Origin of the sequence: Pseudoduganella aquatica, assembly GCF_020865585.1 — a bacterium.
Taxonomy (GTDB): Bacteria; Pseudomonadota; Gammaproteobacteria; order Burkholderiales; family Burkholderiaceae_D; genus Rugamonas; species Rugamonas aquatica_A.
Genome location: NZ_CP086370.1, coordinates 6,779,612 through 6,837,282, shown reverse-complemented (window position 1 = coordinate 6,837,282; position 57,671 = coordinate 6,779,612). Strand labels below are relative to the sequence as shown.

Annotated in this window: 36 protein-coding genes, 4 tRNA genes, 9 rRNA genes and 1 riboswitch (1 of these 50 cut by a window edge); of the genes, 26 read left to right on the top strand and 23 right to left on the bottom strand. The window is 61.7% G+C overall.

The window, feature by feature from the left end; all coding sequences use genetic code 11:
• Window positions 1-98: 98 nt before the first annotated feature.
• Entirely contained in the window at window positions 99-1,574 is a 1,476-nt protein-coding gene (locus KT882_RS30535; protein WP_228894055.1) for a B12-binding domain-containing radical SAM protein, read from the bottom strand.
• A 382-nt stretch (window positions 1,575-1,956) separates the two neighbouring features.
• Here KT882_RS30535 and KT882_RS30530 point away from each other — a divergent pair.
• The 7 genes from KT882_RS30530 to KT882_RS30500 all read left to right on the top strand — a co-directional run bounded on the left by KT882_RS30530 (window position 1,957) and on the right by KT882_RS30500 (window position 9,752).
• A 16S ribosomal RNA gene (locus KT882_RS30530) occupies window positions 1,957-3,487 on the top strand.
• A gap of 63 nt (window positions 3,488-3,550) precedes the next feature.
• Window positions 3,551-3,627, top strand: a tRNA-Ile gene (locus tag KT882_RS30525).
• A 10-nt stretch (window positions 3,628-3,637) separates the two neighbouring features.
• Window positions 3,638-3,713 (top strand) — tRNA-Ala (locus KT882_RS30520).
• Between the two features lie 197 nt (window positions 3,714-3,910).
• Window positions 3,911-6,783, top strand: a 23S ribosomal RNA gene (locus KT882_RS30515).
• 145 nt (window positions 6,784-6,928) lie between these two features.
• Window positions 6,929-7,051, top strand: a 5S ribosomal RNA gene (gene rrf, locus KT882_RS30510).
• Together the 16S, 23S and 5S rRNA genes with 2 tRNA genes alongside form the textbook arrangement of a ribosomal RNA operon.
• 143 nt (window positions 7,052-7,194) lie before the next feature.
• Complete coding sequence (locus KT882_RS30505; protein ID WP_161075530.1) at window positions 7,195-8,535, top strand: L,D-transpeptidase Cds6 family protein; 1,341 nt, start codon at window positions 7,195-7,197, stop codon at window positions 8,533-8,535.
• Between the two features lie 59 nt (window positions 8,536-8,594).
• Complete coding sequence (locus KT882_RS30500) at window positions 8,595-9,752, top strand: L,D-transpeptidase family protein (protein ID WP_187358885.1); 1,158 nt, start codon at window positions 8,595-8,597, stop codon at window positions 9,750-9,752.
• Here the strand turns inward: KT882_RS30500 and KT882_RS30495 are convergent, their stop codons facing one another.
• From KT882_RS30495 to cobT, 15 genes are all read right to left on the bottom strand, one after another.
• On the bottom strand, window positions 9,753-11,162 hold the full coding sequence (locus KT882_RS30495; RefSeq protein ID WP_228896807.1) for a DHA2 family efflux MFS transporter permease subunit: 1,410 nt from the start codon (window positions 11,160-11,162) through the stop codon (window positions 9,753-9,755). It lies immediately after the preceding gene.
• An 11-nt stretch (window positions 11,163-11,173) separates the two neighbouring features.
• Complete coding sequence (gene bluB, locus KT882_RS30490) at window positions 11,174-11,854, bottom strand: 5,6-dimethylbenzimidazole synthase (RefSeq protein WP_228894054.1); 681 nt, start codon at window positions 11,852-11,854, stop codon at window positions 11,174-11,176.
• Entirely contained in the window at window positions 11,851-13,329 is a 1,479-nt protein-coding gene (locus KT882_RS30485; RefSeq protein ID WP_161075531.1) for a cobyric acid synthase, read from the bottom strand. The genes bluB and KT882_RS30485 overlap by 4 nt, the downstream gene beginning before the upstream one ends.
• Before the next feature lie 14 nt (window positions 13,330-13,343).
• Window positions 13,344-14,240, bottom strand: coding sequence for a cobalamin-binding protein (locus KT882_RS30480; RefSeq protein ID WP_161075528.1), 897 nt, complete (start codon window positions 14,238-14,240; stop codon window positions 13,344-13,346).
• Entirely contained in the window at window positions 14,237-15,235 is a 999-nt protein-coding gene (gene cobD / locus KT882_RS30475; protein ID WP_228894053.1) for a threonine-phosphate decarboxylase CobD, read from the bottom strand. Before cobD ends, KT882_RS30480 begins: the two co-directional genes overlap by 4 nt.
• On the bottom strand, window positions 15,228-16,196 hold the full coding sequence (cbiB, locus tag KT882_RS30470) for an adenosylcobinamide-phosphate synthase CbiB (RefSeq protein ID WP_161075526.1): 969 nt from the start codon (window positions 16,194-16,196) through the stop codon (window positions 15,228-15,230). The genes cobD and cbiB overlap by 8 nt, the downstream gene beginning before the upstream one ends.
• A complete protein-coding gene (gene cobU / locus KT882_RS30465) occupies window positions 16,190-16,747 on the bottom strand; it encodes a bifunctional adenosylcobinamide kinase/adenosylcobinamide-phosphate guanylyltransferase (protein WP_228894052.1) in 558 nt (185 codons plus the stop codon). The genes cbiB and cobU overlap by 7 nt, the downstream gene beginning before the upstream one ends.
• Window positions 16,744-18,072 (bottom strand): cobyrinate a,c-diamide synthase, encoded by a 1,329-nt coding sequence (locus KT882_RS30460; protein WP_228894051.1) that lies wholly within the window; start codon window positions 18,070-18,072, stop codon window positions 16,744-16,746. Before KT882_RS30460 ends, cobU begins: the two co-directional genes overlap by 4 nt.
• Window positions 18,066-18,710 carry a cob(I)yrinic acid a,c-diamide adenosyltransferase gene (cobO, locus tag KT882_RS30455; RefSeq protein WP_228894050.1) on the bottom strand — a complete coding sequence of 215 codons (645 nt, stop codon included), beginning with the start codon at window positions 18,708-18,710 and terminating at the stop codon, window positions 18,066-18,068. Before cobO ends, KT882_RS30460 begins: the two co-directional genes overlap by 7 nt.
• Complete coding sequence (locus tag KT882_RS30450) at window positions 18,707-19,480, bottom strand: ABC transporter ATP-binding protein (RefSeq protein ID WP_161075522.1); 774 nt, start codon at window positions 19,478-19,480, stop codon at window positions 18,707-18,709. The genes cobO and KT882_RS30450 overlap by 4 nt, the downstream gene beginning before the upstream one ends.
• The gene (locus KT882_RS30445; RefSeq protein WP_228894049.1) at window positions 19,477-20,499 is read right to left on the bottom strand and encodes a FecCD family ABC transporter permease; all 1,023 of its coding nucleotides are present in this window, start codon (window positions 20,497-20,499) and stop codon (window positions 19,477-19,479) included. Before KT882_RS30445 ends, KT882_RS30450 begins: the two co-directional genes overlap by 4 nt.
• Before the next feature lie 17 nt (window positions 20,500-20,516).
• The gene (locus tag KT882_RS30440) at window positions 20,517-22,391 is read right to left on the bottom strand and encodes a TonB-dependent receptor plug domain-containing protein (protein ID WP_228894048.1); all 1,875 of its coding nucleotides are present in this window, start codon (window positions 22,389-22,391) and stop codon (window positions 20,517-20,519) included.
• A 66-nt stretch (window positions 22,392-22,457) separates the two neighbouring features.
• Window positions 22,458-22,686: riboswitch (cobalamin riboswitch) on the bottom strand.
• A 5-nt stretch (window positions 22,687-22,691) separates the two neighbouring features.
• On the bottom strand, window positions 22,692-23,267 hold the full coding sequence (locus KT882_RS30435) for a histidine phosphatase family protein (RefSeq protein ID WP_228894047.1): 576 nt from the start codon (window positions 23,265-23,267) through the stop codon (window positions 22,692-22,694).
• Window positions 23,267-24,049, bottom strand: a complete 783-nt coding sequence (locus tag KT882_RS30430; protein WP_161075518.1) for an adenosylcobinamide-GDP ribazoletransferase — start codon at window positions 24,047-24,049, stop codon at window positions 23,267-23,269. The genes KT882_RS30435 and KT882_RS30430 overlap by 1 nt, the downstream gene beginning before the upstream one ends.
• 12 nt (window positions 24,050-24,061) lie before the next feature.
• Window positions 24,062-25,087 carry a nicotinate-nucleotide--dimethylbenzimidazole phosphoribosyltransferase gene (gene cobT, locus KT882_RS30425; RefSeq protein ID WP_161075517.1) on the bottom strand — a complete coding sequence of 342 codons (1,026 nt, stop codon included), beginning with the start codon at window positions 25,085-25,087 and terminating at the stop codon, window positions 24,062-24,064.
• A 380-nt stretch (window positions 25,088-25,467) separates the two neighbouring features.
• Between cobT and KT882_RS30420 the strand changes: the two genes are divergently transcribed.
• The 9 genes from KT882_RS30420 (at window position 25,468) to KT882_RS30380 (ending at window position 36,165) form a co-directional block, all read left to right on the top strand.
• A 16S ribosomal RNA gene (locus KT882_RS30420) occupies window positions 25,468-26,998 on the top strand.
• 61 nt (window positions 26,999-27,059) lie between these two features.
• Window positions 27,060-27,135: transfer RNA gene (locus KT882_RS30415), tRNA-Ala, on the top strand.
• Window positions 27,136-27,336: 201 nt separating this feature from the next.
• Window positions 27,337-30,209: ribosomal RNA gene (locus tag KT882_RS30410) — 23S ribosomal RNA — on the top strand.
• Between the two features lie 138 nt (window positions 30,210-30,347).
• Window positions 30,348-30,460: ribosomal RNA gene (rrf, locus tag KT882_RS30405) — 5S ribosomal RNA — on the top strand.
• Window positions 30,461-30,604: 144 nt separating this feature from the next.
• Window positions 30,605-32,500, top strand: a complete 1,896-nt coding sequence (locus KT882_RS30400; RefSeq protein ID WP_223149413.1) for a methyl-accepting chemotaxis protein — start codon at window positions 30,605-30,607, stop codon at window positions 32,498-32,500.
• Between the two features lie 27 nt (window positions 32,501-32,527).
• A complete protein-coding gene (locus tag KT882_RS30395; protein ID WP_161075666.1) occupies window positions 32,528-33,337 on the top strand; it encodes a CheR family methyltransferase in 810 nt (269 codons plus the stop codon).
• Between the two features lie 7 nt (window positions 33,338-33,344).
• Window positions 33,345-33,851: a chemotaxis protein CheD gene (locus KT882_RS30390; RefSeq protein WP_187358892.1), complete on the top strand. Its 507-nt coding sequence runs from the start codon at window positions 33,345-33,347 to the stop codon at window positions 33,849-33,851.
• Entirely contained in the window at window positions 33,848-34,930 is a 1,083-nt protein-coding gene (locus KT882_RS30385) for a protein-glutamate methylesterase/protein-glutamine glutaminase (RefSeq protein ID WP_161075662.1), read from the top strand. The genes KT882_RS30390 and KT882_RS30385 overlap by 4 nt, the downstream gene beginning before the upstream one ends.
• A gap of 8 nt (window positions 34,931-34,938) precedes the next feature.
• A complete protein-coding gene (locus tag KT882_RS30380) occupies window positions 34,939-36,165 on the top strand; it encodes an EAL domain-containing response regulator (RefSeq protein ID WP_228894046.1) in 1,227 nt (408 codons plus the stop codon).
• On the opposite strand, the gene KT882_RS30375 is transcribed toward KT882_RS30380, so the two are convergent.
• The gene (locus KT882_RS30375) at window positions 36,146-37,357 is read right to left on the bottom strand and encodes a sensor histidine kinase (protein WP_161075664.1); all 1,212 of its coding nucleotides are present in this window, start codon (window positions 37,355-37,357) and stop codon (window positions 36,146-36,148) included. The genes KT882_RS30380 and KT882_RS30375 overlap by 20 nt on opposite strands.
• A gap of 382 nt (window positions 37,358-37,739) precedes the next feature.
• Here KT882_RS30375 and KT882_RS30370 point away from each other — a divergent pair.
• From KT882_RS30370 to rrf (KT882_RS30355), 4 genes are all read left to right on the top strand, one after another.
• Window positions 37,740-39,270: ribosomal RNA gene (locus KT882_RS30370) — 16S ribosomal RNA — on the top strand.
• A 63-nt stretch (window positions 39,271-39,333) separates the two neighbouring features.
• Window positions 39,334-39,410, top strand: a tRNA-Ile gene (locus KT882_RS30365).
• Between the two features lie 169 nt (window positions 39,411-39,579).
• A 23S ribosomal RNA gene (locus KT882_RS30360) occupies window positions 39,580-42,452 on the top strand.
• Window positions 42,453-42,558: 106 nt separating this feature from the next.
• A 5S ribosomal RNA gene (gene rrf / locus KT882_RS30355) occupies window positions 42,559-42,671 on the top strand.
• A 101-nt stretch (window positions 42,672-42,772) separates the two neighbouring features.
• On the opposite strand, the gene KT882_RS30350 is transcribed toward rrf (KT882_RS30355), so the two are convergent.
• Complete coding sequence (locus KT882_RS30350) at window positions 42,773-43,318, bottom strand: acyloxyacyl hydrolase (protein ID WP_161071101.1); 546 nt, start codon at window positions 43,316-43,318, stop codon at window positions 42,773-42,775.
• Window positions 43,319-43,418: 100 nt separating this feature from the next.
• Between KT882_RS30350 and KT882_RS30345 the strand changes: the two genes are divergently transcribed.
• Window positions 43,419-44,348, top strand: coding sequence for an NAD(P)-dependent oxidoreductase (locus KT882_RS30345; RefSeq protein ID WP_161071100.1), 930 nt, complete (start codon window positions 43,419-43,421; stop codon window positions 44,346-44,348).
• A 112-nt stretch (window positions 44,349-44,460) separates the two neighbouring features.
• Here the strand turns inward: KT882_RS30345 and KT882_RS30340 are convergent, their stop codons facing one another.
• On the bottom strand, window positions 44,461-45,657 hold the full coding sequence (locus KT882_RS30340) for a M20 aminoacylase family protein (RefSeq protein ID WP_161071099.1): 1,197 nt from the start codon (window positions 45,655-45,657) through the stop codon (window positions 44,461-44,463).
• A gap of 163 nt (window positions 45,658-45,820) precedes the next feature.
• Between KT882_RS30340 and KT882_RS30335 the strand changes: the two genes are divergently transcribed.
• The 4 genes from KT882_RS30335 (at window position 45,821) to KT882_RS30320 (ending at window position 52,666) form a co-directional block, all read left to right on the top strand.
• Window positions 45,821-47,911, top strand: a complete 2,091-nt coding sequence (locus tag KT882_RS30335) for a molybdopterin-containing oxidoreductase family protein (protein WP_228894044.1) — start codon at window positions 45,821-45,823, stop codon at window positions 47,909-47,911.
• Window positions 47,912-47,944: 33 nt separating this feature from the next.
• Window positions 47,945-49,048, top strand: a complete 1,104-nt coding sequence (locus tag KT882_RS30330; protein ID WP_228894043.1) for an aminopeptidase — start codon at window positions 47,945-47,947, stop codon at window positions 49,046-49,048.
• Window positions 49,049-49,224: 176 nt separating this feature from the next.
• Complete coding sequence (locus KT882_RS30325) at window positions 49,225-50,919, top strand: long-chain fatty acid--CoA ligase (RefSeq protein WP_161071096.1); 1,695 nt, start codon at window positions 49,225-49,227, stop codon at window positions 50,917-50,919.
• Window positions 50,920-50,995: 76 nt separating this feature from the next.
• Entirely contained in the window at window positions 50,996-52,666 is a 1,671-nt protein-coding gene (locus KT882_RS30320) for a long-chain fatty acid--CoA ligase (RefSeq protein WP_161071095.1), read from the top strand.
• A 51-nt stretch (window positions 52,667-52,717) separates the two neighbouring features.
• Here KT882_RS30320 and KT882_RS30315 read toward each other — a convergent pair whose 3' ends face one another.
• Both KT882_RS30315 and KT882_RS30310 read right to left on the bottom strand, forming a co-directional pair.
• Window positions 52,718-54,310, bottom strand: coding sequence for an alkaline phosphatase D family protein (locus KT882_RS30315; RefSeq protein ID WP_161071094.1), 1,593 nt, complete (start codon window positions 54,308-54,310; stop codon window positions 52,718-52,720).
• Between the two features lie 5 nt (window positions 54,311-54,315).
• Window positions 54,316-54,783: an acyl-CoA thioesterase gene (locus KT882_RS30310; protein ID WP_371869327.1), complete on the bottom strand. Its 468-nt coding sequence runs from the start codon at window positions 54,781-54,783 to the stop codon at window positions 54,316-54,318.
• Between the two features lie 63 nt (window positions 54,784-54,846).
• Between KT882_RS30310 and KT882_RS30305 the strand changes: the two genes are divergently transcribed.
• Window positions 54,847-56,670 (top strand): ABCB family ABC transporter ATP-binding protein/permease, encoded by a 1,824-nt coding sequence (locus tag KT882_RS30305; RefSeq protein WP_161071093.1) that lies wholly within the window; start codon window positions 54,847-54,849, stop codon window positions 56,668-56,670.
• A gap of 3 nt (window positions 56,671-56,673) precedes the next feature.
• Here the strand turns inward: KT882_RS30305 and KT882_RS30300 are convergent, their stop codons facing one another.
• Together KT882_RS30300 and KT882_RS30295 are read right to left on the bottom strand one after the other, a co-directional pair.
• Window positions 56,674-57,186, bottom strand: a complete 513-nt coding sequence (locus KT882_RS30300) for a hypothetical protein (RefSeq protein WP_161071092.1) — start codon at window positions 57,184-57,186, stop codon at window positions 56,674-56,676.
• Window positions 57,187-57,312: 126 nt separating this feature from the next.
• Window positions 57,313-57,671: the 3' portion of a dicarboxylate/amino acid:cation symporter gene (locus KT882_RS30295; RefSeq protein ID WP_228894042.1), read on the bottom strand. It continues 901 nt past the right edge of the window; the window shows 359 of its 1,260 coding nt (coding positions 902-1,260); the start codon falls outside the window, past its right edge; the stop codon is at window positions 57,313-57,315.

Sequence of the window (57,671 nt, the reverse complement as noted above, 5' to 3'; positions counted from 1 at the left end):
TTTCTACTACTGCGCCACCCGGTAGGACAGCGGCTCCGGCGGGTTACGCTGCGCTAACCCGCCCTACGGCATCACCGGCCAGCCGTAACCCGCCGGTGCTACGCCGCCAAATGCCGCGCCTGGCGCTGCGGCGCCGGATGGTGCGCGTGCGCTGTTTTGCCCTTGGGCGCGAAATCGCTGGCCAGCAGCTGCGCCGCCGCTTCCGCCTCCATGCCGGTGTGCGCCAGCCAGCGCTGCACCATGCCGGCCAGGCGGTCCAGCGCAATGCGGTGGGTGGCGTCGGTGTTCGCGTACAGCCAGTCCGAGAATGCCATAAAACTCTGGAATGGCGTCTCTCCCAGAAGTACGGGCAGGGTGTGCGTGAAGCGTCCCGAGTTGGCCACCAGGTCCCAATAGCGCGCAAACCGCACCAGGCGCTGCATGGTCTGGAAATCGATATGCCTGTTTGCCAGGATGGTGTACGGCGGATGCGGATCGAACACCAGCCCGAAGGGCGCCGTGTGCCGGATGATGGGCGTGCCGCGCAGCCGCTTCAAGATGCCGAACTGGATCTCGTGCGGCCCCAGCGCCCACAGCTTGTTGAAGCCCTCGGCGAAGCTCTCCACCGTCTCCCCCGGCAGGCCGGCGATCAGGTCCACGTGCATGTGGGCGGTGGAGTGGTCGCACAGCCAGCGGATATTGTCGGCCGCCTTCTGGTTGTCCTGCTTGCGGCTCACCAGCGTCTGCACCTCCGGGTTGAAGCTCTGGATGCCGATCTCGAATTGCAGCGCGCCGTGCGGGAACTTGGAAATACCCTCTTTCAGCGCATCCGGCAAATGGTCCGGCACCAGCTCGAAGTGGGCGTAGACCGGGTCGTCCGGATTGGCCTCTATCTTATCGAGGAAGAACTGCATGATCTTCAGGCTGGTCTTGATGTTCAGGTTGAAGGTGCGGTCCACAAACTTGAACAGGCGCGCGCCGCGCGCGTGCAGCCCCTCCATCTCCGCCAGGAACAGGTCGATATTGAAGGGCCACGCCGTCTTGTCCAGCGCCGACAGGCAGAACTCGCACTTGAACGGGCAGCCGCGCGAAGCCTCCACATAGATGGTGCGGTTCTTGATATCGTCGTCCGAATACAGCGAGTAGGGCAGCTTCAGTTCCGCCATCGGCGGCTGGTGGCCGGCGTGTACTTTCATGATGGGCTTGGGGCCGTTCAGGATATCGCTGCAAACCTTGGGGAAGGTCACGTCGCCCCAGCCGGTGATCACATAGTCCGCCAGGCGCACGATCTCCTGCTCGTTCGTCTCATAAGACACTTCCGGCCCGCCCAGCACCACCACCACTTCCGGCGCCACGCGTTTCAGCATGCCCACCACCTTGTTGGTCTCCTCCACATTCCATATATAGATGCCGAAGCCCACAATGCGCGGCTTGTGCGCCAGGATGCGCTCCACGATCTCGGTGGTCTTCGCACCGATGACGAACTCCTGGATCTTGGTCTGTTCCTGCAGCTCTCCCATATTGGCAAGCAGGTAGCGCAGCCCCAGGGAAGCATGGGTGTAGCGCGCGTTGAGGGTAGAGAGCAGGATGGTCATGGAGGCAAGCGAAGAATAAAGCGGCAAAGCAAGCATTTTACCCTTGCCAAGCCCCGGGGGCTTCTATATAGTTCTGCCTCCCGACGCGCTGCATGCAAATGCAAGCTGCGCAGGGTAGGAAAAACAGGGGTTGACGAGCTGCACGAAACACCGCATAATCTCGCCTCTCTGCTGCTGAACAAAACGCTTCAGCAAGTAACGCAGAATTCTTTAAAAATTAACAGTCGATAAGTGTGGGCGTTTGATGATGATGCCGGAGGCGCAAGCCTCTTAGCTCAAATTATTAAACGCTCAACGAAAAAATTAAACGTGACCTTCGAAAGAAGGAATCGTCAGTTATTTTGAAGAGCGACCACGTCGGCAACGACGTTAAACAGAGATTGAACTGAAGAGTTTGATCCTGGCTCAGATTGAACGCTGGCGGCATGCTTTACACATGCAAGTCGAACGGTAACAGGGAGCTTGCTCCGCTGACGAGTGGCGAACGGGTGAGTAATATATCGGAACGTACCCAAGAGTGGGGGATAACGTAGCGAAAGTTACGCTAATACCGCATACGATCTAAGGATGAAAGCAGGGGACCGCAAGGCCTTGTGCTCCTGGAGCGGCCGATATCTGATTAGCTAGTTGGTAGGGTAAAGGCCTACCAAGGCATCGATCAGTAGCTGGTCTGAGAGGACGACCAGCCACACTGGAACTGAGACACGGTCCAGACTCCTACGGGAGGCAGCAGTGGGGAATTTTGGACAATGGGCGCAAGCCTGATCCAGCAATGCCGCGTGAGTGAAGAAGGCCTTCGGGTTGTAAAGCTCTTTTGTCAGGGAAGAAACGGGTTTGGCTAATATCCAGATCTAATGACGGTACCTGAAGAATAAGCACCGGCTAACTACGTGCCAGCAGCCGCGGTAATACGTAGGGTGCAAGCGTTAATCGGAATTACTGGGCGTAAAGCGTGCGCAGGCGGTTTTGTAAGTCTGTCGTGAAATCCCCGGGCTCAACCTGGGAATGGCGATGGAGACTGCAAGGCTAGAATCTGGCAGAGGGGGGTAGAATTCCACGTGTAGCAGTGAAATGCGTAGAGATGTGGAGGAACACCGATGGCGAAGGCAGCCCCCTGGGTCAAGATTGACGCTCATGCACGAAAGCGTGGGGAGCAAACAGGATTAGATACCCTGGTAGTCCACGCCCTAAACGATGTCTACTAGTTGTCGGGTCTTAATTGACTTGGTAACGCAGCTAACGCGTGAAGTAGACCGCCTGGGGAGTACGGTCGCAAGATTAAAACTCAAAGGAATTGACGGGGACCCGCACAAGCGGTGGATGATGTGGATTAATTCGATGCAACGCGAAAAACCTTACCTACCCTTGACATGGAAGGAATCCCCGAGAGATTGGGGAGTGCCCGAAAGGGAACCTTCACACAGGTGCTGCATGGCTGTCGTCAGCTCGTGTCGTGAGATGTTGGGTTAAGTCCCGCAACGAGCGCAACCCTTGTCATTAGTTGCTACGAAAGGGCACTCTAATGAGACTGCCGGTGACAAACCGGAGGAAGGTGGGGATGACGTCAAGTCCTCATGGCCCTTATGGGTAGGGCTTCACACGTCATACAATGGTACATACAGAGGGCCGCCAACCCGCGAGGGGGAGCTAATCCCAGAAAGTGTATCGTAGTCCGGATTGTAGTCTGCAACTCGACTGCATGAAGTTGGAATCGCTAGTAATCGCGGATCAGCATGTCGCGGTGAATACGTTCCCGGGTCTTGTACACACCGCCCGTCACACCATGGGAGCGGGTTTTACCAGAAGTAGGTAGCTTAACCGCAAGGAGGGCGCTTACCACGGTAGGATTCGTGACTGGGGTGAAGTCGTAACAAGGTAGCCGTATCGGAAGGTGCGGCTGGATCACCTCCTTTCTAGAGTATGGCGCCACGCCAAACGCTCACACTTATCGGCTGTTTTTAAAGAGAACGTTTTCTGGGGCTGTAGCTCAGCTGGTTAGAGCACCGTGTTGATAACGCGGGGGTCGTTGGTTCGAGTCCAACCAGCCCTACCAGTCTTACCCCGGGGGATTAGCTCAGCTGGGAGAGCACCTGCTTTGCAAGCAGGGGGTCGTCGGTTCGATCCCGTCATCCTCCACCACTGCTTTTATCTAAGGTCCGAACCTTAAATAAAAGTAGTACCGTTCTTTAAAAATTTGGAAGAAGTAAAGATTTATTATTTTCGTTTGATCGCAAGATTGAACGAGGGTAGTGATTGTATGTATCAACAAACGCAACAACGTAGTACTTCTTGCTTTATGACGATTCTTTGTTAGTCGCAAGGAATCAATGTTATAGGGACAAGTGAATAAGTGCACATGGTGGATGCCTTGGCGATTACAGGCGATGAAGGACGTAGAAGTCTGCGATAAGCCTCGGGGAGCTGACAAACAAGCTTTGATCCGAGGATTTCCGAATGGGGAAACCCGGCCTTTTAGGTCATTGCATGCTGAATACATAGGCATGCAAAGCGAACGCGGCGAACTGAAACATCTAAGTAGCTGCAGGAAAATAAATCAACCGAGATTCCCAAAGTAGTGGCGAGCGAAATGGGAACAGCCTGTATGTGATAGCTGGACTGATAGTGGAACAACCTGGAAATGTTGGCCATAGAGGGTGATAGCCCCTTACACGAAATTGGACCAGTGGTACTAAGCATACGACAAGTAGGGCGGGACACGAGAAATCCTGTCTGAATATGGGGGGACCATCCTCCAAGGCTAAATACTCGTAATCGACCGATAGTGAACCAGTACCGTGAGGGAAAGGCGAAAAGAACCCCGGGAGGGGAGTGAAATAGATCCTGAAACCGTGTGCATACAAACAGTAGGAGCGGACTTGTTCCGTGACTGCGTACCTTTTGTATAATGGGTCAGCGACTTACATTCAGTGGCAAGGTTAACCAGATTGGGGAGCCGTAGAGAAATCGAGTCCGAACAGGGCGCCAGTCGCTGGGTGTAGACCCGAAACCAAGTGATCTACCCATGGCCAGGTTGAAGGTGCGGTAACACGCACTGGAGGACCGAACCCACTAATGTTGAAAAATTAGGGGATGAGCTGTGGGTAGGGGTGAAAGGCTAAACAAACTTGGAAATAGCTGGTTCTCTCCGAAAACTATTTAGGTAGTGCCTCAAGTATCACCATCGGGGGTAGAGCACTGTTATGGCTAGGGGGTCATCGCGACTTACCAAACCATTGCAAACTCCGAATACCGATGAGTGCGAGCTTGGGAGACAGACGTCGGGTGCTAACGTCCGGCGTCAAGAGGGAAACAACCCAGACCGCCAGCTAAGGTCCCAAAGATTGGCTAAGTGGAAAACGAAGTGGGAAGGCTAAAACAGTCAGGATGTTGGCTTAGAAGCAGCCATCATTTAAAGAAAGCGTAATAGCTCACTGATCGAGTCGTCCTGCGCGGAAGATGTAACGGGGCTAAGCCAGTCACCGAAGCTGCGGATATCCGCAAGGATATGGTAGGAGAGCGTTCTGTAAGCCTGCGAAGGTGTCTTGTAAAGGATGCTGGAGGTATCAGAAGTGCGAATGCTGACATGAGTAGCGATAATGGGGGTGAAAAGCCCCCACGCCGTAAGCCCAAGGTTTCCTGTTCAACGTTCATCGGAGCAGGGTGAGTCGGCCCCTAAGGCGAGGCAGAGATGCGTAGCTGATGGGAAGCAGGTTAATATTCCTGCACCGTCGTATGATGCGATGGGGGGACGGATCGCGGAAGGTTGTCTGACTGTTGGAATAGTCAGTTTCTGCTTCATAGAAGGCGCTTAGGCAAATCCGGGCGCGTAATTCAAGGGAGTGGGACGAGTGAACTTGTTCACGTAGCAATCGGAAGTGGTTCCAAGAAAAGCCTCTAAGCTTCAGTCATACGAGACCGTACCGCAAACCGACACAGGTGGGCGAGATGAGTATTCTAAGGCGCTTGAGAGAACTCGGGAGAAGGAACTCGGCAAATTGGTACCGTAACTTCGGGAAAAGGTACGCCCCGGTAGCTTGGCTGATTTACTTCAGTAGGGCGAAAGGGTTGCAATAAACTGGTGGCTGCGACTGTTTAATAAAAACACAGCACTCTGCAAACACGAAAGTGGACGTATAGGGTGTGACGCCTGCCCGGTGCTGGAAGATTAAATGATGGGGTGCAAGCTCTTGATTGAAGTCCCAGTAAACGGCGGCCGTAACTATAACGGTCCTAAGGTAGCGAAATTCCTTGTCGGGTAAGTTCCGACCTGCACGAATGGCGTAACGATGGCCACACTGTCTCCTCCCGAGACTCAGCGAAGTTGAAGTGTTTGTGATGATGCAATCTACCCGCGGCTAGACGGAAAGACCCCATGAACCTTTACTGTAGCTTTGCATTGGACTTTGAACCAATCTGTGTAGGATAGGTGGGAGGCTTTGAAGCGGGGACGCCAGTTCTCGTGGAGCCAACCTTGAAATACCACCCTGGTTTGTTTGAGGTTCTAACCTTGGTCCGTGATCCGGATCGGGGACAGTGCATGGTAGGCAGTTTGACTGGGGCGGTCTCCTCCTAAAGTGTAACGGAGGAGTTCGAAGGTACGCTAATTACGGTCGGACATCGTGATGATAGTGCAATGGCATAAGCGTGCTTAACTGCGAGACCGACAAGTCGAGCAGGTACGAAAGTAGGACATAGTGATCCGGTGGTTCTGTATGGAAGGGCCATCGCTCAACGGATAAAAGGTACTCTGGGGATAACAGGCTGATTCCTCCCAAGAGTTCATATCGACGGGGGAGTTTGGCACCTCGATGTCGGCTCATCACATCCTGGGGCTGTAGCCGGTCCCAAGGGTATGGCTGTTCGCCATTTAAAGTGGTACGTGAGCTGGGTTTAAAACGTCGTGAGACAGTTTGGTCCCTATCTGCCGTGGGCGTTGGAAATTTGAAGGGGGCTGCTCCTAGTACGAGAGGACCGGAGTGGACGAACCTCTGGTGTACCGGTTGTCACGCCAGTGGCATTGCCGGGTAGCTAAGTTCGGAAGAGATAACCGCTGAAAGCATCTAAGCGGGAAACTTGCCTTGAGATGAGATTTCCCGGAGCTTTAAGCTCCTTGAAGGGTCGTTCGAGACCAGGACGTTGATAGGCTGGGTGTGGAAGTGCAGTAATGCATTAAGCTAACCAGTACTAATTGCCCGTAAGGCTTGTCCCTATAACATTGATTGGTTATAGCGAGAAGTGCTCAGTTGTAATGTGAATTGTTGATTGACAATCCCTACCTAATAAATTAAAATACTTCTTCTGAATTTTAGAGCAGCAGTTGCCCCGTTGGGAACTGTAGCTTGTACAAGTCAAAGCCTGATGACCATAGCAAATCGGTCCCACCCCTTCCCACCCCTTCCCATCCCGAACAGGACCGTGAAACGATTTTGCGCCGATGATAGTGCTGCAACCAGTGTGAAAGTAGGTTATCGTCAGGCTAGTTATAAGAAAAACCCCGCTAAGTGATCTTGGCGGGGTTTTTTGCTTTTCCAGTCCGTTGCGTGTGGCAAGTTGGTAACCAACGGTTTTGAGTTGCGGCAACATTCGGTGTACCATGTTCGCTTTCCTCTCCGAGACTTCGATGATAGTGAAGACCGCCCCCAACACGCTCCGCCGTGCCGTAGGTAACGTCTGCGCCGGCGCTGGTCTGCTTGCCGCGCTGCTGGCAACGCCCGCCTTTGCCGACGAACTGGCCGACGTGACCAAGCTGCTGCGTGCTGGCAAGGCGAGCGAGGCGCTGGCCCGCACCAACGCCTTCCTGGCCAAGAATCCGGCCGATCCGCAGATGCGCTTTATGAAGGGCGTGCTGCTGACTGAGCAGAACAAGTCGGACGAGGCGATCGCCATCTTCACCAAGCTCACCGAGGACTACAAGGACCTGCCGGAACCGTACAACAACCTGGCCGTGCTGTATGCCGCCAGCGGCCAGTACGACAAGGCGCGCGTGGCGCTGGAGAAGGCGATCCGCACCAATCCAAGTTATATGACGGCCTATGAAAACCTGGGCGACGTCTACGGCAAGCTGGCCAGCCAGGCGTATGACAAGGCGCTGGCACTGGGCAACGGCGCGCCGCCGGCCACGTCCAAACTCACGCTGCTGCGCACGTTCTCGAGCAGCACCGGCAGCAAGGTCAGTGTGAGCGTGCCGGACGCACCGGCCGTTGCTGCGGCGCGCACTGCGCCGCCTGCGGTGGCCGCCGCCGCGGCGCCCGCGAGCAGCGTCAAGCTGGTATCGCAAATACCTGAACAGCCAAAAACTGCACCCCTGCAGCGCATTCCGTCGATGGCGGTGGCGCCGCAGACCGCACCGGCGGCCGCGAAGCCGGCGCCGGCTCCCGTCGCTGCACCATCGCCAGTGGCTGTCGCCGCAGTGCCGGCCAAGCCTGTCCCCGCTCCGGCTCCAGCCATTGCCGCACCGGCAAAAGCTCCGGCTCCGGCCCCTGTCGTTGCTGCCGCGCCGGCCAAGCCTGTACCTGCGCCTGTTGTAGCCGCCGCGCCTGCGAAACCTGCACCAGCGCCTGCTCCGGTGGCGGCTGCGACTGTGGCAGCTGCCGCAGCAGCCAAACCGGCCGCCGGCAACGCCGAACGCGACGAAGTGCTGAGCCGCGTGAATGGCTGGGCCAAGGCCTGGGCCACGCAGGATGTGAACGGCTATCTCGGTTACTATAGCAATGAGTTCACGCCGCCAAAAGGCGCATCGCGCAAGGCGTGGGCGGATGAACGCCGCGCGCGTATCGAAGGCAAGGGCCGCATCCGCGTTGAAGTCAACGCGCCGCAAGTGGTCATTACCGGTGACACGGCCAAGGTCACTTTCCGCCAGGTGTACGAGTCGGACCGCCTGTCGGCGAATAGCCGCAAGACCCTGGTCATGGTGAAGCACGGCGGCAAATGGCAGATCAAGCAGGAATCGTCGGGTAGCTGATGTCTTATTTTGAAGTCAGGTTGGGCCGGTTGGCGCGCGGATTGTTTTGCGCCGCTCTGATGTTGGCATCGGGTGGGAGCAGCGCCGCCCGAAAGCAGCAGGCCGCGCCTGCGGCCAAACCCGAACCCGAGCAGATGCTGGTCGAGATCTACAAGGACCTGGCTGAAAACCATCTGCGCGACGCGCAAGCCAAGGCCGATGCGCTGGTGGCGGCCTATCCCACCTTCCACCTCGGCCATCTGGTGCGCGGCGACCTGCTGCTGATGCACACGCGCCCGGTCGTCAACCTGGGCGTTGCCTCCAGCAAGGAAGCGGAAGCGCGCCTGCAGGACCTGCGCCGCGAAGCCGCTGCGCGTCTGCGCGCCGAAACCAAGCCCGCCGAACAGCTGCAGCCGCGCGCGCTGCTCCAGCTGCGCAAGGACCAGCGCCACGCGCTGATCGTGGACGCCAAGCGTTCCCGGGTCTATCTCTATGAAAACCGCAACGGCGAAATCCGCTACGTCAACGACTACTATTTCAGCCAGGGCAAGCTGGGCGTGAACAAGGTCAAGGAAGGCGATATGCGCACGCCGGTGGGGGTGTACTACATCTCGGGCCGCCTGTCCGGCGCCAAGCTGCCGGACTTCTACGGCAAGGGCGCGCTGCCGCTGGATTACCCGAATTCCTGGGACAGGCTGAACGGCCGCAGCGGTTCGGGCATCTGGATACACGGCGTGCCGCCGGAGACTTTCAGCCGCGCGCCGCTGTCGACCGACGGTTGCGTGGTGGTCAGCAACGACGACCTGCAAAAGCTGAGCCGCATTGTGGAGGTGGGCAAGACCCCCATCCTGATCGGCGACCAGGTGGAATTCGTCAAGCCCAGCGTGCGCGAAGACGACCGCAAGCTGGCCGACTCGCTGCTGGAAGCCTGGCGCCGCGACGCCGAACGCCGCGACAGCGACCAGCTGCGCACCCACTATTCGGCGCGCTTCAAGTCCATCAACGACGAGAACGCGGACGCCTGGATCACGCGCCAGCAATTCCTTCCCGGCGCCAAGCGCGTACATGTGGCTTTGCAGGACACCAGCCACTTCCGCCAGCCCAGCCACGAAGAAATCATCATCAGCACGTTTACGCAGCAGACCGCAGTCGGCAAATTCCACCACTCGGTGCGCCTGCGCCAGTACTGGGCGCGCGAAGGCGCGCAGTGGAAGATCGTTTCCGAATCCGTGCTGTAATCAGGCCGCGTTTTTCGCCAGCCCCTCGCCGTCGCTGCGGCGCAAAGTCCAGAACGTGAGCGAGGACAGCGCCGTCAGCACCGCCAGCGTAAAGAAGGCGTGATGCAGGGCGCTGGTCAGCGCCACCTTGTCCGTCTGCGGCAAGTCTCCCAGATACCAGCCCGCGATCAGCGATCCGCAGGCCAGGCCAAAACTCATCGACAACTGCTGCAGCGAACTGGCGATGGTGCTGGCCATGCTGCTGTCGGCGCCTTCGATGTCGGCATAGGCAATGCTGTTCATGCTGGAGAACTGCAGCGAATTGAAAAAGCCCAGGCACAGGCCGATGGCCACGATGGCGTACAGCGGCGTGCCCGGTCCCACGAATGTGTACATGGCGATGGTGCAGCCGATCAGCAGCGTGTTCACGATCAGCACATGGCGGTAGCCGAAGCGCGCCAGCACGCGCGTGGAAATAAACTTCATGCCCATGGCGGCGGCGGCGGACGGCATCATCAGCAAGCCCGATTGCCAGGCCGGCAGGCCCAGGCCAAGCTGGTACAGCAGCGGCAGCAGGAAAGGCAGGCCGCCTATGCCCAGGCGCGTGACGAAGCCGCCCAGCACCGACACGCGGAAGGTGCGCACGCGCAGCAGCGCCAGGCGCAGCAGGGGATAGGGCGCCTGGCTGGCGTGCCAGCCGTAGGCGGCCAGCAGGCTGCATGAAATAAGCAGCAGCACCGCCGCCGAGGTGGGGTCGATCTTGTGTTCGCCGAACACCTCCAGCAGCCATGACAGCAGCGCCACGCCGGTGCCGAACAGCACCAGGCCTATCAGGTCGAGGGGGCGCTGAACTTCCGCGCGGTAGTCGGGCAGATGGCGCCACGCCAGGTAGACGGCGGCCAGGCCCACCGGCACGTTGATGAAGAAGATTTCGCGCCACGACAGCCAGTGCACGATCAACCCGCCCACCGTGGGGCCGAGCAGGGGACCGATCAGTGCGGGGATGATGACGAAGTTCATGGCCGCCAGCAGCTCGGCCTTGGGGAAGGTGCGGATAATGGCAATGCGGCCGACCGGCATCATCATCGCCGCGCCCAGTCCTTGCAGCAGCCGCGCCGCCACCAGCATGGGCGAATTGACGGACAGGCCGCACAGCACCGAGGCGATGGTGAAGATGGTGATGGCGCTCATGAACACGCGCCGGGTGCCGTAGCGGTCCGCCATCCACCCGCTGATGGGTATGGCCACCGCCAGGCTGAGGATGTAGCTGGTGACCACCGCCTTGAGGCTGAGCGGCGTCACGTGCAGGCTGGCCGCCATGCTGGGAATGGCGGTGTTGACGATGGTGGAGTCGAGCTGCTCCATGAACAGCGTGGTCGCCACCACCCAGGGCAGATAGCGTTTGGTCGAGGAGCTGGCGGAACTGGTCATACGCCTGATTGTCACACAATCTGCTGTTGCGCGCCCCAGCTGTCCTCATACAGGATCTGCTGCACGGGCATGCGCTGGTCCCAGCGCTCCAGTTCCAGCATGGGGGCGCGGTAAAACTCCTCCACCCGGCCCACGCACAGCACGGCGATGGGCTGGCTGCCCTCCGGCATGCCGCACACTTCGCGCAGGCGCTGCGGGTCGAACAGCGACACCCAGCCCGCGCCTATGCCTTCGGCGCGCGCGGCCAGCCAGAAGTTCTGGATGGCGCAGGAGGCGGACGCCAGGTCCATCTCCGGCATGGTGCGGCGGCCGAACACAAAGCGCTCGCGCCGGTCGATCAGGCCCACCACCAGCACTTCCGCGCAGGCCAGGATGCCTTCCACCTTGAGCCGCATGAATTCCTCGGCGCGCTGGCCCAGCGCTTCGGCAGTGAGCTTGCGCTCGTCGTCCACCAGCTGGTGGATCTGCGCGCGCAGCGCGGGGGAGGCGATGCGGATGAAGCGCCACGGCTGCATCAGGCCTACGCTGGGGCCGTTGTGGGCCGCCGCGATAAAGCGCTCCAGCTGGCCCGCTTCCAGCGGCCCCGGTTTGAAATGGCGCACGTCGCGCCGCTCGCGGATGGCGCGGTAGACGCCGTCGATCTGCGCTTGCGGGAAGGCGTGCGGACTGGCGGACTGTATCTCCTCGTTCATTTGGCATCCTGCTTGGGCTGCTCTGCCAGCGCCACCAGGGCGTCCAGCAGCGGCCGGCTGGCGGCGGCGATGCGGTCCAGGCTTGCTTCGCGCAGCGCGGACGTGTCCACGCGGTGCTCGCTTTGCAGGCCGGCCCATTTCAGCAGGGCGGCGCAAGCCTGCGGCGCGTCGAACAGGCCGTGCAGATAGGTGCCGAGTATCTGGCCGTCCGGTGAGCACGCGCCTTCCGGCCGGCCGTCGATGCGGAAGGCGGGACGGGAGAGCGCAGGCCCGTCGGACACGCCCATGTGGATTTCGTAGCCGCTTACGGCGTCGTGCATCGCTTCTTGCGCGAAGGCGCAAGTGCCTGTTACTTGCACCAGGCGCTTGTCCGCCGTCAGGCTGGTATGCATGGCGAGCAGGCCCAGGCCAGGCGAGCGTCCGGGTGCGCCCTCGATGCCCAGCGCGTCGCTGACGTCTTGCCCCAGCATCTGGAAGCCGCCGCAAATGCCGATCACCTTGCCGCCGTAGCGCAAATGGCGTTCGATCACGGCCGGCCAGCCTTGCGCGCGCAGCCATTCCAGGTCGGCACGGGTGTTTTTGCTGCCAGGGATAATGATCAGGTCCGCCGGCGGTATCTCTTCGCCCTGGCGCACGAAGCGCAGGTCCACGTCCGGATGGGCGCGTAGCGCGTCGAAGTCCGTGTGGTTGCTCATGCGGGGCAGGCTGGGCACCACGATGCGGAAGGCGCCGCGCGAGGCTTGCACCGGCTGAACCGCATCCTCGGCGTCCAGGAACAGGCCATGCAGATAGGGCAGCACGGCCAGCACCGGCTTGCCGGTTTGCTGCTCCAGCCAGTCCAGGCCCGGCTCCAGCAATTTGATGTCACCCCGGAAGCGGTTGATGACGAAGCCTATAGTGCGGTCACGCTCGCTCTGCGACAGGCAGGACAGCGTGCCGACGATGTGGGCGAATACGCCGCCCCGGTCGATGTCGGCCACCAGCACCACGGGGCAGTCCACCGCTTCTGCAAAACCCATGTTGGCAATGTCGCGGTCGCGCAGGTTGATCTCGGCCGGGCTGCCCGCGCCTTCCACCACCACCGCCTCGTACTGTTCCGACAGCCGCGCGTGCGATTCCAGCACAGCGCTCATGGCGATGGTTTTGTACTGGTGGTAGTCGCGCGCATTCATCTCCGCGCGCACCTTGCCGTGGATGACCACTTGCGCGCCGGTGTCGCTGGAGGGCTTGAGCAGCACCGGGTTCATATCGGTGTGCGGCGCCAGGCCGGCGGCGATGGCTTGCAGCGCCTGCGCGCGGCCGATCTCGCCGCCGTCCGCCGTGACGGCGCTGTTGAGCGCCATGTTCTGCGGCTTGAACGGCGCCACGCGCACGCCGTCCTGTTTCAGCAGGCGGCACAGGGCCGCCACCACGGTGCTTTTGCCGGCGTCCGAGGTGCAGCCCTGCACCATCAGGGTTTTGTAAGGGAAGACCATCAGAGGTTCATCCATCACTTCGGCCTGTGCTGGCGCGCCTGTTCCAGCTTTTCGCACAGCATGGCCGTGCCCTGGATCATGCGCGGACCCGAGCGGTTCAGCAGGTGGCCGTCGACGGTGAACAGGTTGTCGTTCTTCACCGCCAACAGGGTTTTGTAGGGGCGCCACAGGTTCACGCCGCCGTAGTTCTTTTCGGCGGTGGCAAATACTGCTTCCGGGTCTTCGCGCAGCACGCCTTCGATGTCGACCACCGGGGCGGTGATTTTCAGACCGGCGAAAATGTTCACGCCGCTGCATACGCGCATGGCGTCGGAAACGATATGGCTGCCGCTCAGGGTGTACAGCGGCTTGTCCCACACCTGGTAGAACACGCGCACGGGCGGGCGTTTCGCGTATTGCGCGGTGAGGGCACCGAGCTTGTCGCGCCATTCGGCGGCGACTTTCCCGGCCACGGCTTCGGTGCCGAGCAGTTTGCCCATGCGCTCGATATTGTCTGGAATGTCAGCCAGCTTTTTCGGTTCGCTGTGGAACAGCGGTATGCCGAGCTGTCGCAGGGTTTCGATCTGACGCTCGGAGCTGCCGTGCATCCAGATCACGATCAGGTCCGGCTTCAGCGACGCGATGCGTTCCATGTCCACCTGGCGGTTATCGCCGATGTTGGGGATCTTCTTGGCCGCCTCGGGGTAGTCGCTATAGGTGACGGTGCCGACGATCTTGTCGCCGCCTCCCGCCGCGAACAGCAGCTCGGTGACGTGCGGCGCCATTGCGATCACGCGCTGTGCGGGCTTTTGCAGGGTGACGGGCTTTCCGTCGTCGTCGTTGACGGTGATGGCGGCGAAAGCTGGAAGTGCGGTCAACGCGGCGGCGGACGCGAACGCCAGGCCGGCCAGTGTGCTCAGGAGTTTATTCATGGTTTTTCCTTGGTCCATAAGGTGAGTGCCAGTTCGAGGCGCTGCCAGCCTGCTTCGTCCGGCGGCAGGCCGAGGCGGATGCCGCGCGCTGCTTTGCTAAAGAGGCGCACCCAGATGCCTTGCCGCGCCATGTGTTCGTGAAAGTCTTCCGCGCGCGCTTCGGGCCACCACTGGAACAGCGCGCTGCCGCTGGAGCGGATGCCGTGCGCGGCCAGCAGGTTTTGCAAACGCTGGCCGCCGGCGCGCAGCTGCTCGCGCATGCGTTCCTGCCAGGCGCTGTCCTGCAAGGCGGCGAGGGCCACTTGCTGGGCGGGGCCGCTGACGGTCCAGGGGCCAAGCAGATTGGCCAGCGCGTCCAGCAGCGCAGGCTGGGCTGCCACAAAGCCGAGCCGCAGCCCGGCCAGGCCGAAGAATTTTCCGACCGAGCGCAGCACGATCAGGCCTTCCGGCGTGGCGGAGCCCGCGCCCTGGCTGGCGGCGCTGGCTTGCGCCCCGGTGTCGCCAAAGGCTTCGTCCACTATCAGCCAGCCGCCACGCGCGGAGAGCCGGGCGGCCCAGTCCAGCAGCTGCCCGCGCGGTACGGTGGCGCCGGTTGGGTTGTTCGGGTTGACGACCACCATCACGTCGCATTCGGCCACGGCGGCGTCCAGGGCATCGTATGGCACTTGCCGCAGCGTGTGGCCGTGCTGCGCCCAATGGTGGGCGTGCTCCGCGTAGGAGGGGGCCGTCACCACAACGCGAGAGGGAAGGCGCAGGCGGGGCAGGGCCTGGATTGCCGCTTGCGTGCCGGCCACGGGCTGCATTTGCGGCGCGCCGTAATAGGCTTGCGCCGCCAGCGCGAGCGCGGGATCCGGCTCGGGAAGGCGGTGCCACGCATTGTTGGCGATGGCTGGCGCTGGATACCACTCGGGATTGATGCCGGTGGAGAGGTCGAGCCAGTCGTCGCGTCCGTAGCGCTGAGCGGCCTCGCGCAGATTGCCGCCGTGTTCAAGCATGCTGGCCTCCTGCAAGAGAGATAGCCATGGCAATGGCTGCAGCCACGGCCAGCCAGAGCGCGGTGGTGCGCGCAACCAGTTGCCAGGCGCGCTGGATGTCCGCGCCTTGCGCTGCGGCGCCGCTGCCCAGCGGCGGACGCTGTTCCGTTTCGCCGTCATACACCGCCGCACCGCCGAGCGCGAGTCCAAGCGCGCCTGCACCGCTGGACATGACAGGGCCTGCGTTCGGGCTGCTCCATGCCGGCGCCTGCGTGCGCCAGCAGCGCCAGGCCAGGCGCTTGCCCGCCAGCGTAGGCGCCAGCAGCACATAGGACAGAGCGGTAAGGCGCGCAGGGATGTAGTTCAGCGCATCGTCTATGCGTGCGGCGGCACAGCCGAATTGCAGGAAGCGCGCATTGCGGTAGCCCCACATGGCGTCCAGCGTGTTCGCAAGGCGGAACAGCACCGCGCCGGGGCCGCCGGCGACAGCGAACCAGAACAGCGTGCCGAACACCGCGTCGTTGCCATTTTCGAGCAGCGATTCGGTGCTGGCCTTGGCCAGGTCGGCCGGCGTGGCGTTGGCCGTGTCGCGGCTGACGATGCGCGAGGTGAGGTGGCGCGCGGTTGGCAGGTCGCCTGCCGCAAGTGCTGCGGCGATAGGCAGATTGTGGTCGCGCAGGCTGCGCAGGCCTATGCAGAAGTACAGCATCAATGCGTGCAGCATCAGGGCGATGCCGCCGGCAGCGGGAATCCGGGTGGCGCCCCAGGCCAGCAGCGTGAGCGGCACCACCGCCAGCAGCCAGGCCAGCACGCCGCGCGGGAAGCGCAAGCCGCCCCGGTTCAGGCGGCGTTCAATGGTGTTCGCCAGTTTGCCGAAGCCGACCAGCGGATGCCAGCGCGGCGTTTCACCCAGCAGCAGGTCGAGCGCCACGCCCGCCGCGAGCAGCAGTGCGATGGCGGCGGCGCCCAGGCCCATCAGCATGGCGCGCCTTTCAGCACCAGCGGCAGCCCGGCGGCCACGAACACGGCGAGGCCGCATGCGGCGGCCACGGCCTGGTTCAGGCGTCCGGCTTCGTCGGTGAAGGCGCGCGAAACGGCGCCGTAGGGAACAATGCCCATGCCTACTTCGTTCGACACCAGCACGATGTCGCCCGCTGCCTGCTCCAGCACGGCCAGCAGCGCGGCGCGCTCGGTGTGGAAGCGCTCGGGCAGCGTTATCTGGCCCACGTCCGGATACTCCGTGCCGCCGTCGAACATCAGGTTGCTGAGCCACAGCGTCAGGCAGTCGACCAGCACCAGGCGGTGCGGCGCGCACCACTGCCGCAGTGCTGCGGCGAGGGCCAGCGGCTCTTCGACGGTGGTCCATATAGCAGGACGCTGGCGCTGGTGGTGGGCGATGCGGACCGCCATTTCGCCGTCCCCGGCGCGGGCCGTGGCGATATACACCACTTCCTTGCCGGAGCCGATGGCAAGCTGCTCCGCATACGCGCTCTTGCCGGAGCGCGCGCCGCCTAACACCAGCGTGCACGTCATGCTGCGCTCCGCGTGAACATGGCCGCCACTGCGGCTGGGTTGGACGGGAAGTAGGCGTGGAAGTAGGACGCCGTCAGCGAACCGAGTTGGTAGACGGCCTCGCCATCCACGCCGGACGGATGCTTGACCGTGCGCGCGGCCGGCGGCAGCGGGGTTTCCATGGACGAGTAATGGAAGGTGTGGCCGCGCAGTACGCCGTGCGGCGTTGGCATGCCTTGCGAGCCCAGGCCGGCCAGGCGCGCCTGCATGGCGACGCGGCCCGGCAGCAGCGCCGCCATATTCCATACCGCGCCCGCCTTGTCGCCCAGCGTCTCGGCCAGCGCCATCATGCCGCCGCACTCCGCCACGATGGGCGTGCCGTCGCGGTGCGCGGCGCGTATCGATTCCTGCCAGCGTTGCGCATAGGCCAGCTTTTCCGCATGCAGCTCGGGATAGCCGCCGGGCAGGTAGACCGCGTCCGCGTCGGCAGGCACAGGTTCGTCCGCCAGCGGGGAGAAGAATTCCAGCGTGGCGCCCAGTTCTGCGAGGGTTTCCAGGTTGGCCGGATACAGGAACATGAAGGCGGCATCGCGCGCGATGGCTACCTTGCGGCCTGCCAGCGGGCGCGCGTCCGGCGCCGGCGCCTCGCTTGCGGCGAGCGCGTCGCCCAGTTCCAGGCGCGTGCTGCGCAGGTTGCTCCACGCCGCCTCGTCAAAACTGAGCTGGTCCGCCAGCTGGTCCAGCATCTCGTCGATGCCTTCCACTTCGGACGGCAGCACCAGGCCCAGATGGCGCTCCGGCAGCGAACGCGCCTGCTTGGGCAGCGTGGCGAACAGCGGAATGTCGCGCAGCGACGCCGCCACCATGGCCGCGTGGCCCGGGCTGGCGACGCGGTTGGCGATCACGCCCGCCATGTCCACCGGTCCGTAGTCGCGCAAGCCGTGCACCAGCGCGCCGGCGGTCTGCGCCATGGAGCCGGCGTCGATCACCGCCATTACCGGCACGCCGAATTCGCGCGCCAGGTCGGCCGATGACGGCGAGCCGTCGTACAAACCCATCACGCCTTCGATCAGGATCACGTCCGCCTCCAGAGCAGCCTGCGCCAGTTGCGCGCGGCACGCTTCGCGGCCCACGATCCACAAGTCCAGCGACTTTACGGGCGCGCCGCTCGCGCGCTCCAGCAGCATGGGGTCGATAAAGTCAGGCCCGCATTTGAACACGCGCACGGTGCGGCCCATTTTGGTCAGCTTGCGCGCCAGCGCCGCCGTGGCGGTAGTCTTGCCCTGGCCGGAGGCCACTGCGGCCACCAGCACCACGGCCGCGTTGATGTGGGACGACGTTACCATTCCGTGCCCGCCTGCGCGCCTATGCCCGCCTTGAAGGCATGCTTCACCACGTTCATCTCGGTGACGGTGTCCGCCACGTCGATCAGTTCCTGCGGCGCACCGCGCCCGGTGATGACGACGTGCTGCATGGCCGGCCGCTCCAGCAGATCGGCGATGACGGTGTTCACGTCCAGGTAGCGGTACTTCAGTGCGATGTTCAGTTCATCCAGCACCACCAGGCCCACTGCGGGATCTGCCAGGAAGCGCTTGGCCTGCTCCCACGCCTGCTCCGCTTTTTCGATGTCGCGCTCGCGGTTCTGGGTTTCCCAGGTATAGCCCTCGCCCATGGAGTGGAAGCTCACTTCTTCCGGGAAGCGGCGCAGGAACATCTCCTCGCCGGTCTGCATCGCGCCCTTGATGAACTGGACCACGCCCACTTTCATGCCGTGGCCCATGGCGCGCACCGCCATGCCGAAGCCGGACGAGCTCTTGCCCTTGCCGTTGCCGGTGTTGACGATGATGATGCCGATCTGCTTGTCCGCCGCCGCGATCTTGGCGTCGATGATGGCCTTCTTGCGCTCCATGCGCACGCGGTGGCGTTCGTTCAGTGCGTCCAGGTCGTTGCTGGTGTTATCGGTGTTGCCGGTATTGTCGCTCATGCGATTGCTTCTTTCGGTATGAAGATGTGGCGCTGGCCGTGCCGGATCACGTCGATCGGGTGGCCCAGGTAGTCGCTCAGGATGTCCGGCTGCATCACGTCCGCCACCGGCCCGGCCAGCCAGCGGCCGTCGCCCATCAGCAGCAGGGCGTGGGTGGAGACGCTGTGCGCCAGCGTCAAGTCATGGCCGACCATCACCACGGTTTTATGTTGTTCGCGGCACAGCTGGGACAGCAGGCGCATCACGCTGACCTGGTGCGCCAGGTCCAGCGCGTTGGCCGGTTCGTCCAGCAGCAGCAGCGGCGTGTCCTGCGCCAGCATGGCGGCAATGGCCACGCGCTGGCGCTCGCCGCCGGACAGCGTGCGCACATTGCGCTCCGCCAGCTCCGCCACTTCCATGGCCGCCAGCGCGTCCATGGCCAGGCGGTGGTCACCGGTGTTTTCCCAATAGCGGTCGCCGTGGTAGGGGTGGCGCGCCGACAGCACGGTCTCAATCACGCTGTAGGCAAAAGCGTCGTTGCGCGACTGGGCCAGGAAGGCGCGCTCGCGCGCCAGTTCGGCCAGCGGCCAGTCCGGCAGGCTGCGGCCCTGGATGGACACGCCGCCTTCATCGGCCGGGATCAGCCCCGCCAGCGTGCGCAGCAGGGTGCTCTTGCCGGCGCCGTTGCGGCCGATCACGCTCCAGCATTCGCCGTCGCGCACCTGCCAGTCCAGCCGGTCGACCAGCATGCGCGCGCCGATGCGCAGCGTCAGTTGATGGGTGGCGATCATTTTTGCAGCCTGTGAAGTTGGTACAGGAAGACCGGTGTGCCGATCAGCGCGGTCACCACGCCCACCGGCAGCTGAAGCGGCGCGAACAGGGTGCGGGCCAGGGTGTCGGCCAGCACCAGGTAGCCGCCGCCGGTCAGCATCGCAGCCGGGATCAGCACGCGGTGGTCGGGGCCGAATGCGAAGCGGCAGGCGTGCGGCACGATCAGGCCCACAAAGCCCACGCTGCCCGCATTGGTGACGGCGCTGGCGGTCAGCAGGGCGGACACGAAGAAGAGTCCTTTGCGCAGCGCACTCACGTTGACACCCAGCGTTACGGCCGCCTCGGCGTGCAGCGCCATCACGTTGATGGCGCGCGCGCTGCGCAGTGCGAACAGGGTGCCGCCGGCCAGCACGATCCAGGGTATCCAGCGCATCGGCGCGCCTGCCAGGTCGCCGATCAGCCAGAACACCATGGTGCGCAAGCGGCTTTCGGGGGCGATCGACAGCATCAGCGTAATCAGCGCCGTGCAGGCCGCCGTCAGGATCACGCCGGTCAGCAGCAGCAGGGCGGTGCCGCCTTCGGCCGCCGCGCCGCTGCGCATGTCGCGCCGCGCCAGGAAGTACAGCATCATGGACACCGCCACGGCGCCGCCGAAGGCCGCCGCATCCACCACCCAGGCCGCGCACATGAACAGCATGGCCGCCAGCGCGCCCACCGCTGCACCGGACGAAATGCCCAGCACGTAGGGGTCGGCCAGCGGATTGCGCAGCAATGCCTGCATCATCACGCCCGCCAGGGACAGCGCCGCGCCGGTGACAAACGCCGTCAGCGCGCGGCTGCCGCGCAGGTCGAGCAGGGTGGCGGCCAGGCTGTTGGCCTGGCCGTTCCACAGCTGACCCAGCGCGCCCGGAATGTCGGACAGCGGAATGTGAACCGAGCCGGTCACGCCGGAAAACAGCAGGCTGGCGATGACGAACAGCAGCAGCCCGCCGGTGATGGCGGCTGCTCGCGTGCGCAGGTTGCGGGAGTGTGGATGCATGGGCCTTTTTCGTACCTTTATTTAATGCCGTAACGCAGAGCGGCAAAGAACTTGGCGCCTGGCGTGGCGTAGTTGCGCGCCACTTCGTAGTTTTTGTCGGTGACGTTGTTCCAGCGCGCCAGCACGGACCAGTCGCGCGTGAACTGCCAGGTGGCGTACAGGTTCAGCAGGCTGTAGCCGCCCAGGCGGCGGGCGTTGGCCGCGTCGTCGAAGCGGTTGCCGGACACTTGCAGCTCGGCGCCGGCGGCCACTGCACCGCTGGCGTATTCTACGCTGGCGTTGCCGTGTTTTTTCGCGCGGCGCGCCAGCGATTTGCCGGTGGTCTCGTCTTTCGGGTCCTGCCAGTCGGCGTTGCCTGCCACGGTGAACGCGCCCAGGCGGCGGCTTGCGCTCAGCGACACGCCTTCCAGCATGGCGTGGTTGACGTTGTAGGCGCAGCTGCCCTTGCGTGCCGGGTCCGGGCATGGCGTGGTGGTCACCAGCATGTCGGTCAGCTTGTTGCGGTAGATGCTGGCGCCGAACTCGGTCACGCCGTCGTCGTAATGCAGGCCCGCTTCGGCGTTGCGGCCTTGTTCCGGCTTGTTGTTCTCGTAGCCGAAGCCCGGGTAGTAAAGCTCATTGAAGGTCGGCGCGCGGAAGCTGGTGGCGTAGCTGGCGCTGGCGCGCAGCGCGTTGCTGAAGCGATAGCCGTAGCCGGCCGAGCCGGTGGTCTTGGTGCCGTACTGCGAGCTGTCGTCCGCGCGCAGGCCGAACGTGGCCAGGTGCGCGCCGCGCTTCAGGCTGTAGGCGCCGGCGTAGGAATCGGTCTTGCGGACCTTGCCCAGCGCAGGCGTGGTACCGGACACCACCTCTTCTTCGCGGTGGCCGAACAGCACTTGCAGGGTGTCTTCGCCGATGCGGATGTCATTCTGCCAGGTGGCGTCGGTCTGCTTGCTTTCGATGCGGCTGTAGGCGCTGGCCACGCCGGTGTCGGAGACCGAGGTGTCTTCTGCCTTGGCCACTTGCACGGTGCTGTGCCAGTTGGCTGCCAGCTGGTTCTTGCTGAACACGCCGATGTTGGACAGCTTGGTCTGGCTGCGCGTGTCGTAGCGGCTGGCGCCGCTGTCGAACTGGCCGTCGGTGCGGCTGTTCAGGAAAACCAGGCCCAGGTCATGGCCCTTGGCGACCTGGAAGCCGAACTGGCCGGAGGTGCTTACGCGGTCGTAGCCATCGTCGTCGGCGTTGTAGCTGGTGCTGCCAGGCTTGGTGGCGGAGAAGCCGTCCGATTTTTCCTTGCCGGCGCTGAGCGCGTAGCTGAAGCTGTTGTCGCCTGCGGTGGCGCCGAAGATGCTGGCGTCAAATTTGCGCGTCTTGTCGCTGCCGGCGCCGAGCGAGGCCGACACGGTCTGCGGGCCTGCGCCCTTTTTCGTGAAGATCTGTATGACGCCGCCTATGGCGTCGGCGCCATACAGGGAGCTCATGGGGCCGTAGACGATTTCAACGCGGTCGATCGCCTGCAGCGGAATGCCGGACCAGCTGGCCGTGCCGGACGACAGGGAGCCGATGCGCACGCCGTCCACCAGCACCACGGTCTGGTTGGCGTTGGCGCCGCGCAGGAACACGCTGGAATTGGTGCCGGGGCCGCCGTTGCGGGAGATCTCGATGCCGCGCTGGCGCTGCAGCAGGTCGGTGATGGAGCCGGCGCCGGAGCGCGCGATTTCTTCCGCGCCCAGGGTGACGATGTCGCTCAGCACGTCGCGCTGCAGCTGCGGCGAGCGGGTGGCGGTGACGATCACGCTGTCTGGGGTGATGGTCTGGGCGTGGGCAGGCGCGGCAACAGTCATCGAGGCGGCCATAGGAATAGCCAGCGCAAGCGACGTGGCGGCCGCATGCCGGATTACAGGAGAGCTCATATTATTTCTTTGTATAGTATGCAACCAGCCTACTTCCCCGTGGGCTGGATTGAACAGATGCGCGCAGCGCATCCACCTGCTTTGGCCGGTATCCGGGCTCGCAAGTTGAACTGTCTCACCTTCCCATGCAAAGCACAGTGGTCTTAAGGAGGCAGCTTGTCGCTGTGGGCGACACTTGTTTACCGTTGCGGGGGCAGCACACGTTGGCCGTTTTCCTTGTGGGGAGCGGCGTCGTGTTTCCCGTTTAACTGCGCGCATGGACATGCGCGCGGGCACCAAAACGCCGCCATTATATCGGCTTCAGGCGACAGCTTCCAAAATGACAGTTTCGCCGTAAGCGATTTTGTGCGGCGCGGCGGCGGCCCGCAGCGCGATTTCGTCGAGAGGGAGGCCGGCTTTCAGGCCCGCTTCAAGCGCCATCAGCACGCGGATGGTGCCGGCATGGCAGATGATGGCGGATTGCGGATGCTGGTCCTCGTGCTGGCGCTGGTCCAGCAGCTCCGCCCTGAACGCCGCCACGCGCGCCGCCACTTGCAGCACGTTTTCCCCGCCACCGGGACGGTAGTTCGCGAGGTCCGCCGCCCAGGCATCCACCTCGGCGCGCGGAATATCGTCCCAGCTGCGCAGCTCCCAGGCGCCGAAATCCATTTCGGCCAGGCGCGCGTCCAGCGTATGGGCGCCAAGGCGGCCTGCCAGCACAGCGCAGCGCTGCAAAGGACTGGCGTAGACAGGCGTCCCGGGAGGAATGCTGGCGCTGGCCAGCAGCGCGGTGTGCACGCGCACGATATCGTCCGGCGCTGCTGGCAGGTCGCTGCTGCCGTAGCAAACGCCCGGCGCCACCAGCGGTTGCGGATGGCGTACCAGGATCAGGCGCATCAAGCTTGCCATCCGCCGTGGCCCAGCCCGGCCAGCACGCAGAGATAGATCAGCACTTCGGCAAGTTGCTGCACCGCGCCCAGGCAGTCGCCCGTATAGCCGCCGATGCGGCGCTTGAATTTGCGGCCCAGCCAGACGGCGGCGGCCAGCGCCGCCAGCGTTGCCGCGCCTATGGAAAGCCAGGGCAGCCATCCCATCCAGCCGATGAGCGCCGCAGGCAGCGCGGCGCAGGCGCACGCAATGCTGAATTCCGCACCGCTCATTTCCTGCGCCATGGGCTTGGCCTTGCCCTCGGCGCGCGCGTATTCCATGCGCCAGATCAGCGAGGTGGCGGCTAGCCGGGAAAGCGGATGCGCAAGGAACAGCGCGGCCACCGCCACGGCGGGCGGCAGCATGGCCAGCGCCGTGCACTTCACCGCCAGCAGGCAGATGGTGCCGATGGCGCCATAAGCGCCTATGCGCGAGTCCTTCATGATCTCAAGCACGCGCTCGGGCGTCATGCCGCCGCCAAAGCCGTCGCACATATCGGCAAAGCCGTCTTCATGGAAGGCGCCGGTGGCGTAGATGCCGGCCGCCGTCGCCAGCAGCACCGCCACCGGAGCGGGAAAGACCCAAGCCGCCGCCGCATACACCGCCGCAGCGATGGCCGCCACCACCAGCCCCACGAGCGGGAAGTAGCGCGACGCATGGTGCAGCCAGGATGGCTCAAAGCCCACCCAGCGCGGAATGGGCAGGCGCGTGAAGAACTGCAGCGCGATAAAGAACAGGCGGAGCTGATGCATGGCGGCGCGGATTTACTCTGACTTCTCGCTGACCTGAGCCGACTCAAAGGTCGCCATCTGGTTCACGAAATTCACCGCCGCATGCAGCAGCGGCAGGGCCAGCGCGCTGCCGGTGCCTTCGCCCAGGCGCAGGCCCAGGTTCAGCAGCGGACGCGCGCCCAGGTTCTCCAGCATCAGCTTATGGCCGCTTTCGTCGGAGCAGTGCGCGAACACGCAGTAGTCGAGAATCGCAGGCTGCAGGCGCGCCGCAACCAGCAGCGCGCTGGTGACGATAAAGCCGTCGATCAGCAGTACCTTGCGCAGCTCGGCCGCCTTCAGCATGGCGCCCGCCATCATGGCGATCTCGAATCCCCCAAACGCCGCCAGCGCTTCCAGCGGCGCGGTGGTGCCGGCATGTTTTTCGGCCGCCGCTTCGATAACGCGCTGCTTGTGCAGTACGCCGCCGGCGGACAAGCCCGTGCCCGCGCCCACGCATTGCGCCGCAGGGATGCCGGTCAGCCTGTGCATCAGCGCGGCGGCGGCAGTGGTGTTCCCTATGCCCATCTCCCCGAAGCCCAGCACATTGCCCGGCAGGCCCGCAGCGAGCGCTTTGCCGTGCTCCAGCGCGATGGCGCATTGCTCCGCCGTCATGGCCGGCTCCTGCGCAAAGTTGCGCGTGCCGTGCGCCACCTTGCGGTCGTGCAGGCCGCCGCGCGGGCCGAAGTCATGGTTCACGCCCGCGTCCACCACGTGCAGCGCGCAGCCCATCTGTTTTGCAAACACATTGATCGCCGCGCCCTCGGCCAGGAAGTTCTCCACCATCTGCCAGGTCACGTCCTGCGGATAGGCGGACACGCCTTCCGCCACCACGCCGTGATCGCCCGCGAAAACCAGGATGGCAGGTTCTACTATAGAGAGTGCCGTCGTGCCCTGGATCAGGCCGATTTGTTTGGCCAGCGTCTCCAGCACGCCCAGGCTGCCGAGCGGCTTGGTCTTGTTGTTGACAGCGCGCTCCAGCGCGGCGGACAGGTCGGGATTGGCGGTAGGGGAGATGGTCATATATTGCTGAGAGAAGGAAACGAGATGCGATGGTACAGCTTGGCCTTGCGGAACGCGAGTAGCTTTGCTATAGTTCTGTCCCCGCGCTGCTGAACATACGCAGCGTAGGAAAGTAGGAAAATGAGGGGTTGACGGTTTAAACGAAACGCCTCATAATCTTGCCTCTCTGCTGCTGAACAAAACGCTTCAGCAAGTAACGCAGAATTCTTTAAAAATTAACAGTCGATAAGTGTGGGCGTTTGATGATGATGCCGGAGGCGCAAGCCTCTTAGCTCAAATTATTAAACGCTCAACGAAAAAATTAAACGTGACCTTCGAGAGAAGGAATCGTCAGTTATTTTGAAGGGCGACCACGTCGGCAACGACGTTAAACAGAGATTGAACTGAAGAGTTTGATCCTGGCTCAGATTGAACGCTGGCGGCATGCTTTACACATGCAAGTCGAACGGTAACAGGGAGCTTGCTCCGCTGACGAGTGGCGAACGGGTGAGTAATATATCGGAACGTACCCAAGAGTGGGGGATAACGTAGCGAAAGTTACGCTAATACCGCATACGATCTAAGGATGAAAGCAGGGGACCGCAAGGCCTTGTGCTCCTGGAGCGGCCGATATCTGATTAGCTAGTTGGTAGGGTAAAGGCCTACCAAGGCATCGATCAGTAGCTGGTCTGAGAGGACGACCAGCCACACTGGAACTGAGACACGGTCCAGACTCCTACGGGAGGCAGCAGTGGGGAATTTTGGACAATGGGCGCAAGCCTGATCCAGCAATGCCGCGTGAGTGAAGAAGGCCTTCGGGTTGTAAAGCTCTTTTGTCAGGGAAGAAACGGTTTCGGCTAATATCCGGAGCTAATGACGGTACCTGAAGAATAAGCACCGGCTAACTACGTGCCAGCAGCCGCGGTAATACGTAGGGTGCAAGCGTTAATCGGAATTACTGGGCGTAAAGCGTGCGCAGGCGGTTTTGTAAGTCTGTCGTGAAATCCCCGGGCTCAACCTGGGAATGGCGATGGAGACTGCAAGGCTAGAATCTGGCAGAGGGGGGTAGAATTCCACGTGTAGCAGTGAAATGCGTAGAGATGTGGAGGAACACCGATGGCGAAGGCAGCCCCCTGGGTCAAGATTGACGCTCATGCACGAAAGCGTGGGGAGCAAACAGGATTAGATACCCTGGTAGTCCACGCCCTAAACGATGTCTACTAGTTGTCGGGTCTTAATTGACTTGGTAACGCAGCTAACGCGTGAAGTAGACCGCCTGGGGAGTACGGTCGCAAGATTAAAACTCAAAGGAATTGACGGGGACCCGCACAAGCGGTGGATGATGTGGATTAATTCGATGCAACGCGAAAAACCTTACCTACCCTTGACATGGAAGGAATCCCCGAGAGATTGGGGAGTGCCCGAAAGGGAACCTTCACACAGGTGCTGCATGGCTGTCGTCAGCTCGTGTCGTGAGATGTTGGGTTAAGTCCCGCAACGAGCGCAACCCTTGTCATTAGTTGCTACGAAAGGGCACTCTAATGAGACTGCCGGTGACAAACCGGAGGAAGGTGGGGATGACGTCAAGTCCTCATGGCCCTTATGGGTAGGGCTTCACACGTCATACAATGGTACATACAGAGGGCCGCCAACCCGCGAGGGGGAGCTAATCCCAGAAAGTGTATCGTAGTCCGGATTGTAGTCTGCAACTCGACTGCATGAAGTTGGAATCGCTAGTAATCGCGGATCAGCATGTCGCGGTGAATACGTTCCCGGGTCTTGTACACACCGCCCGTCACACCATGGGAGCGGGTTTTACCAGAAGTAGGTAGCTTAACCGCAAGGAGGGCGCTTACCACGGTAGGATTCGTGACTGGGGTGAAGTCGTAACAAGGTAGCCGTATCGGAAGGTGCGGCTGGATCACCTCCTTTCTAGAGTATGGCGCCACGCCAAACGCTCACACTTATCGGCTGTTGAAGATTGAAGAACTCAGGGGGATTAGCTCAGCTGGGAGAGCACCTGCTTTGCAAGCAGGGGGTCGTCGGTTCGATCCCGTCATCCTCCACCATTACAGTTCAAACGTAAGCCTCTGTGGTTTAGGTTTGAGTTGTACCGTTCTTTAAAAATTTGGAAGAAGTAAAGATTTATTATTTTCGTTTGATCGCAAGATTGAACGAGGGTAGTGATTGTATGTATCAACAAACGCAACAACGTAGTACTTCTTGCTTTGTAACGGTTCTTTGTTAGTCGCAAGGAATCAATGTTATAGGGACAAGTGAATAAGTGCACATGGTGGATGCCTTGGCGATTACAGGCGATGAAGGACGTAGAAGTCTGCGATAAGCCTCGGGGAGCTGACAAACAAGCTTTGATCCGAGGATTTCCGAATGGGGAAACCCGGCCTTTTAGGTCATTGCATGCTGAATACATAGGCATGCAAAGCGAACGCGGCGAACTGAAACATCTAAGTAGCTGCAGGAAAATAAATCAACCGAGATTCCCAAAGTAGTGGCGAGCGAAATGGGATGAGCCTGCATGATTTAGCATGACGCATAGTGGAACGCTCTGGAAATGGCGGCCATAGCGGGTGATAGCCCCGTACACGAAATGCGATGTGTGGAACTAAGTATGCGACAAGTAGGGCGGGACACGAGAAATCCTGTCTGAATATGGGGGGACCATCCTCCAAGGCTAAATACTCGTAATCGACCGATAGTGAACCAGTACCGTGAGGGAAAGGCGAAAAGAACCCCGGGAGGGGAGTGAAATAGATCCTGAAACCGTGTGCATACAAACAGTAGGAGCGGACTTGTTCCGTGACTGCGTACCTTTTGTATAATGGGTCAGCGACTTACATTCAGTGGCAAGGTTAACCAGATTGGGGAGCCGTAGAGAAATCGAGTCCGAACAGGGCGCCAGTCGCTGGGTGTAGACCCGAAACCAAGTGATCTACCCATGGCCAGGTTGAAGGTGCGGTAACACGCACTGGAGGACCGAACCCACTAATGTTGAAAAATTAGGGGATGAGCTGTGGGTAGGGGTGAAAGGCTAAACAAACTTGGAAATAGCTGGTTCTCTCCGAAAACTATTTAGGTAGTGCCTCAAGTATCACCATCGGGGGTAGAGCACTGTTATGGCTAGGGGGTCATCGCGACTTACCAAACCATTGCAAACTCCGAATACCGATGAGTGCGAGCTTGGGAGACAGACGTCGGGTGCTAACGTCCGGCGTCAAGAGGGAAACAACCCAGACCGCCAGCTAAGGTCCCAAAGATTGGCTAAGTGGAAAACGAAGTGGGAAGGCTAAAACAGTCAGGATGTTGGCTTAGAAGCAGCCATCATTTAAAGAAAGCGTAATAGCTCACTGATCGAGTCGTCCTGCGCGGAAGATGTAACGGGGCTAAGCCAGTCACCGAAGCTGCGGATATCCGCAAGGATATGGTAGGAGAGCGTTCTGTAAGCCTGCGAAGGTGTCTTGTAAAGGATGCTGGAGGTATCAGAAGTGCGAATGCTGACATGAGTAGCGATAATGGGGGTGAAAAGCCCCCACGCCGTAAGCCCAAGGTTTCCTGTTCAACGTTCATCGGAGCAGGGTGAGTCGGCCCCTAAGGCGAGGCAGAGATGCGTAGCTGATGGGAAGCAGGTTAATATTCCTGCACCGTCGTATGATGCGATGGGGGGACGGATCGCGGAAGGTTGTCTGACTGTTGGAATAGTCAGTTTCTGCTTCATAGAAGGCGCTTAGGCAAATCCGGGCGCGTAATTCAAGGGAGTGGGACGAGTGAACTTGTTCACGTAGCAATCGGAAGTGGTTCCAAGAAAAGCCTCTAAGCTTCAGTCATACGAGACCGTACCGCAAACCGACACAGGTGGGCGAGATGAGTATTCTAAGGCGCTTGAGAGAACTCGGGAGAAGGAACTCGGCAAATTGGTACCGTAACTTCGGGAAAAGGTACGCCCCGGTAGCTTGGCTGATTTACTTCAGTAGGGCGAAAGGGTTGCAATAAACTGGTGGCTGCGACTGTTTAATAAAAACACAGCACTCTGCAAACACGAAAGTGGACGTATAGGGTGTGACGCCTGCCCGGTGCTGGAAGATTAAATGATGGGGTGCAAGCTCTTGATTGAAGTCCCAGTAAACGGCGGCCGTAACTATAACGGTCCTAAGGTAGCGAAATTCCTTGTCGGGTAAGTTCCGACCTGCACGAATGGCGTAACGATGGCCACACTGTCTCCTCCCGAGACTCAGCGAAGTTGAAGTGTTTGTGATGATGCAATCTACCCGCGGCTAGACGGAAAGACCCCATGAACCTTTACTGTAGCTTTGCATTGGACTTTGAACCAATCTGTGTAGGATAGGTGGGAGGCTTTGAAGCGGGGACGCCAGTTCTCGTGGAGCCAACCTTGAAATACCACCCTGGTTTGTTTGAGGTTCTAACCTTGGTCCGTGATCCGGATCGGGGACAGTGCATGGTAGGCAGTTTGACTGGGGCGGTCTCCTCCTAAAGTGTAACGGAGGAGTTCGAAGGTACGCTAATTACGGTCGGACATCGTGATGATAGTGCAATGGCATAAGCGTGCTTAACTGCGAGACCGACAAGTCGAGCAGGTACGAAAGTAGGACATAGTGATCCGGTGGTTCTGTATGGAAGGGCCATCGCTCAACGGATAAAAGGTACTCTGGGGATAACAGGCTGATTCCTCCCAAGAGTTCATATCGACGGGGGAGTTTGGCACCTCGATGTCGGCTCATCACATCCTGGGGCTGTAGCCGGTCCCAAGGGTATGGCTGTTCGCCATTTAAAGTGGTACGTGAGCTGGGTTTAAAACGTCGTGAGACAGTTTGGTCCCTATCTGCCGTGGGCGTTGGAAATTTGAAGGGGGCTGCTCCTAGTACGAGAGGACCGGAGTGGACGAACCTCTGGTGTACCGGTTGTCACGCCAGTGGCATTGCCGGGTAGCTAAGTTCGGAAGAGATAACCGCTGAAAGCATCTAAGCGGGAAACTTGCCTTGAGATGAGATTTCCCGGAGCTTTAAGCTCCTTGAAGGGTCGTTCGAGACCAGGACGTTGATAGGCTGGGTGTGGAAGTGCAGTAATGCATTAAGCTAACCAGTACTAATTGCCCGTAAGGCTTGTCCCTATAACATTGATTGGTTATAGGCGAGAAGTGCGCATGTTGTGCGTATGTTGATACGCAATCGCTACATAATAAATCTGAATTCTTCCAAGTTTTAAAGCTGTTGCGGCGCCAAAGCGCTGCAAAGCTTACAAGTCAAAGCCTGATGACCATAGCAAATCGGTCCCACCCCTTCCCATCCCGAACAGGACCGTGAAACGATTTTGCGCCGATGATAGTGCTGCAACCAGTGTGAAAGTAGGTTATCGTCAGGCTAGTTATATAAAGAACCCCCTCCGGTGATCCGGTGGGGGTTTTTTGCGTTTGTGGCTTGCAGTGTGCTTTTTCCCCACCCGCTATTGCTTGTATGCAGCCCTGGGCCTAGCATGGAGAGTCACAACTAGACTTGGGGGATGACCATGCTGGGAAAATTCTCGATCGGGAAGCGACTTGGTTTTGCGTTTGGACTGCTCACGCTCCTGTCCCTGCTGTTCGGCCTGATGGCCTACAGCGAAATCTCTGCCATGAACAGCCAGTGGCAGACCGTCAAGGAAGATGCAATCGCCAAATCCAACGCCACCACCAAGGGCTCGGTGGCACTGGGCAGCGCAGTCCAGATGTTCAAGAACTATGTGCTCCGCGGCGAAGATTATGACAAGAAACTGATCGCCCAGCTGGAGATCATCGACAATGTGGACGATGAATACAAGGCCACCGGCCACATGACGCAGGAGGAGGAACGCATCCTCGCCAAGGTGCGTCAGGACACCATCCTGTACCGCAACGCTCTTAATAAAATCGTTGAACTTCGCGCAAATAAGGTCAACGACGCCGAAACGCTCGACAAATCCGTCAGCGGCGCCGACAAGCCGCTGGCCGATGCTTTCGACCAGCTGCGCAAAATTACCGCCCAGACCACCAAGGCCGCCGACGAGAAAATGACCGCCGTGAGCGCCCGCGCGCGCCAGCTTATCGCCTCGGCGCTGGTGCTGCTGGTGATACTGTCGGTGCTGGGCGCGGTGTTCATCACGCGCAGTATTACGCTGCCGCTGAATAACGCGGTGCTGGCCGCCAACCGCCTGGCCGACGGCGACTTGGCCGTGTCGCTGCAGTCCGAAGCGAAAGATGAAACCGGCCAGCTGCTGCGCGCCATGGGCAATATGGTGGACAAGCTGAAACAGGTGATCGACGGCCAGCGCGCTGCGGTGCAGGCGGCCAACAAGGGCAATTTCAGCACCCGCATCGAGCTGCAAGGGCTGCAGGGCTTCCAGAAGGAGATGGGCGAAGGCCTGAACCAGCTGGTGGCCACCACCCAGGGCGGCATCGACGATATGGTGGGCATGATGGAGGCCATCGCCGGCGGTGACCTGACGCGCACCATAGACAAGAAATACGAAGGCGCTTTCGGCGAGATGATGGGCTTCGCCAATGCGGCGGTGGCCAAGCTGTCGCAGGTAGTGTCCGAAGTGAACGACAGCGCGGCCGCGCTGGCCGCCGCTTCCGAACAGGTCAGCGCGACGGCGCAGTCGCTGTCGCAGGCCGCCAGCGAACAGGCTGCGAGCGTGGAGGAAAGCAGCGCTTCGATGGAGCAGATGACCGCATCCATCAGCCAGAACACGGAGAATGCCAAGGTTACCGACGCCATGGCCAGCAAGGCTGCGGTGGAGGCCACTGAGGGTGGATCGGCGGTGAAGGAAACCGTGTCGGCCATGAAGCAGATCGCCACCAAGATCGTCATCATCGACGATATCGCCTACCAGACCAATCTGCTGGCACTGAATGCCGCCATCGAAGCGGCGCGCGCCGGCGAACACGGCAAAGGCTTCGCGGTGGTGGCGGCCGAAGTGCGCAAGCTGGCAGAGCGCGCGCAAGTAGCGGCGCAGGAAATCGGCGCGGTTGCCGGCAGCAGCGTGAACCTGGCGGAGAAGGCGGGCACACTGCTTGATTCCATGGTGCCGAACATTAAAAAGACTTCCGACCTGGTGCAGGAAATCACGGCCGCATCCGAGGAGCAGGCTTCCGGTGTCAGCCAGATCAATATGGCGATGGGCCAGCTCAGCCAGACCACGCAGCAGAACGCGGCCGGCTCCGAGGAGCTGGCTTCGACGGCCGAGGAGATGAGCAGCCAGGCCGAAGAACTGCAGCACACCATGTCCTTCTTCAATGTGGGCATGGTGGCGGCCAGCGCGCCCGCGCGCGGCCGCGCCGTTGTCCGCAAGGCCCCGCCGCGCGGCGCAGTTCCTTCGCGTATAGCGCCGCGCAAGGTGCACGCTGCGGACGGCGAACCGGACGAATCGCAGTTCACGCGCTTTTGACAGGGAGAGGGAATGCGGGATGCAGCGATGAGCGCCGAGCCGATCTCCGAACGGGAGTTCACCCAGTTCCAGCGTTTCATTTTCGAGGTGGCCGGCATTACGCTGGCGCCCGGAAAGAAGGCGCTGGTCAGCGGGCGCCTGGCCAAGCGCCTGGCGCACCACAAGCTCGCCACCTACGGCGCCTATTTCAATATGATAGCGAGCGGCCAGTCGCCGGCGGAAACCCAGACCGCCATCGACCTGCTGACCACCAACGAGACCTACTTCTTCCGCGAGTCCAAGCACTTCGATCTGCTGCGCAAGCTGGCTGGCGAGGCCCGCGCGGAGCGGCGCCCCTTCCGCGTGTGGAGCGCGGCCTGTTCCACCGGCGAGGAACCGTACAGCATCGCCATGGTGCTGGACGACGTGCTGGGAGCGCAGGAATGGGAGCTGTACGCGTCCGACATCAGCACCCGCGTGCTGGCGGCGGCGCGCACCGGACATTATGTACGCGAGCGCACCAGCCATATTCCTCCCGCCTACCTGAAGCGCTACTGCCTGCGCGGCATCGGTGACCAGGACGGCACGCTGCTGGTGGCGCGCGAATTGCGCCAGCGCGTGCAGTTCCACCAGGTGAACCTGAATTCGACCACGCCGCCCAAGTTCGGGCAGTTCGACGTGATCTTCCTGCGCAATGTGCTGATCTACTTCAGCCCCGAAACCAAGCACCAGGTAGTGGGGCGCCTGCTGGGTGCCCTGCGCCCCGGTGGCCACCTGCTGATAGGCCATTCCGAAAGCCTGCACGACATGGCCGGCCCGCTGCAGGTGATGGCGCCGTCGGTCTACCGCAAGGTGTGAGGCCGGCATGGCTGTCATCGACGTCTTCCTGCTGCCCGGCGAACACTTTGTCGGCGACGCACGGCACAGGATACGAACCTTGCTCGGTTCCTGCGTATCGATTACGCTTTGGCATCCACTGGCGCGCTTTGGCGCCATGTCGCATTTTTTGCTGACTGCGGACGGCAAGCCAGGAGCGGGGCGCCTGAACGGGCGTTATTGCGAAGGGGCGCTGGAGCTGATGCTGGGGGAACTGGAGCAGGCCGGCATCAATCCGGCGGAATGCCAGGCCAAGATCTTTGGCGGCGGTATGATGTTCCCGGGCATAGAGCGCAGCGACAACGGGGGAATAGGACGGCGCAACGGCGAAACAGCCGAACGCCTGTTGCGGATGCATCAGATACCGGTGGTGTCCGAAAGCCTGTTCGGCATCGGCCACCGCCACATTATTTTCAACGTCGGAACCGGCGATGTGTGGGTGCGGCAAGGGCCGCCCGGCGCGTTTCGCGGCAGGACGTTGAAGGAGCGTTTATGAAGAAAATCAATGTGATGGTGGTGGACGATTCGGCGGTGGTGCGCCAGGTCGTCACAGGCCTGCTCAACAAGGCGCCGGATATCCAGGTGCTGCACGCGGTGGCCGACCCCATCCTGGCGATGGAGCGCATGAAGACCGTCTGGCCGGACGTGATCGTGCTGGACGTGGAGATGCCGCGCATGGACGGCATTACCTTCCTGCGCAAGATCATGGCCGAGCGCCCCACGCCGGTGGTGATCTGCTCCACGCTGACGGCAAAAGCGGCCAAGACCACCATGGAGGCCATGGCGGCCGGCGCGGTATCCATCATCACCAAGCCCAAGCTGGAGCTGAAGCAGTTCCTGAACGACAGCTCGGACGAACTGGTGGCGGCGGTGCGCGCCGCCGCCGTGGCCAATGTGCGGCGCCTGGCCGGCCGCGCCACGCCCCTGCAGCCGGTGGCCAAGCTCACCGCCGACGCCATCCTCCCCGCCAGCGACGGCCGCGCGATGACCCAGACCACCGAGCGCGTGGTGGCCATCGGCACCTCCACCGGCGGCACGCAGGCGCTGGAAGTGGTGCTGACTTCGCTGCCGCGCGTCTCGCCCGGCATCGTCATCGTGCAGCACATGCCGGAGAAGTTCACGGCGGCGTTTGCGGAGCGCCTCAATTCCGTGTGCGAGATCACCGTCAAGGAAGCGCAGACCGGCGACCGCGTGGCGCCCGGCCGCGCGCTGATCGCGCCGGGCGGCAAGCACATGCTCTTGCGCCGCAATGGCGCCCAGTATTTCGTGGAGGTGATGGACGGTCCCCTGGTGAACCGGCACCGTCCTTCGGTCGACGTGCTGTTCCGCTCCGTGGCCAAGTGCGCCGGCTCGAATGCGCTGGGCGTCATCATGACCGGCATGGGCGACGACGGCGCGGCGGGCCTGCTCGAAATGCGCAACGCCGGCGCCTACACGGTGGCGCAGGACGAGGCCAGCTGCGTGGTGTACGGCATGCCGAAAGAGGCGGTCAAGCGCGGCGGCGTGGAACGCACGGTCACGCTGGAGATGATAGGCCGCGAGATCGTGCAGCAGATGAATTCCTTCCTGGCCTGAGGCGTCCCATGGCTGACTGGAGCGGCTGCACGGCCATGGTGGTGGAGGACAGTCCCGTCCAGCGCGACCATATGGCCGGCCTGCTGCGCCAGGCCGGCTTCGGCGAAGTGCTGCTGGCCTGCGACGGTATCGACGCGCTGCGCAAGCTCAATGCGCGCGGCGTGCCTGTGCAGCTGGTGCTCACCGACATGGACATGCCCGGCATGGAGGGCATAGAGCTGATACGCCACATCTGCGAGCTGGAACTGGCGGCCAGCCTGCTGGTGGCCAGCGCGCGCGAGGAGCGCCTGCGCGAAGCGCAGGCCAGCCTGGCGCAGCGCCCGGCGCGCCTGGCCCTGCTGGGCACCGCCCTCAAGCCGGTGCACTTCGAGGCCCTGGCCGACATCCTGGAACGCGCCGACATGGACCAGCTGTGCCAGGCCTCAGCCACCGGTATGCCGCAGGCGGAGGAAGTACGGGCGGGGCTGGAGGACGGCCAGTTCCTGCCGTACTACGAGCCGCGCATCGAGATTGCCAGCGGCATGCTGCGCGGGTTGGATGTGCTGCCGTGCTGGATGCATCCGGAGCGTGGCCTGATACGCGCCGCGCGCTTCATGCCTGCGGTGCAGGGCACGGACTGGATCGCGCCGCTCACGGCCGCCATCGCCGGGCAGGCGCTGCACCAGCTGCACGCCTGGCACGAGATCGGCCTGATTTCGCTGGGCGTGTCCATCAAGCTGCCGGCCGAAACCCTGGCCGACCGCGCGCAGGTGGACCAGCTCAGCGCCCTCGCGCGCGAGCTGGACCTGGCGCCGCGCACCATTACCTGGGAGTGCCCGGAACCGGTGCTCGCCGGCGGCGCGCCGCTCAGCATCGCCAACCTGGCGCACCTCGCCGTGCGCGGCTTCGGGCTGGCGGTGGGCGGCTACCGGGCCGGGCACACCACGCAGCAGCAGCTGGCGCGCTGCCCGCTGACCGAACTGCGCATCGATCCTGTCATCGTGCACGAGGCCTCGCAATACCCGCCGCGCCAGACGCTGTTGCGGGCGTCGGTCAGCGCCGCGCACCAGATGCGCATGGCGGCCGTGGCCGAAGGCGTGGAGCTGACGGAGGATCTGGCCTTGCTGCGCGGCCTGGGCTGCGAAATGGCGCAAGGCGCGCTGGTGGCCGCGCCTATGCCCGGCAACGCGCTGGCCGCCTGGATCAAGAACAACCGCAGGCGCCTGAAGGAGCTGGCTAGCGCATCGGCGCCGTAATCGGCAGGGTCAGCGTGAAGGTGGTGCCGGCGCCAGGCGTGCTGCGCACGTCGATGCGGCCGCCCAGGATGTCGCTCACGATGTTATGCACGATGTGCAGCCCGAGGCCGGAGCCGCCGACGCCCAGCTTGGTGGTAAAGAAAGGCTCGTAGATGTGCAGCAGGTTGTCCGCGCTGATGCCTTTGCCGTCGTCGGAGATGGTCAGCACCACGCTGTCCTGCTCCTCGTTGCCGGAGCTGATGGCGATGGTGCCGTAGTCGCGGCCATCGAGTCCGTGCGTAATGGCGTTGGTCACCAGGTTGGTGATGACCTGGCCCAGCGGGCCGGGATAGCTGTCCATCATCAGCGCGGGGGGAATGTCCTGCGTCACGGTGTAGGGCGTGCGGCGTATGGTGGGCAGCAGGGTCAGCACATTGCCTGACACGACTTCGGCCAGCAGAAAGGTGCGGCGCTGCGCGCTGGTCTGGTCCACCGCCACCTGCTTGAAGTTGGATACCATGTCCGCCGCCCGGTGCAGATTGCGCACCAGTACCTCCACCGCCGTATTGGCATTTTCCAGATAGCTGTCCAGCACCGAGCGTTTCATGGGCGCGCCCTGGTTGAACTGCGCGCGGATTTCGCTGGTCTGGTCCTCGAAAGCGCTGGCGATCATCAGGCTGTTGCCGATCGGCGTGTTCAGTTCGTGCGAGATGCCGGCCACCAAGGCGCCCAACGCAGCCAGCTTTTCGTTGTGCACCAGCTCCTCCTTGGCGCGGTTCAGCTGCTCGAACATCTGCTGCAGGTCGCGGTTGGCTTTGCGCAAATCCAGGTGGGTGTTGATGCGGGCCAGTACTTCTTCAATCTGGAAGGGCTTGGTGATGTAGTCGACCCCGCCGGCGGCAAAGCCGCTGACTTTCTGGCGCGCGTCGGCCAGGCTGGTCATGAAGATGACGGGAATATCCTTGGTGGCTTCGTTGGCCTTCAGGCGGCGGCAGGCTTCGAAGCCATCCATGCCGGGCAATACCACGTCCATGAGGATCAGGTCGGGCAGGCCGAACTCGGCGCGCATCAGGCCTTCTTCCGCATGGCGGCCTATCAGCACCAGAAAGCCACGGGAGGACAGATGGTCGAGCAGCGCGGTCAGGAAGGAGGGGGAATCGTCGACCACCAGTATGGTGGGAGGGCTTCCTGACGGCAGTTCGTGGGGGACCATCCTGACTCCTGTTGAATAGCTGCTAAGGAAAGTATATTCCAAAAACACTGTTGCAAGTGAGGGCAGGCTTTGCTATAGTTCTGTCCCCGCGCTGCTGAACACACGCAGCGCAGGAGAGAAGAGAAAAGAGGGTTGACGGAATAAACGACAAGCCTCATAATATCGCCTCTCTGCTGCTGAACAAGACGCTTCAGCAAGTAACGCAGAATTCTTTAAAAATTAACAGTCGATAAGTGTGGGCGTTTGATGATGATGCCGGAGGCGCAAGCCTCTTAGCTCAAATTATTAAACGCTCAACAAAAGAAATAAACGTGACCTCGCAAGAGGAATCGTCAGTTATTTTGAAGGGCGACCAAGTCAGCAATGACTTTAAACAGAGATTGAACTGAAGAGTTTGATCCTGGCTCAGATTGAACGCTGGCGGCATGCTTTACACATGCAAGTCGAACGGTAACAGGGAGCTTGCTCCGCTGACGAGTGGCGAACGGGTGAGTAATATATCGGAACGTACCCAAGAGTGGGGGATAACGTAGCGAAAGTTACGCTAATACCGCATACGATCTACGGATGAAAGCAGGGGACCGCAAGGCCTTGTGCTCCTGGAGCGGCCGATATCTGATTAGCTAGTTGGTAGGGTAAAGGCCTACCAAGGCATCGATCAGTAGCTGGTCTGAGAGGACGACCAGCCACACTGGAACTGAGACACGGTCCAGACTCCTACGGGAGGCAGCAGTGGGGAATTTTGGACAATGGGCGCAAGCCTGATCCAGCAATGCCGCGTGAGTGAAGAAGGCCTTCGGGTTGTAAAGCTCTTTTGTCAGGGAAGAAACGGTTTCGGCTAATATCCGGAGCTAATGACGGTACCTGAAGAATAAGCACCGGCTAACTACGTGCCAGCAGCCGCGGTAATACGTAGGGTGCAAGCGTTAATCGGAATTACTGGGCGTAAAGCGTGCGCAGGCGGTTTTGTAAGTCTGTCGTGAAATCCCCGGGCTCAACCTGGGAATGGCGATGGAGACTGCAAGGCTAGAATCTGGCAGAGGGGGGTAGAATTCCACGTGTAGCAGTGAAATGCGTAGAGATGTGGAGGAACACCGATGGCGAAGGCAGCCCCCTGGGTCAAGATTGACGCTCATGCACGAAAGCGTGGGGAGCAAACAGGATTAGATACCCTGGTAGTCCACGCCCTAAACGATGTCTACTAGTTGTCGGGTCTTAATTGACTTGGTAACGCAGCTAACGCGTGAAGTAGACCGCCTGGGGAGTACGGTCGCAAGATTAAAACTCAAAGGAATTGACGGGGACCCGCACAAGCGGTGGATGATGTGGATTAATTCGATGCAACGCGAAAAACCTTACCTACCCTTGACATGGAAGGAATCCCCGAGAGATTGGGGAGTGCCCGAAAGGGAACCTTCACACAGGTGCTGCATGGCTGTCGTCAGCTCGTGTCGTGAGATGTTGGGTTAAGTCCCGCAACGAGCGCAACCCTTGTCATTAGTTGCTACGAAAGGGCACTCTAATGAGACTGCCGGTGACAAACCGGAGGAAGGTGGGGATGACGTCAAGTCCTCATGGCCCTTATGGGTAGGGCTTCACACGTCATACAATGGTACATACAGAGGGCCGCCAACCCGCGAGGGGGAGCTAATCCCAGAAAGTGTATCGTAGTCCGGATTGTAGTCTGCAACTCGACTGCATGAAGTTGGAATCGCTAGTAATCGCGGATCAGCATGTCGCGGTGAATACGTTCCCGGGTCTTGTACACACCGCCCGTCACACCATGGGAGCGGGTTTTACCAGAAGTAGGTAGCTTAACCGCAAGGAGGGCGCTTACCACGGTAGGATTCGTGACTGGGGTGAAGTCGTAACAAGGTAGCCGTATCGGAAGGTGCGGCTGGATCACCTCCTTTCTAGAGTATGGCGCCACGCCAAACGCTCACACTTATCGGCTGTTTTTAAAGAGAACGTTTTCTGGGGCTGTAGCTCAGCTGGTTAGAGCACCGTGTTGATAACGCGGGGGTCGTTGGTTCGAGTCCAACCAGCCCTACCAGTTTTACTGTTTAAACGTAAGCGATCAGACGTTTAGGTTTAAGTAGTATCGTTCTTTAACAATTTGGAAGAAGTAAAGATTTATTGAATATCGCAAGATATTCAGGGTAGTAGATAAATCATCAAACACAGTAGTAAATGCTTGATACCGATAGCCGTCAAGGTTATAGGGACAAGTGAATAAGTGCACATGGTGGATGCCTTGGCGATTACAGGCGATGAAGGACGTAGAAGTCTGCGATAAGCCTCGGGGAGCTGACAAACAAGCTTTGATCCGAGGATTTCCGAATGGGGAAACCCGGCCTTTTAGGTCATTGCATGCTGAATACATAGGCATGCAAAGCGAACGCGGCGAACTGAAACATCTAAGTAGCTGCAGGAAAATAAATCAACCGAGATTCCCAAAGTAGTGGCGAGCGAAATGGGATGAGCCTGCATGATTTAGCATGACGCATAGTGGAACGCTCTGGAAATGGCGGCCATAGCGGGTGATAGCCCCGTACACGAAATGCGATGTGTGGAACTAAGTATGCGACAAGTAGGGCGGGACACGAGAAATCCTGTCTGAATATGGGGGGACCATCCTCCAAGGCTAAATACTCGTAATCGACCGATAGTGAACCAGTACCGTGAGGGAAAGGCGAAAAGAACCCCGGGAGGGGAGTGAAATAGATCCTGAAACCGTGTGCATACAAACAGTAGGAGCGGACTTGTTCCGTGACTGCGTACCTTTTGTATAATGGGTCAGCGACTTACATTCAGTGGCAAGGTTAACCAGATTGGGGAGCCGTAGAGAAATCGAGTCCGAACAGGGCGCCAGTCGCTGGGTGTAGACCCGAAACCAAGTGATCTACCCATGGCCAGGTTGAAGGTGCGGTAACACGCACTGGAGGACCGAACCCACTAATGTTGAAAAATTAGGGGATGAGCTGTGGGTAGGGGTGAAAGGCTAAACAAACTTGGAAATAGCTGGTTCTCTCCGAAAACTATTTAGGTAGTGCCTCAAGTATCACCATCGGGGGTAGAGCACTGTTATGGCTAGGGGGTCATCGCGACTTACCAAACCATTGCAAACTCCGAATACCGATGAGTGCGAGCTTGGGAGACAGACGTCGGGTGCTAACGTCCGGCGTCAAGAGGGAAACAACCCAGACCGCCAGCTAAGGTCCCAAAGATTGGCTAAGTGGAAAACGAAGTGGGAAGGCTAAAACAGTCAGGATGTTGGCTTAGAAGCAGCCATCATTTAAAGAAAGCGTAATAGCTCACTGATCGAGTCGTCCTGCGCGGAAGATGTAACGGGGCTAAGCCAGTCACCGAAGCTGCGGATATCCGCAAGGATATGGTAGGAGAGCGTTCTGTAAGCCTGCGAAGGTGTCTTGTAAAGGATGCTGGAGGTATCAGAAGTGCGAATGCTGACATGAGTAGCGATAATGGGGGTGAAAAGCCCCCACGCCGTAAGCCCAAGGTTTCCTGTTCAACGTTCATCGGAGCAGGGTGAGTCGGCCCCTAAGGCGAGGCAGAGATGCGTAGCTGATGGGAAGCAGGTTAATATTCCTGCACCGTCGTATGATGCGATGGGGGGACGGATCGCGGAAGGTTGTCTGACTGTTGGAATAGTCAGTTTCTGCTTCATAGAAGGCGCTTAGGCAAATCCGGGCGCGTAATTCAAGGGAGTGGGACGAGTGCACTTGTGCACGTAGCAATCGGAAGTGGTTCCAAGAAAAGCCTCTAAGCTTCAGTCATACGAGACCGTACCGCAAACCGACACAGGTGGGCGAGATGAGTATTCTAAGGCGCTTGAGAGAACTCGGGAGAAGGAACTCGGCAAATTGGTACCGTAACTTCGGGAAAAGGTACGCCCCGGTAGCTTGGCTGATTTACTTCAGTAGGGCGAAAGGGTTGCAATAAACTGGTGGCTGCGACTGTTTAATAAAAACACAGCACTCTGCAAACACGAAAGTGGACGTATAGGGTGTGACGCCTGCCCGGTGCTGGAAGATTAAATGATGGGGTGCAAGCTCTTGATTGAAGTCCCAGTAAACGGCGGCCGTAACTATAACGGTCCTAAGGTAGCGAAATTCCTTGTCGGGTAAGTTCCGACCTGCACGAATGGCGTAACGATGGCCACACTGTCTCCTCCCGAGACTCAGCGAAGTTGAAGTGTTTGTGATGATGCAATCTACCCGCGGCTAGACGGAAAGACCCCATGAACCTTTACTGTAGCTTTGCATTGGACTTTGAACCAATCTGTGTAGGATAGGTGGGAGGCTTTGAAGCGGGGACGCCAGTTCTCGTGGAGCCAACCTTGAAATACCACCCTGGTTTGTTTGAGGTTCTAACCTTGGTCCGTAATCCGGATCGGGGACAGTGCATGGTAGGCAGTTTGACTGGGGCGGTCTCCTCCTAAAGTGTAACGGAGGAGTTCGAAGGTACGCTAATTACGGTCGGACATCGTGATGATAGTGCAATGGCATAAGCGTGCTTAACTGCGAGACCGACAAGTCGAGCAGGTACGAAAGTAGGACATAGTGATCCGGTGGTTCTGTATGGAAGGGCCATCGCTCAACGGATAAAAGGTACTCTGGGGATAACAGGCTGATTCCTCCCAAGAGTTCATATCGACGGGGGAGTTTGGCACCTCGATGTCGGCTCATCACATCCTGGGGCTGTAGCCGGTCCCAAGGGTATGGCTGTTCGCCATTTAAAGTGGTACGTGAGCTGGGTTTAAAACGTCGTGAGACAGTTTGGTCCCTATCTGCCGTGGGCGTTGGAAATTTGAAGGGGGCTGCTCCTAGTACGAGAGGACCGGAGTGGACGAACCTCTGGTGTACCGGTTGTCACGCCAGTGGCATTGCCGGGTAGCTAAGTTCGGAAGAGATAACCGCTGAAAGCATCTAAGCGGGAAACTTGCCTTGAGATGAGATTTCCCGGAGCTTTAAGCTCCTTGAAGGGTCGTTCGAGACCAGGACGTTGATAGGCTGGGTGTGGAAGTGCAGTAATGCATTAAGCTAACCAGTACTAATTGCCCGTAAGGCTTGTCCCTATAACCTTGACGGTTATATCGCATTTGCCTGTGTTTGAATTACTACCCGAATTTACTTCTTCCAGATTGCAGCTGCGTGCCATAGCACGCAGCGTACAAGTCAAAGCCTGATGACCATAGCAAATCGGTCCCACCCCTTCCCATCCCGAACAGGACCGTGAAACGATTTTGCGCCGATGATAGTGCTGCAACCAGTGTGAAAGTAGGTTATCGTCAGGCTAGTTATAAAGAAAAAGCCCACCAAGTGATCTTGGTGGGCTTTTTTGCATTTGCGCGCACGAAAAAAAACCTCCGCCGCAGCGGAGGCTCCCTGACCATGCTTAGTAGCGGTAGGCCAGCTTCACCACGGCGTAATCGACGCCGCTGTTCGGCTTCTTGATGCCGCCGTTCGAGAAGTGCTGGATCTTGGCGGCCACTTCCCAGTTGTTGTTGAACACATAGCCCACGCCGATGTGGTCGCCGAACTGGAAGGCCGTGGCCAGCTTGTCGTCGTTGTTGTTGTACAGCTTGGACAACACATGCACGCCGATGCCGCCTTCGACATAGAAGCCCTTCTTGTTGTCCGCGCCGTAGCGGAACACCGGCGTCAGGCCGATGTCGACCAGGTTCTGGGTCGCGCCTGGAACATTGTTGGCCTTGGTACCGTGCCAGGCGCCGAAGCTGGCGTCCCAGTAGCCGCTCAGGCTGCTGCCGTTGGACGGGAACCACTGCTTGTTCCAGTCCGAGGTGGCGCCGATACGCGCCATCTGGATTTTGGAGGCGCTGGCGTATTCGACGTAGGATGTGTCGACCAGTTTGTCGCCGGCAAACGCTGCTTGCGTTGCCAGAAGTGCGGCGGTGGCCGCGAGGAGTTTTTTGATTTGCATGGCTACTTTCAGTGTCAATGCTATATGTCGAGTTATATAGCAGTCCTTCATTTTACCGAGATTCACAAAATCGTTCTGGAGGCGCTAATATTGTTAGTACATGCTCAATATTGTTCACTCAGGAGTCAACACATTGTCAACGCAAATTTCATTTCTTGGTATCGGCTTGATGGGAGAGCCCATGGTGCGCTGTTTGCTGCGCGCCGGTTTCGCCGTCACGGTCTGGAACCGCACGGCCAGCAAGGCCGAGCCGCTGGCTGAATTCGGCGCCATGCCGGTGGCCGATCTGGACGATGCCGTGAGTTCGGCGGACATCGTGATTTCCATGCTGGAGGCCGGGCCGGTGGTGGGCCTGGTAATCGACGCCGCCCTGCCGGCGCTGCGGCCCGGCGCGCTGTGGATAGACATGAGTTCCACGCGCCAGTCCGAGGCGCAGGCCTTCCACGCGCGGCTGACGGCGGGCGGCTGCCGCTTTGTGGACGCGCCGGTGTCGGGCGGCGTGGGCGGTGCGCAGGCGGGCACGCTGGCCATCATGGCGGGCGGCGATGCGGAGGATTTTGCGCGCGCCGAGCCGGTGTTCGCCGCCATGGGCCGCGCCACGCTGGTGGGGCCGGCGGGCAGCGGGCAGGTGGCGAAACTGTGCAACCAGCTGATCGTGGGCGGCACGCTGAACATCATTGCGGAGGCGCTGCTGCTGGCGCAGGCGGCTGGCGCGGACCCTGCTGCCGTGCGGTCGGCGATACGGGGGGGTTTTGCAGAGAGCAAGATACTGGAAGTACATGGCCAGCGCATGCTGGAGCGCAATTTCATGCCGGGCGGACAGGTGCGCACCCAGCTCAAGGACCAGAACAACATCCTGGCTGCAGCGGCTGCGGCGGGCGTGCAGCTTCCGGTGACGGAGCTGGTGACGCGGCGCTATGAGGCGATTGCGGATGTGTTTCCGCACGCGGATCACTCGGCGGCGCTGCTGGCTTTGGAGCAGCTCAATACCGGGCACCGCGTGGGGGAGGGGGCGGATCAGCTGCCGTGACGGCGGGTTACGCGGCGTTGCCGCTAACCCGCCCTACGCGCCCGGCCGCGTTGAGGACCGTGGGGCGGGTTTGGTGGGGGCGCCGAGCTGGGGGCGCCGTAACCCGCCAGGCTCAGCGTGCAAGCGGCAGCGCCGTTTCCGCCAGCCGCACCCAGAAGCTGGCGCCTATGGGCAGCAGGTTGTCGTTGAAGTCGTAGCTGCCGTTGTGCAGCACGCAGGGACCCAGGCCGTGGCCGCCGTCGCGGTGGTCGCCGTCGCCGTTGCCCAGGAAGATGTAGCAGCCCGGCTTTTCCTGCAGGAAGAAGGCGAAGTCCTCCGCGCCCATGGTCGGCTCGACCTGGCTGTCCACCTTGTCTGCGCCGGCCACGGCCTTCATCACTTCCACCGCGAACTGCGTTTCCTTGGCGTGGTTCACCAGCGGCGGATAGTTCCGTTTGAAGGCGAAATCCACCTCGGCGTCGAAGCCCGCTGCGATGTTCTCGGCCAGCACGCGCATGCGCTGCTCCACCAGGTCCAGCACGCCGGTGGTGAAGGTGCGCACCGTGCCCACCATCTTGGCGTCGTCGGGGATGACATTGGTTGCGCTGCCCGCGTGGATCTGCGTGATGGACAGCACCGCCGTATCGAGCGGGCTCTTATTGCGCGTGATAATGGTTTGCCAGGCTTGCGCAATCTGCACCGCCACCATGATGGGATCGATGCCCTTGTGCGGCTGGGCTGCGTGCGCGCCCTTGCCGCGTATGGTCACATGGAATTCATTGCTGGACGCCATCATCGGGCCTTCGCACACGCCGAAGGCGCCGGCCGGCATGCCGGGCCAGTTGTGCATGCCGTACACCGCCTCCATGGGGAAGCGCTCGAACAGGCCGTCCTCTATCATGCGGCGCGCGCCGGCGCCGCCTTCTTCGGCCGGCTGGAAGATCAGGTAGACCGTGCCGTCGAAATCACGCTGTTGCGCCAGGTGGTGCGCCGCGCCCAGCAGCATGGCGGTGTGGCCGTCGTGGCCGCAGGCGTGCATCTTGCCGGGGTGCCTGGAGGCATGCGCGAAGGTGTTGATCTCCTGCATGGGCAAGGCGTCCATGTCGGCGCGCAGGCCGATGGCGCGCTCCGAGGTGCCGTTCTTGATGATGCCGACCACGCCGGTCAGGCCCAGCCCGCGCACCACGGGGATGCCCCATTCGGCCAGCTTGGCGGCCACCACGTCGGAAGTGCGTACTTCCTCATAGCAAAGTTCCGGGTGCGCGTGCAGATCGCGCCGGATCTGCTGCAGCTCGGATTGGAACGCAATAATCGGTTCTACAAGTTTCATTCTGGGCTCTCCAGTATTATGTTCTTGCTGCACGTCTTGATAAGACGTTATGCCACATAGCGGTATAGCCATTGTAGCCTTAGCCGCTGCCGGATGGGGGCGCCCGGAATCGTTTACGATAGCGCTTTCGACGTTTGTTTTTCCGGACCCGCCAGCCTACGCCATGACCACCACTACCAGCCACGTCCGTGCCGCCTGCCCGCACGATTGTCCCGACACCTGCGCCCTCATCGTCACCGTGGAGGACGGCGTCGCCACCGAAGTGAAGGGCGACCCGGACCACCCGCCCACCGGCGGCGTGCTGTGCACGAAAGTGGCGCGCTACGCCGAGCGCACCTACCATGCGGACCGCCTGCTGCACCCGCTGCGCCGCGTGGGCAAGAAGGGCGAGGGCAAGTTCGAGCGCATCAGCTGGGACGAGGCGCTGGACACCATCGCCGCCAGGCTGAAGCCCATCGTTGCCCGCGCGCCGGAAGCGCTGCTGCCGTACAGCTACGCCGGCACCATGGGGCTGCTGCAGGGCGAGGCCATGTCGGGCCGCTTCTTCCACAAGCTGGGCGCCTCGCTGCTGGACCGCACCATTTGCGCCACGGCCGGCGCCACCGGCTACAAATACACGGTGGGCGGCTCCATCGGCACCGACCTGGAGCATTTCCAGGACGCCAAGCTGATCATTATCTGGGGCGGCAATCCCATCGCTTCCAACCTGCATTTCTGGACCCGCGCGCAAGCGGCCAAGCGCAACGGCGCCAAGCTGATCGCCATCGACCCCTACCGCTCGCTGACGGCCGAGAAGTGCCACCAGCACATCGCCCTGCTGCCGGGCACCGACGCGGCGCTGGCCTTGGGCATGATGCATGTGCTGATCGCCGAAGACCTGCTGGACCACGATTACATTGCGCAATACACGTTGGGCTTCGAGCAGCTGAAGGCGCGCGCGGCGGAATGGACGCCGGAGCGCACCGCCGAAACCTGCGGCATCACGGTGCAGGAAGTGGTGGAGCTGGCGCGTTTGTACGGCGGCATGGCAAAGCAGGGCGAACCGGTCGCCATCCGCACCAACTACGGCGTGCAGCGCGTGCGCGGTGGCGGCATGGCGGTGCGCAATATCGCCTGCCTGCCTGCGCTGGTGGGCGCCTGGCGCCATGCGGCCGGCGGCGTGCAGCTGTCCTCCAGCGGTTCCTTCCCGTCCAACAAGGCGCTGTTGCAAGGCACGGACATGCTGCGCCAGCACGCCCGCATGCCGCGCACCATCAATATGTCCACCATAGGCGACGACTTGCTGCGCCCCGCGTCGCCGGAGTTCGGCCCGCAGATCGAGGCGGTTATCGTGTACAACTCCAACCCGGTGGCGGTGGCGCCGGATTCGCCCAAGGTGGCGGCCGGTTTTGCGCGCGAGGACCTGTTCACGGTGGTGCTGGAGCACTTCCAGACCGACACCGCCGACTACGCCGACATCGTGCTGCCCGCCACCACGCAGCTGGAACACGTGGACGTGCACACCTCCTACGGCCACCTGTACATAATGGCCAATAACGCAGCCGTCGCCCCCATGGGCGAGGCCAAGCCGAACACGGAGATCTTCCGCCTGCTGGCCGCGCGCATGGGGCTGGACGACCCCTGCTTCCGCGAGAGCGACGAGGAACTGGCGGCGCAGAGCTTCGACGCGAAAGACAGCCGCGCCATCCACTTCGACTGGGAGTCGCTCAAGCGCAAGGGCTGGCAGCGCCTGAACATGCCGTCCGCGCCGTTCGCGCAGGGCGGCTTCCCCACGCCGTCCGGCAAATGCGAGTTCTATTCGGCGCAGATGCTGGCCGACGGCCTGGATCCGGTGCCGGCCTATATCGCGCCCTACGAATCGCGCGCCAGCAATCCGGAACTGGCCGCGCGCTACCCGCTGGCGATGATCTCCCCGCCGCAGCGCAACTTCCTGAACTCCACTTTTGTCAATGTGACCAGCTTGCGCGCCACCGAGGGCGAGCCGCAGCTGGACATGCACCCGGACGACGCGGCCGCGCGCGGCGTGGCGCACGGTGAAATGGTGCGCATATACAACGATCGTGGCTCATTCGTATGTAAATTGCGGGTCACCGACAAGGCCCGCGCGGGCCTCGTGGTGGGCCTGTCCGTATGGTGGAAGAAGCTCGCCGGCGACGGCAAGAACGCCAACGAAGTGACCAGCCAGCGCCTTACCGATATGGGCCGCGCGCCGACTTTTTACGATACACTGGTCCAAGTGGAGAAAGCCGCTTGAGAGTGAACAATGCGCAAATTTGCCCGACAGTTAATGCGCGCCAGATTCTGGCTGGCGGCGGGGGCGTGCGCATTGATGCTGGCCGGCTGCGCCCAGTTTAAGTACTACTTCCAGGCGGCCCAGGGCCAGTACGCGCTCTGGTCCGAAGCCCGCCCCATCGAAGACTGGCTGGGCGACCCCACTACCGACCCCAAACTCAAGGCGCGCCTGGAAAAGGCGCTGCTGATACGCCGCTTCGCCGTCAAGGAACTGGGCCTGCCGGACAATGCCAGCTACCGCAACTACGCCGCCCTGAACCGCCCCTACGTGCTGTGGAACGTGGTGGCCACGCCCTCGCTGTCGCTGCGCCCCATCCAGTGGTGCTTCCCGGTGGCGGGCTGCGTCAGCTACCGCGGCTACTACAGCAAGGAGGATGCGGAAGCCTACGCCGACGAACTGCGCAAGGAGGGCAACGACGTGCAGCTGGGCGGCGTGCCGGCCTATTCCACACTGGGCTGGTTCAGCGACCCGCTGCTGTCCTCCTTCATCAATTATTCGGACGCCGAACTGGCGCGCATGGTGTTCCACGAGCTGGCGCACCAGGTGGCCTATATGCAGGGCGACTCGCGTTTCAACGAAGCCTTCGCCACGGCGGTGGAGGAGGCCGGCGTGCAGCGCTGGCTGGACATGTACGGCAACCCGGCCATGCGCGAGGCCTATGACCGCTACAGCGCGCGCCGGCGCGACTTCCTGGACCTGCTGGTGCGGCACCGCGCGCTGCTGGCGTCGAACTATGCGCGCAAGGTCAGCGACAAGAAAAAGCACGAGGAGAAGCTGCGCATCTTCGCCGCGCTGAAAGAGGAATACCGGCTGATGAAGATCAACAGCTGGGGCGGCTACACGGGCTATGATCGCTTCTTCGCCGAGCCGCTCAACAACGCCCATCTTGCATCTGTTGCAACCTATAATGATTTTTTACCGGGCTTCCGCGCCTTGCTGGTGCAGGAAAAAACCTTCCCGCGTTTTTATGCTGCGGTGCAAGGCATGTCTACTCTGAGCTTGTCCGAACGGCAGGCTCGCCTGCTGCATCTGGGGCAGCCGCCGCCACCCCAGCCCGATACGGTCGCTACGCAATCGATAGCTTCGCCGGAACGGTGAAATTTGCTGCGCCGCAGCAGATCTGGCCGGGGCAGTCATCGATAGAGCAGGGGTTCGAAATCTGCAAAAGCGCTTGCATACTAGCGTTGCGCCCGATAGCATCTTACTCAGTTTGTGTACGAGCGTACTATTTTTGTTTGCCACCCAAAAAAACATATTAAGAGACGAGGCACAGGATGGAGAAAATTTGGCTGCAGTCGTACCCCCCCGGCGTGCCGGCGGAGATTGATCCGAACCAATACCGCTCGCTGGTGCATCTGCTGGAGGAGTCTTTCCAGAAGTATGCGGACCGCAACGCTTACGTGTGCATGGATAAATTCCTCACGTATGCCGAGCTGGACAGCTACTCGAAGCGCCTGGCGGCCTGGCTGCAAAGCCGCAGCCTGAAAAAGGGCGCGCGCGTGGCGGTGATGATGCCCAATGTGCTGCAGTACCCGATCGCCATCGCGGCCATCCTGCGCGCCGGCTATACCGTGGTCAACGTCAATCCGCTGTACACGCCGCGCGAGCTGGAGCACCAGCTGAACGACTCCGGCGCCGAAGCCATCCTCATCCTCGAAAACTTTGCCACTACGCTGGAGCAGGTGCTGCCGCGCACCAAGGTCAAGCATATCGTGGTGGCCAGCATGGGCGAAATGCTGGGCGGCCTGAAGGGCGTGATCGTCAACTTCGTGGTGCGCAACGTGAAGAAAATGGTGCCGGCCTTCTCGCTGCCGAACGCGGTGCGCTTCAAGGACGCGCTGTCGCAGGGTGCGGGCATGAAGTTCGTGCCGGTGGACCTGCAGGCTTCCGACGTGGCCTTCCTGCAGTACACGGGCGGCACCACCGGCGTGTCCAAGGGCGCCACGCTGACCCACCGCAACATCGTGGGCAACCTGCTGCAGAACGAAGCCTGGGCGCAGCCGCGCCTGAAGACGCTGCCGGCCAGCGAGCCGCTCACCATCGTCTGCGCGCTGCCGCTGTACCACATCTTCGCGCTGACGGCGTGCGCCATGTGGGGCATGCGCATGGGCGCGATGAACATCCTGATACCTAATCCGCGCGACATCGGCGGCTTCATCAAGGAACTGTCCAAGTACAAGTTCAATATGCTGCCGGCCGTGAACACGCTGTACAACGCGCTGGTGAACCACCCCGAGTTCGCCAAGCTGGACTTCTCCGGCGTGGTGATCTGCAATGGCGGCGGCATGGCGGTGCAGCAGGCCGTCAACGACAAGTGGCTGAAGGTGACCGGCGTGCCGATAATCGAAGGCTACGGCCTGTCCGAGACCTCGCCCACGGCCACCTGCAACCGCGCCGACGGCACCGAGTTCACCGCCACCATCGGCCTGCCTGTGCCGTCGACCGACATCGCCATCCTGGACGACGACGGCAAGGAAGTGGCGCTGGGCCAGCCGGGCGAGATCGCCATCCGCGGCCCGCAGGTGATGGCGGGCTATTGGAACCGCCCGGACGAAACCGCCAAGGTCATGACGCCGGACGGCTACTTCAAGTCCGGCGACGTGGGCGTGATGGACGCGCGCGGCTATGTGAAGATTGTGGACCGCAAGAAGGACATGGTGCTGGTGTCCGGCTTCAACGTCTACCCGAACGAAGTGGAAGGCGTCATCGCCGCTCATCCCGGCGTGATGGAGTGCGCCTGCGTCGGCGTGCCGGACGAGCATTCCGGCGAGGCGGTGAAGGTGTTCGTGGTGCGCAAGGACCCGAACCTGACCGTGGACACGCTGATGGCCTACTGCAAAGAAAACCTGACCGGTTACAAGAAGCCGAAATACATCGAGTTCCGCGACGAGCTGCCGAAGACCAACGTCGGCAAAATCCTGCGCCGCGTGCTGCGCGACGAAGTCGTGGGCCAGAAGAAGGCTGCTTAACACTGCCGGCCTGCAGGTGCAACCGCCTGCAGGCCAGGCGGTTTTTTTATCGAATAATGATTGAACGAGGCTACAGATGGACAAGATTTGGTTGAATTCCTACCCCGAAGGCGTACCTGCGGAAATCGACAACACGCAATACAGCTCGGTGACGCATTTGCTGGAGGAGTCTTTCCGTCAGTACGCCGACCGCAACGCCTATGTCTGCATGGACAAGTTCCTGACCTACCGCGAAGTGGACCAGATGTCCCGCCAGCTGGGCGCCTGGCTGCAAAGCAAGGGCCTGCAAAAAGGCGCGCGCGTGGCCATCATGCTGCCCAATGTGCTGCAATATCCGGTGGCCATGGCCGGCATCCTGCGCGCCGGCTACACGGTGGTCAACGTCAACCCGCTGTACACGCCGCGCGAGCTGCAGCACCAGCTGAATGACTCCGGCGCCGAAGCCATCATCGTGTTGGAGAACTTCGCCACCACGGTGGAGCAGGTGCTGGCGAACACCAAGGTCAAGCACGTGATCGTGGGCAGCATGGGCGACCTGCTGGGCGGGCTGAAAGGCGCCATCGTCAATTTCGTGGTGCGCAATGTGAAGAAGATGGTGCCGGCCTACTCGCTGCCGAGCGCGGTCAGCTTCAAGAAAGTGCTGGCCGAAGGCTCGCGCATGACGCTGCAGCCGGTGCAGCTGGGCCATGAAGACATCGCCTTCCTGCAGTACACCGGCGGCACCACCGGCGTTTCCAAAGGCGCCGTGCTGCTGCACCGTAATGTGATCTCCAATGTGCTGCAGAACGAAGCCTGGCTGGGCCTGGACACCAGCGGCAAGCAGGTGGTGTTCGTGTGCGCGCTGCCGCTGTACCACATCTACTCGCTCACCATCAGCGCCTTCATGGGCATGCGCTTCGGCGGCCTGAACATCCTGGTGCCGAACCCGCGCGACATTCCCGGCTTCGTCAAGGAGCTGGCCAAGTATCCGGTGGTGGTGTTCCCGGCCGTGAACACGCTGTACAACGCGCTGCTCAACAACCCCGACTTCGCCAAGCTGGACTTCTCCAGCTACAAGGTGTGCAATGGCGGCGGCATGGCCGTGCAGCAGGCCGTGGCGGACCGCTGGCTCAAGCTCACCGGCACGCCGATCATCGAAGGCTACGGCCTGTCCGAGACCTCGCCGGTGGCCACCGCCAACCGGGTCGACATCAAGGAATTCACCGGCACCATCGGCCTGCCTATCCCCTCGACCGAAATCAAGATCCTGGACGACGACGGCGTGGAAGTGGCGCTGGGCCAGCCGGGCGAAATCGCCATCCGCGGCCCGCAGGTGATGGCGGGCTACTGGCAGCGTCCGGAAGAAACCGCCAAGACCATGACGGCGGACGGCTTCTTCAAGACCGGCGACGTCGGCATCATGGACGAGCGCGGCTACACCCGCATCGTGGACCGCAAGAAGGACATGATCCTGGTGTCCGGTTTCAACGTCTACCCGAATGAAGTTGAAGGCGTGGTGGCGGCGCATCCGGGCGTGCTGGAAGTGGCGTGCATCGGCGTGCCGGACAAGAATTCCGGTGAAGCGGTCAAGCTGTTCGTGGTGCGCAAGGACCCGAACCTGACTGCCGAAGACATCCAGGAATTCTGCAAGCACGAACTGACGGCCTACAAAAAGCCCAAATACATCGAGTTCCGCGACGAGCTGCCGAAGACCAACGTCGGCAAAATCCTCCGCCGCCAGCTGCGCGACGAAAAGCAAGCCGCCTAGTTTTTGAAAAAACAAAAAGGGGTCAGGGTTAATTAAAAGTGCAACTTTTAATTAACCCTGACCCCTTTTTCCTTTTTCTTTTGCGGAAACGGTGAAGGAGGCGAGGGGGGCGATGGGGCTGGCGGGGTTGCGGACGTCGGCCAGGCCCTGGAACAGCACGCCGCTGCGCTCGGGGCGGATGTCGAACAGCATGTAGCCGCGCTTGTCGCTGCGGCCGTATTTGAGCTGCGGGTTCATGTCGACGTATTGCTGGGTGCGCGCCTGCGGCCGCGAGCTGGAGGTGATGGAGGTGCCGCAGAACTCGCTGGCCAGCACCGGGTTGCCGGGGCCGGCCGGGCGGCGCGCGTCGCGCGTGAGCTCGGCGGCGTAGAAAGTGTGCACGTCGCCGGAGAGCACCAGCGGGTTGGCCGCGCCGCTCGCTTCGAGCGCGTCGTACAGGCGCTGGCGCGCGGCTGGATAGCCGTCCCAGCCGTCGGTCCAGTAGCGGCCGTCGCCGTCTTTTTCCAGCGCCACCTGGCTGCTGCCCGCCATCAGCGTCTGCTGCGCCAGGATGTTCCAGCGCGCTTTCGATTCCTTCAGCCCCTGCTCCAGCCAGCGCTGCTGGCCGGCGCCCAGCATCTCGCGCGCGGGGTCGCGCAGCTCGGCGCACTCGCGCCAGTAGACGGAACTCGAGCCGCCTCGCCCCACGGTGCAGGCTTGCGGCGTGCGGTACTGGCGGTTGTCGAGCACGTGGAAGCGCGCCAGCCGGCCCCAGTCGTAGCGCTGGTGCATGCGCAGCGAGCCGTAGCCGCCGTTTTGCAGGTCGAGCCGGATGGGCTGGTGCTCGTAGTAGGCCTGGTAGGCGGCGGCGCGGCGCGCGGCGAAGCTCGGGGACAGGCGTTCGTCGCGCTCGCCCGCGTAGTCGTTGGCCACTTCGTGGTCGTCCCAGGTGAGTACCCACGGCGCGGCATGGTGGGCCGTTTGCAGGTCGGGGTCGCTCTTGTATTGGGCGTAGCGGGCGCGGTACTGCTCCAGCGTAAAGCTTTCGTCCACCCGCTTTGCGCTCTGCGGATGCTGGCGCTGGTAGGGGCCCCATTCGTAGATGTAGTCGCCGAGGAAGGCCACCAGATCGGGCGCGGCGGCGGCGATGTGGCGGTGCGCGGCGTAGCTGCCGAATTCCCAGTGCTGGCAGGAGGCTACGGCCAGCTTGAGCGCGGACGGCATGCTGTCCGGCGCGGGCGCGGTGCGGGTGCGGCCCACGGGACTGACGGCGTCGCCCAGCATGAAGCGGTACCAGTACCAGCGGTCCGGTTCCAGGCCCGCCGCGTCCACGTGCACGCTGTGCGCCAGTTCGGGCGCGGCCAGCGCCGTGCCCTTGGCGGCGATGCTGCGGAAGGCTTCGTCGCGCGCCACTTCCCAGCGCACGCTGAAGGCCAGCGGCGGCATGGCGGCGGCGTTGAACGGGTCGTACAGGATGCGGGTCCACAGCACCACGGCGGTGGGCAGCGGCGAGCCGGAGGCCACGCCGAGGGAGAAGGGATAGCCGGCTTGCTGCGGGCCGCGTTCGGGCGCGCTGCGGGCCAGCGTGGCGCCGGCCGCCGTCATGGCCGCCAGCGCCGACAGCCGGGCGCCGCCCAGCAGCAGGATGCGGCGCCCCGGCTGCATGCGGCTTAGAGCAGCGATTCCAGCGGCGGCACCTGGCGCGGCTTGCGGTCCGGGCCGGTGGCGACGTAGGTCAGCGTGGCTTCGGTCACCTTGACGGTGCAGGCCTGTAGGCGGTTGCGCTCGGCGTACACTTCCACGTTGACGGTGATGGAGGTGTTGCCGACCTTGATGATATCGGCGTAAAAGGACAGCAGATCGCCGACGAAGACCGGATTTTTGAATACGAAGGAATTCACCGCCACGGTGGCCACGCGGCCGTTGGCGCGCCGGGTGGCGGGCAGGGAGCCGGCGATGTCCACCTGGGCCATGATCCAGCCGCCGAACACGTCGCCGTAGACGTTGGCGTCGGAAGGGGCGGGCATCACGCGCAGTTCGGGCATTTTCCCCGGCGGCAGGCCGCGCCGCTCGGGGGCCCGCAGCGCTTGCTGCTGCTGCGTGGCGGAGGGGACTGTGGTGTTTTCAGGCGTGGTCATCGTGAAGTCTCGCTAAGGGCTACAATTGGGATTGATTGTAAACCACGGAAGCCTCGTTCCACCATGCGCCGCTCAGCCACCTCTACCCCACCTCCGCCAGACGCCGCCGGCAAGCCGCCGCGCAGCGATATGGCCACCCTGAAAACCCTGATCCCCTATCTGTGGGTGTACAAATGGCGCGTGCTGCTGGCGCTGCTTTGCCTGATCGGCGCCAAGCTGGCCAACGTCGGCGTGCCGGTGGTGCTGAAAAAGCTGGTGGACGACATGACCATCACGCCGTCCCACCCGCAGGCGCTGCTGGTGCTGCCGCTGGGCGCGCTGGTGGCTTACGGCCTGCTGCGCCTGTCCACCACGGTGTTCACCGAGCTGCGCGAATTCCTGTTCGCGCGCGTGACGCAGCGCGCCGTGCGCACCATTGCGCTCAAGGTGTTCCGCCATCTGCATTCGCTGTCGCTGCGCTTCCACCTGAACCGCCAGACCGGCGGCATGACGCGCGACATCGAGCGCGGCACGCGCGGCGTCGGTTCGCTGATCTCGTACACGCTGTTCAACATCCTGCCCACGCTGGTGGAGATTACGCTGGTGCTGGGCTACCTGGTCACGCATTACGACATCTGGTTCAGCGCCATCACCTTTGTGGCGCTGGTGTCCTACATCGTGTTCACCATCACCGTGACCGACTGGCGCACCCACTTCCGCCGCACCATGAACGACCTCGATTCCAAGGCCAACACCAAGGCCATCGACTCGCTCATCAACTATGAAACCGTGAAGTACTTCGGCAACGAGGACTACGAGGCCAAGCGCTACGACGAGGGCCTGCAGCGCTACGAGTCGGCGGCGGTGAAGTCGCAGACTTCGCTGTCCCTGCTGAACACGGGCCAGTCGCTGATTATCGCCACCGCCGTCACGCTGATACTGTGGCGCGCCACGCAGGGCGTTATCGACGGCAAGATGACCCTGGGCGACCTGGTGCTGGTGAACGCCTTCATGATCCAGCTCTACATTCCGCTCAACTTCCTGGGCGTGATCTACCGCGAGATCAAGCAAAGCCTGGCGGACATGGAGCGTTTGTTCTCGCTGCTGGACCAGAACCGCGAAGTGGCGGATGCGCCGGACGCGAAGGCGCTGCACACGCAGGGCGCGCAGGTGCGCTTCTCGCACGTGGACTTCAGCTACGAGTCCAAGCGCCAGATCCTGTTCGACGTGGACTTCACCATCGCGGCCGGCACCACCACGGCGGTGGTGGGACACAGCGGCTCCGGCAAGTCCACCCTGTCGCGCCTGCTGTACCGCTTCTATGAGGTGAACCAGGGCGCGATCACCATCGACGGCCAGGATCTGCGCGCGATCACGCAGGACTCGCTGCGCCACGCCATCGGCATCGTGCCGCAGGATACGGTGCTGTTCAACGACACCATCGAGTACAACATCGCCTACGGCAAGCCCGGTTCCAGCAAGGAGGACATCGTGGCGGCAGCCAAGGCGGCGTCCATCCACGACTTTATCGCCAGCCTGCCGGACGGCTACGCCACCATGGTGGGCGAGCGGGGGCTGAAGCTGTCCGGCGGCGAGAAGCAGCGCGTGGCGATTGCGCGCACGCTGCTCAAGAACCCCGCCATCCTGATCTTCGACGAAGCCACGTCGGCGCTGGACTCGAAGGCCGAGCAGGCCATCCAGGCGCAGCTCAAGGAGATCGCCAAGCACCGCACCACCATGGTGATTGCGCACCGACTTTCCACGGTGGTGGATGCGGAGCAGATCATCGTGCTCGACCACGGCCGCATCGTGGAGCGCGGCACGCACCAGTCGCTGCTGGCCGCCGATGGGCTGTACGCCCAGATGTGGCAGCGGCAGCAGGCCAAGGTGGAAGAGGAAGTGGAGTAAGGCTTACAGGCAGGTCTCCACGTAAGCCACCGCAGGCTGCATGCCGGCGCGGATCTTGGTGATGGCCTTGCCGTCTTCCTCCATGATGATGGCCGCCTTGCCGTCGCCACTGCTGGCGGTGAGATAGTGGCCTTCGGGCAGGTATTTGTGCGGTCCCACCGCCAGCGCGGGCGCCTTTTTCTTCGCCGCGTCCAGCGTGTCGCCGCTGGCGATACCCAGGCTGTTTGCGACGCCGGCGTCCGCGTCGGCGCGCGTGATCTTGCCCTGTTCAACCATGAAGCGCACGCCCTGGATGCCGGGGAAGCGCACCATGCTGCACGCCGGGTCGTTGGCCCCCAGCGCTACGCTCTTCGCGCCCAGCTTCTGTTCCACGTCCGGCAGCTGCGCGCCGAAATGCACCGGGCCGTAGCCCTCGAAAGACAGCACCGGCGCGGCGCCAGCGGATGGCGCGGCAGGCTGCGGCGCCTTCGAGCAGGCGGCGAGTATCAGTAGTGCTCCAAGTGGCAGGTATCGCATGGGGGGCTCCCGTTGTGCTGACGCCGCCATGCTAGCAGGGCGCAGCGAATCCGCGCGCCCCAATGAAAAACGGCCCGGACGCAATCGCGTCCGGGCCGTCATGGCCTGGGCGGAGCCGGCGCCGTGTTACGGCAGCGGCGAATCCGACAGATCCTTGTCCAGCGGGGCAACCAGCTCGCCCTCCCACTTGGCCACCACGGCGGCGGCTACGCCGTTGCCGATGACGTTGGTGGCGGAGCGCGCCATGTCCAGGAAGTGATCGATGCCGAGCAGCAGCAGCAGGCCCGCTTCCGGAATGTTGAACTGGCCCAGGGTGGCGGCAATCACCACCAGCGACGCGCGCGGCACGCCGGCGATGCCCTTGGAGGTCAGCATCAGCACGGCCATCATGGCCAGCTGGGTGCCGAGCGGCATTTCAATGCCGTAGGCCTGGGCGATGAACACGGTGGCGAAGGTGCAGTACATCATCGAGCCATCCAGGTTGA

Bases quoted from the DNA above. Each gene is read 5' to 3' on its own strand.
- KT882_RS30485 (WP_161075531.1), bottom strand. From the start codon at position 13,329: ATGGTCTTCCCTTACAAAACCCTGATGGTGCAGGGCTGCACCTCGGAC.
- KT882_RS30445 (WP_228894049.1), bottom strand. From the start codon at position 20,499: ATGCATCCACACTCCCGCAACCTGCGCACGCGAGCAGCCGCCATCACC.
- KT882_RS30400 (WP_223149413.1), top strand. From the start codon at position 30,605: ATGCTGGGAAAATTCTCGATCGGGAAGCGACTTGGTTTTGCGTTTGGA.
- KT882_RS30325 (WP_161071096.1), top strand. From the start codon at position 49,225: ATGGAGAAAATTTGGCTGCAGTCGTACCCCCCCGGCGTGCCGGCGGAG.
- KT882_RS30440 (WP_228894048.1), bottom strand. From the start codon at position 22,391: ATGAGCTCTCCTGTAATCCGGCATGCGGCCGCCACGTCGCTTGCGCTG.
- cobD (WP_228894053.1), bottom strand. From the start codon at position 15,235: ATGCTTGAACACGGCGGCAATCTGCGCGAGGCCGCTCAGCGCTACGGA.
- bluB (WP_228894054.1), bottom strand. From the start codon at position 11,854: ATGAACGAGGAGATACAGTCCGCCAGTCCGCACGCCTTCCCGCAAGCG.
- KT882_RS30390 (WP_187358892.1), top strand. From the start codon at position 33,345: ATGGCTGTCATCGACGTCTTCCTGCTGCCCGGCGAACACTTTGTCGGC.
- KT882_RS30310 (WP_371869327.1), bottom strand. From the start codon at position 54,783: ATGACCACGCCTGAAAACACCACAGTCCCCTCCGCCACGCAGCAGCAG.
- KT882_RS30395 (WP_161075666.1), top strand. From the start codon at position 32,528: ATGAGCGCCGAGCCGATCTCCGAACGGGAGTTCACCCAGTTCCAGCGT.
- KT882_RS30320 (WP_161071095.1), top strand. From the start codon at position 50,996: ATGGACAAGATTTGGTTGAATTCCTACCCCGAAGGCGTACCTGCGGAA.
- KT882_RS30495 (WP_228896807.1), bottom strand. From the start codon at position 11,162: ATGACCAGTTCCGCCAGCTCCTCGACCAAACGCTATCTGCCCTGGGTG.
- KT882_RS30345 (WP_161071100.1), top strand. From the start codon at position 43,419: ATGCTCAATATTGTTCACTCAGGAGTCAACACATTGTCAACGCAAATT.
- KT882_RS30535 (WP_228894055.1), bottom strand. From the start codon at position 1,574: ATGACCATCCTGCTCTCTACCCTCAACGCGCGCTACACCCATGCTTCC.
- KT882_RS30375 (WP_161075664.1), bottom strand. From the start codon at position 37,357: ATGGTCCCCCACGAACTGCCGTCAGGAAGCCCTCCCACCATACTGGTG.
- KT882_RS30385 (WP_161075662.1), top strand. From the start codon at position 33,848: ATGAAGAAAATCAATGTGATGGTGGTGGACGATTCGGCGGTGGTGCGC.
- KT882_RS30460 (WP_228894051.1), bottom strand. From the start codon at position 18,072: ATGGTAACGTCGTCCCACATCAACGCGGCCGTGGTGCTGGTGGCCGCA.
- cobU (WP_228894052.1), bottom strand. From the start codon at position 16,747: ATGACGTGCACGCTGGTGTTAGGCGGCGCGCGCTCCGGCAAGAGCGCG.
- cbiB (WP_161075526.1), bottom strand. From the start codon at position 16,196: ATGCTGATGGGCCTGGGCGCCGCCGCCATCGCACTGCTGCTCGCGGCG.
- KT882_RS30335 (WP_228894044.1), top strand. From the start codon at position 45,821: ATGACCACCACTACCAGCCACGTCCGTGCCGCCTGCCCGCACGATTGT.
- KT882_RS30450 (WP_161075522.1), bottom strand. From the start codon at position 19,480: ATGATCGCCACCCATCAACTGACGCTGCGCATCGGCGCGCGCATGCTG.
- KT882_RS30340 (WP_161071099.1), bottom strand. From the start codon at position 45,657: ATGAAACTTGTAGAACCGATTATTGCGTTCCAATCCGAGCTGCAGCAG.
- cobT (WP_161075517.1), bottom strand. From the start codon at position 25,087: ATGACCATCTCCCCTACCGCCAATCCCGACCTGTCCGCCGCGCTGGAG.
- cobO (WP_228894050.1), bottom strand. From the start codon at position 18,710: ATGAGCGACAATACCGGCAACACCGATAACACCAGCAACGACCTGGAC.
- KT882_RS30435 (WP_228894047.1), bottom strand. From the start codon at position 23,267: ATGCGCCTGATCCTGGTACGCCATCCGCAACCGCTGGTGGCGCCGGGC.
- KT882_RS30480 (WP_161075528.1), bottom strand. From the start codon at position 14,240: ATGAATAAACTCCTGAGCACACTGGCCGGCCTGGCGTTCGCGTCCGCC.
- KT882_RS30300 (WP_161071092.1), bottom strand. From the start codon at position 57,186: ATGCGATACCTGCCACTTGGAGCACTACTGATACTCGCCGCCTGCTCG.
- KT882_RS30330 (WP_228894043.1), top strand. From the start codon at position 47,945: ATGCGCGCCAGATTCTGGCTGGCGGCGGGGGCGTGCGCATTGATGCTG.
- KT882_RS30315 (WP_161071094.1), bottom strand. From the start codon at position 54,310: ATGCAGCCGGGGCGCCGCATCCTGCTGCTGGGCGGCGCCCGGCTGTCG.
- KT882_RS30505 (WP_161075530.1), top strand. From the start codon at position 7,195: ATGATAGTGAAGACCGCCCCCAACACGCTCCGCCGTGCCGTAGGTAAC.
- KT882_RS30500 (WP_187358885.1), top strand. From the start codon at position 8,595: ATGTTGGCATCGGGTGGGAGCAGCGCCGCCCGAAAGCAGCAGGCCGCG.
- KT882_RS30430 (WP_161075518.1), bottom strand. From the start codon at position 24,049: ATGCATCAGCTCCGCCTGTTCTTTATCGCGCTGCAGTTCTTCACGCGC.
- KT882_RS30350 (WP_161071101.1), bottom strand. From the start codon at position 43,318: ATGCAAATCAAAAAACTCCTCGCGGCCACCGCCGCACTTCTGGCAACG.
- KT882_RS30305 (WP_161071093.1), top strand. From the start codon at position 54,847: ATGCGCCGCTCAGCCACCTCTACCCCACCTCCGCCAGACGCCGCCGGC.
- KT882_RS30380 (WP_228894046.1), top strand. From the start codon at position 34,939: ATGGCTGACTGGAGCGGCTGCACGGCCATGGTGGTGGAGGACAGTCCC.